This window comes from Pseudonocardia zijingensis, assembly GCF_042657305.1.
Lineage (GTDB): Bacteria > Actinomycetota > Actinomycetes > Mycobacteriales > Pseudonocardiaceae > Pseudonocardia > Pseudonocardia zijingensis.
The window spans coordinates 1-52,225 of record NZ_JBHSKO010000040.1 but is presented as its reverse complement, the minus strand read 5'-3'; the positions used below and the strand labels follow the sequence as shown (position 1 = coordinate 52,225).

General features: G+C 73.8%; 31 protein-coding genes and 2 pseudogenes. 11 read left to right on the top strand and 22 right to left on the bottom strand.

From position 1 onward, the window contains the following. Positions 1-19,154 (bottom strand): preprotein translocase subunit SecA (locus ACFPL3_RS39905; RefSeq protein ID WP_379590810.1); only part of this gene is annotated, 19,154 nt, incomplete at its 3' end. A 532-nt stretch (positions 19,155-19,686) separates the two neighbouring features. Here ACFPL3_RS39905 and ACFPL3_RS39900 point away from each other — a divergent pair. From ACFPL3_RS39900 to ACFPL3_RS39890, 3 genes are all read left to right on the top strand, one after another. Beyond that, entirely contained in the window at positions 19,687-20,475 is a 789-nt protein-coding gene (locus ACFPL3_RS39900) for a tetratricopeptide repeat protein (protein ID WP_343943657.1), read from the top strand. Positions 20,476-20,574: 99 nt separating this feature from the next. After that, a complete protein-coding gene (locus ACFPL3_RS39895) occupies positions 20,575-21,738 on the top strand; it encodes a sensor histidine kinase (protein WP_343943658.1) in 1,164 nt (387 codons plus the stop codon). Further along, positions 21,735-22,376: a response regulator transcription factor gene (locus ACFPL3_RS39890; protein ID WP_343943659.1), complete on the top strand. Its 642-nt coding sequence runs from the start codon at positions 21,735-21,737 to the stop codon at positions 22,374-22,376. The genes ACFPL3_RS39895 and ACFPL3_RS39890 overlap by 4 nt, the downstream gene beginning before the upstream one ends. Before the next feature lie 59 nt (positions 22,377-22,435). Here ACFPL3_RS39890 and ACFPL3_RS39885 read toward each other — a convergent pair whose 3' ends face one another. The 4 genes from ACFPL3_RS39885 to ACFPL3_RS39870 all read right to left on the bottom strand — a co-directional run bounded on the left by ACFPL3_RS39885 (position 22,436) and on the right by ACFPL3_RS39870 (position 26,677). Next, entirely contained in the window at positions 22,436-23,347 is a 912-nt protein-coding gene (locus tag ACFPL3_RS39885; RefSeq protein ID WP_343943660.1) for a S1C family serine protease, read from the bottom strand. A 179-nt stretch (positions 23,348-23,526) separates the two neighbouring features. After that, positions 23,527-24,642, bottom strand: a complete 1,116-nt coding sequence (locus ACFPL3_RS39880; RefSeq protein WP_343943661.1) for an XdhC family protein — start codon at positions 24,640-24,642, stop codon at positions 23,527-23,529. Beyond that, positions 24,635-25,768, bottom strand: coding sequence for a vWA domain-containing protein (locus tag ACFPL3_RS39875; RefSeq protein ID WP_343943662.1), 1,134 nt, complete (start codon positions 25,766-25,768; stop codon positions 24,635-24,637). Before ACFPL3_RS39875 ends, ACFPL3_RS39880 begins: the two co-directional genes overlap by 8 nt. 6 nt (positions 25,769-25,774) lie before the next feature. Then, positions 25,775-26,677: an AAA family ATPase gene (locus tag ACFPL3_RS39870; protein ID WP_343943663.1), complete on the bottom strand. Its 903-nt coding sequence runs from the start codon at positions 26,675-26,677 to the stop codon at positions 25,775-25,777. A 503-nt stretch (positions 26,678-27,180) separates the two neighbouring features. Between ACFPL3_RS39870 and ACFPL3_RS39865 the strand changes: the two genes are divergently transcribed. Further along, complete coding sequence (locus tag ACFPL3_RS39865; RefSeq protein WP_343943664.1) at positions 27,181-27,540, top strand: transglycosylase family protein; 360 nt, start codon at positions 27,181-27,183, stop codon at positions 27,538-27,540. A gap of 21 nt (positions 27,541-27,561) precedes the next feature. Here the strand turns inward: ACFPL3_RS39865 and ACFPL3_RS39860 are convergent. Continuing rightward, a pseudogene (locus ACFPL3_RS39860) lies at positions 27,562-28,481 on the bottom strand (molybdenum cofactor biosynthesis protein MoaE). Then, a complete protein-coding gene (gene moaC, locus ACFPL3_RS39855; protein WP_343943665.1) occupies positions 28,478-28,957 on the bottom strand; it encodes a cyclic pyranopterin monophosphate synthase MoaC in 480 nt (159 codons plus the stop codon). The pseudogene ACFPL3_RS39860 and the gene moaC overlap by 4 nt, the downstream one beginning before the upstream one ends. A 403-nt stretch (positions 28,958-29,360) precedes the next feature. On the opposite strand from moaC, the gene ACFPL3_RS39850 reads away from it, so the two are divergent. Next, positions 29,361-29,969 (top strand): LysM peptidoglycan-binding domain-containing protein, encoded by a 609-nt coding sequence (locus ACFPL3_RS39850; protein WP_343943666.1) that lies wholly within the window; start codon positions 29,361-29,363, stop codon positions 29,967-29,969. Positions 29,970-30,007: 38 nt separating this feature from the next. Here ACFPL3_RS39850 and ACFPL3_RS39845 read toward each other — a convergent pair whose 3' ends face one another. Both ACFPL3_RS39845 and ACFPL3_RS39840 read right to left on the bottom strand, forming a co-directional pair. Further along, complete coding sequence (locus ACFPL3_RS39845; RefSeq protein WP_379590812.1) at positions 30,008-30,613, bottom strand: nucleotidyltransferase family protein; 606 nt, start codon at positions 30,611-30,613, stop codon at positions 30,008-30,010. Then, entirely contained in the window at positions 30,610-30,810 is a 201-nt protein-coding gene (locus ACFPL3_RS39840) for a hypothetical protein (RefSeq protein WP_343946421.1), read from the bottom strand. Before ACFPL3_RS39840 ends, ACFPL3_RS39845 begins: the two co-directional genes overlap by 4 nt. A gap of 129 nt (positions 30,811-30,939) precedes the next feature. Between ACFPL3_RS39840 and ACFPL3_RS39835 the strand changes: the two genes are divergently transcribed. After that, a complete protein-coding gene (locus ACFPL3_RS39835; RefSeq protein ID WP_379590807.1) occupies positions 30,940-33,186 on the top strand; it encodes a helicase-associated domain-containing protein in 2,247 nt (748 codons plus the stop codon). A 754-nt stretch (positions 33,187-33,940) separates the two neighbouring features. On the opposite strand, the gene ACFPL3_RS39830 is transcribed toward ACFPL3_RS39835, so the two are convergent. The 4 genes from ACFPL3_RS39830 to ACFPL3_RS39815 all read right to left on the bottom strand — a co-directional run bounded on the left by ACFPL3_RS39830 (position 33,941) and on the right by ACFPL3_RS39815 (position 39,717). Beyond that, positions 33,941-34,552 carry a GTP-binding protein gene (locus tag ACFPL3_RS39830; protein WP_379590806.1) on the bottom strand — a complete coding sequence of 204 codons (612 nt, stop codon included), beginning with the start codon at positions 34,550-34,552 and terminating at the stop codon, positions 33,941-33,943. Then, a complete protein-coding gene (locus ACFPL3_RS39825) occupies positions 34,533-35,147 on the bottom strand; it encodes a DUF742 domain-containing protein (protein ID WP_343946529.1) in 615 nt (204 codons plus the stop codon). Before ACFPL3_RS39825 ends, ACFPL3_RS39830 begins: the two co-directional genes overlap by 20 nt. 152 nt (positions 35,148-35,299) lie before the next feature. Beyond that, a complete protein-coding gene (locus ACFPL3_RS39820) occupies positions 35,300-35,722 on the bottom strand; it encodes a roadblock/LC7 domain-containing protein (RefSeq protein WP_142052004.1) in 423 nt (140 codons plus the stop codon). Beyond that, positions 35,719-39,717 carry a nitrate- and nitrite sensing domain-containing protein gene (locus ACFPL3_RS39815; RefSeq protein ID WP_379590804.1) on the bottom strand — a complete coding sequence of 1,333 codons (3,999 nt, stop codon included), beginning with the start codon at positions 39,715-39,717 and terminating at the stop codon, positions 35,719-35,721. The genes ACFPL3_RS39820 and ACFPL3_RS39815 overlap by 4 nt, the downstream gene beginning before the upstream one ends. Before the next feature lie 443 nt (positions 39,718-40,160). On the opposite strand from ACFPL3_RS39815, the gene ACFPL3_RS39810 reads away from it, so the two are divergent. The 3 genes from ACFPL3_RS39810 (at position 40,161) to ACFPL3_RS39800 (ending at position 42,523) form a co-directional block, all read left to right on the top strand. Next, positions 40,161-41,822, top strand: a complete 1,662-nt coding sequence (locus ACFPL3_RS39810; RefSeq protein WP_343946953.1) for a DNA repair helicase XPB — start codon at positions 40,161-40,163, stop codon at positions 41,820-41,822. A 34-nt stretch (positions 41,823-41,856) separates the two neighbouring features. Then, entirely contained in the window at positions 41,857-42,126 is a 270-nt protein-coding gene (locus tag ACFPL3_RS39805; protein WP_379590802.1) for a hypothetical protein, read from the top strand. A 91-nt stretch (positions 42,127-42,217) separates the two neighbouring features. Continuing rightward, a complete protein-coding gene (locus tag ACFPL3_RS39800) occupies positions 42,218-42,523 on the top strand; it encodes a PspC domain-containing protein (RefSeq protein ID WP_343946952.1) in 306 nt (101 codons plus the stop codon). A gap of 14 nt (positions 42,524-42,537) precedes the next feature. On the opposite strand, the gene ACFPL3_RS39795 is transcribed toward ACFPL3_RS39800, so the two are convergent. Continuing rightward, a complete protein-coding gene (locus ACFPL3_RS39795; protein ID WP_343946951.1) occupies positions 42,538-42,945 on the bottom strand; it encodes a DUF2000 family protein in 408 nt (135 codons plus the stop codon). A gap of 49 nt (positions 42,946-42,994) precedes the next feature. Here ACFPL3_RS39795 and ACFPL3_RS39790 point away from each other — a divergent pair, with 49 nt between their 5' ends. Next, positions 42,995-43,777 carry an AraC family transcriptional regulator gene (locus tag ACFPL3_RS39790; RefSeq protein ID WP_343946950.1) on the top strand — a complete coding sequence of 261 codons (783 nt, stop codon included), beginning with the start codon at positions 42,995-42,997 and terminating at the stop codon, positions 43,775-43,777. On the opposite strand, the gene ACFPL3_RS39785 is transcribed toward ACFPL3_RS39790, so the two are convergent. From ACFPL3_RS39785 to ACFPL3_RS39765, 5 genes are all read right to left on the bottom strand, one after another. Further along, positions 43,753-44,811, bottom strand: a complete 1,059-nt coding sequence (locus tag ACFPL3_RS39785) for a LacI family DNA-binding transcriptional regulator (protein ID WP_343946949.1) — start codon at positions 44,809-44,811, stop codon at positions 43,753-43,755. The genes ACFPL3_RS39790 and ACFPL3_RS39785 overlap by 25 nt on opposite strands. A gap of 150 nt (positions 44,812-44,961) precedes the next feature. Continuing rightward, positions 44,962-45,717: a cupin domain-containing protein gene (locus ACFPL3_RS39780; RefSeq protein ID WP_343946948.1), complete on the bottom strand. Its 756-nt coding sequence runs from the start codon at positions 45,715-45,717 to the stop codon at positions 44,962-44,964. Continuing rightward, on the bottom strand, positions 45,714-46,616 hold the full coding sequence (locus ACFPL3_RS39775) for a DUF6807 domain-containing protein (protein ID WP_343946947.1): 903 nt from the start codon (positions 46,614-46,616) through the stop codon (positions 45,714-45,716). The genes ACFPL3_RS39780 and ACFPL3_RS39775 overlap by 4 nt, the downstream gene beginning before the upstream one ends. Beyond that, positions 46,613-47,719, bottom strand: a complete 1,107-nt coding sequence (locus ACFPL3_RS39770) for a Gfo/Idh/MocA family protein (protein ID WP_343946946.1) — start codon at positions 47,717-47,719, stop codon at positions 46,613-46,615. Before ACFPL3_RS39770 ends, ACFPL3_RS39775 begins: the two co-directional genes overlap by 4 nt. Positions 47,720-48,644: 925 nt before the next feature. Then, a complete protein-coding gene (locus ACFPL3_RS39765; protein WP_343946945.1) occupies positions 48,645-49,235 on the bottom strand; it encodes a TIGR03086 family metal-binding protein in 591 nt (196 codons plus the stop codon). Between the two features lie 62 nt (positions 49,236-49,297). On the opposite strand from ACFPL3_RS39765, the gene ACFPL3_RS39760 reads away from it, so the two are divergent. Further along, positions 49,298-50,263, top strand: coding sequence for a helix-turn-helix transcriptional regulator (locus ACFPL3_RS39760; RefSeq protein ID WP_343946944.1), 966 nt, complete (start codon positions 49,298-49,300; stop codon positions 50,261-50,263). Here the strand turns inward: ACFPL3_RS39760 and ACFPL3_RS39755 are convergent. The 3 genes and pseudogenes from ACFPL3_RS39755 to groEL all read right to left on the bottom strand — a co-directional run. Further along, positions 50,248-51,501: an RNA polymerase sigma factor gene (locus tag ACFPL3_RS39755; protein WP_343946943.1), complete on the bottom strand. Its 1,254-nt coding sequence runs from the start codon at positions 51,499-51,501 to the stop codon at positions 50,248-50,250. The two genes, ACFPL3_RS39760 and ACFPL3_RS39755, sit on opposite strands and share 16 nt — an antisense overlap. Further along, positions 51,498-51,878 carry a YciI family protein gene (locus tag ACFPL3_RS39750; RefSeq protein ID WP_343946942.1) on the bottom strand — a complete coding sequence of 127 codons (381 nt, stop codon included), beginning with the start codon at positions 51,876-51,878 and terminating at the stop codon, positions 51,498-51,500. The genes ACFPL3_RS39755 and ACFPL3_RS39750 overlap by 4 nt, the downstream gene beginning before the upstream one ends. Positions 51,879-52,042: 164 nt before the next feature. After that, positions 52,043-52,225, bottom strand: a pseudogene (groEL, locus tag ACFPL3_RS39745) (chaperonin GroEL); the annotation flags it as partial.

The following is a 52,225-nucleotide window of genomic DNA, read 5'->3' as shown; positions in this document are numbered from 1 at the left end:
CGCACCCGAGCCTCGGCAGCCACCAACTCGTCCACCGCAACCCGACCCCGGGCCGACCCCAGACCGTCCACCAGCCGCTCCAGCACCACCCACCGGTGACCGGCCACCAGGTGCTCGCGCGCCTCGGCGCGACGCGAAACGACGCCGCGCCCCACCCACAGCGCCACGTCGAACACCACGATGGCCCCGGTCGACGCGAGCAGCACAGTGCCCCACGTCGTCATCTGCAGACCCCACGACGCCGGGAGCAGGGCGACGCCGACGGTCACCTGGGCGAGCGCGCCGACCACGAGCAGCGAGCCCGTGGCGATCGCGCCGAGCACGGCCAGCCCGGTCACCCGGAACACGAACTGCAGGGCGCGTGCCCGCGCCTTCGCGCCCGCTCGCCACAGCATCACGGCCACCACGCCGGCGCCGATCACGGCCGCGACCGTCACCCCGACCGGCGTGCCGATCCACTGCCCGACCGACATGCCGACACCGGCGACCGAGCCGCTGCCGCCGACCGCTGCGGCCGGGGTGCCCGGCCCGAGCACCAGGTACGTGGTCAGGCCGACCAGGAGCGCGGCCCGGGCCACCACGCGGCCGCGGCCGACCGGCGCGTCCTCGGACCGGGTACCGGCCCGCAGCCCGGCCACCACGGCCGACGCGACGACGATCGAGACCCCGACGAGGACGGCGGCGCCTGCCCCGGCGGGTGCCACGGCGAGCCCCGCGCCCAGGGCCGTGGTCGCCACCAGGTCCGCGCGGGTGTCGAGGCCGGCCTCGCCGCGCCGGGCGATCACCTGCACCGCGGTCGCCGCGAGCAGCACGCCACCCGCGACGGGCAGCGCAGCGGCGATCCCCGGGCCGATCCAGGCCGCGAGCGTCACGAGACCCAGCGCCGGGCGTGCGGTGGTCAGCACGCCGAGCACGCCCGGCCGGGCCACCGGCTGCTCCTGGCCGACCAGGCCTCCCAGGCCGCCGCCGCCACGGGCCGCGCGCGAGCGCGCGATGAGCGGACGCAGCACGTCCCCGGCCAGCAGCACCGCGGCCATGGCCGCCGCTCCCGTCGCCACCAGCGCAGCGGTGGGCGCCGCGAGTGCGACGAGCGCTCCGGTCACCGTCACGGCGCCGACCAGCACGTACGCGGCGGGCCGTGACCGAGCCGGCACGGTGAGCAGAGGCACCCGGATGATCACCCGGGTGATCCGGTTGCGCTCCGCGGCGCGACCGGCGAGAGGAGACACCGTCCCGACCGGCGGGCCGCGGTTGCGCACGATCCGGATCGTCTGAGCCACGGCGCCGGCGAGGGCGAGCGCGCCGACCCCACCGGTGATCGCGGTCAGCGGGGCCACTCCTGCGAGGATCGCGGCGCCGCCGCCTGCGCCGGCGACGGTGACGGCGACGGCGACGACCGCCGCGGCGATCAGGCGGCCGCGGACCGGCGACCGCTTGGGCTCGGCGGGAGGCGCGCGCCCGTGGACGGCCTCGACGTGGGCGGCCATCACCAGCAGCGCCACGCGCTGGGCGCGGCTGCCCTCGGTGGGCCGCCGCACGTGCCCGGCGGCGTGCGCGGCGAGCGCGCCCAGCACGTCGGTGCCCACCAGCTCGCCGGCGCGAGCGCGCGCCAGGAGCGTGACCTGCTCGGCCGGCAGCACGTCCGCGAGCGCGCGGAGGTCGGTGATCCCGTGGATCGACAGCCACCCCTCGATCTCCTCGGCGGTGGCGGGCGCCGTCCGGGTCGACGGCAGGTCGAACACGAGGCGCATCGCGGTGGCGAGTTCCTCGTGACCCCACTCCGGGTCTGCGGCCAGCTGCTCGGCCGGCCCGCCCATGCCCGCGCGCGAGCGGGTGGTGACGTCGGCCTTGGCCAGCGTCCGGCGCAGGGTCCGGGTGGTCGTGGCCGGCAACCCGAGCCCGGCGAACTCGGTCGGGGACAGCGCCGCGAGCTGGGACACTGAGGTGATCCCCGCGTCGAGCAGGGCCTGGTAGACGGGGTCCGCCACCCGTCCGGGCAGATCGGCGACGAACCGCTCGATCCAGTCGGACTCGGCGTTCCACAGCGCATCGCGCTCGACCTGCGACACGCCACGCCGCGCCGCACCCAGCTCGTCGCGGACGTGCTCCCACATCCCCCGGGCGTCCGGCCCGTGCTCGGCGCGGAACCGCTCCACGATCGCGGCCCGCACGTCCGCCTCACCGAGCGCGCTCAGCTCGCCCGCGCGCGTCCGCAGCTGCGCGACGACGTGGTCGACGGCGGCAACGACGTCGGCCGCGGATGCCCCGGTGTCCGCCGCGATGTCCTCGACCGTCGCGCCGCGGGCGTAGGCGAGGAACGCGGCCAGCTGGTCGGCCGGGATCTCGGCGAGCACCGGCACCGAAGGCGTGTCCTCGGCGTCGGCCGCCGCGACGGGCTCGGCCGGCTCGGGGTCCGCGCCGGGCACGACCGCGGGATCGGGCGTGCCCTCCTCCTGGGCCGTCTCCGCCTTCGCGGCCTCCGCCTTCCGGGCCGCCTCCTGCTTCCGCTGATCCGCGACCAGGGCCGCGATCATCGCGAGCGTCGTCCGGTACTCGGCGTCCTGCATGTCGACCCGGTCGCGCACCTCGGCGTCACGCTGCTCGAAGGCGCGCAGTTCCGCGGCGAAGGCCTGCTGCCGCGCGGCCACGTCGGCGAAGTCCTGCGCCGTGTACCTGTACGGCTGCAGGGAGCGGGCCGGGATCAGCGTCGCGAGGAGGTCGGCGGCCTCGGCAACCCGCTGGAGGTAGGCGTGCTTCCGGGCATCGGACACCGACCCGGCCGCGTCCAGAACCGCCTCGACGTTCGGGTAGTACTCCACCGGCAGCCTGGCGGCATCCTTCGCCTTCGCGAGGTCCTCCGCGCTCAGCACGTCGGTGACGCCGGGGATCTGCTCATCCGTCCGCAGTGCGGTCAGGTACGCCTCGTCGACCTCCTTGTTCACCGCGGCGGCCGGCAGCGACGTCTTCTTCCACTGCCGCTTGCGCACCTGCTCCGGGGTGGCGTGCTTGCGGCCCGACTCGGCGGCGTGGGCGGCGGCCGCCGGGCCCATCATCGGCACGTTCGCCCGCTGCAGCGCCACCGCGACGATGCCGTCGATGCCGGGCACGGCGTTCAGCGGGCCCTCCATGGCCTCGGTCGAGCGGGCGCTCGTGCGCACCCCCTTGGAGGCCGGCTGGAAGGGCGCGTCCTCGAGCGAGCTGTACATCCAGGTCTGCCCGTGCTCGCCCTGGCGGCCGGCGCGACCGCGGATCTGGATCTCGGTGCGGGACTCGACCATGCCCACCCCGATGACGTGCAGGCCGCCGCCCGCGGGGTTGCCGAGGTACTCGGCGGCGTGCTGCTCGGCGCGGGCGAACGCGTCGGCGTACGCGGCGTCGTACTCCGTGGTGCCCGGACGCAGGTCCGGGTGCTCCTCGCGCATCAGCCGCGCCGCGATGCCCTCGGCGACCCAGCGCTCCGCGCCGGCCAGGGCCTCGGCGTACGCCGCGTCGTACTCGGGGGTGCCCGGCCGCAGGTCGGGGTGGTTCTCGCGCATGGCGCGCCCGGCGATGTTGTGCCGGACCATCTGGTCGGCCCGCGCGCGGGCCGCCGGGTAGGCGGCGTCGTACTCGGGCGTGCCCGGCCGCAGGTCCGGGTGCTCCTCCCGCATGATGCGGTCGGCCCGCGCCCCGACCGGGTCGATCTCGACGCCCAGGAACTCGCGGTTGTCCGCCACCCGGCGCTGGGCCTCCGCGTGGGCGCCCGCGTAGGCGGTGTCGTACTCGGGCGTGCCCGGCCGCAGGTCCGGGTGCTGCTCCCGCATGATGCGCCCGGCGATGGCGGTGGCTTCGCCGCCGACCTTGATGTCGGTGCCCCGGCCCCACATGAAGGTGGTGACGGTGATCTGGCCGGGCTCGCCGGCCACCTGCTTCGCCTGGGCCTCGGGCAGGGTGTCGGTCAGCTTGTCCCCGACCACCCGGTTGTGCTCGTACCCCAGCTCGGTGAGCCGCGCCGAGATCGCCCGCGCAGCGGCGGGCGAGTTGGCCTCGAACACCACCGGGTTGCCCTTGCGGTGCGAGTTCAGGCCTTGCTGGATCGCGGTCTCGTGCGACCCGGAGCCCGCCGGACCGTCCACCGTGTGGAAGACCTGCCCGGGGTTGTCGACCTTGTTGATCCCGTTGTGCGGGTCGATGTGCACCGTCTTCTTGCCGTACTGCGTGTAGAACTCGCGCTGCGCCGGGAGGTCGATGCTCCCCGAGCCACCCGTGTGCCACCTGCCCTCCACGAATTCGGGGGTGTACACGGACCAGCGGTACCGGGTCGGGACGGTGACGCCTTCCGCACCGAAGTGCAGGTACTCGAGGGTCTGCTGCAGCCCGAAGTCGTAGGTGCGTCCTTCCTCCTCGCGCTTCTGCCAGCTGCTGAGCGGCTTGATCTTCTTCGACCCGGCATCGACGCGGTAGTCGACCTCCTCGCGGAAGAGGCCCTCCTTCACCGCGAGGCGCTGCTCGAGCCAGGTGCGCAGGGGCGCGTGCTTCGTCGTGCCCAGGTTGCGCGCCAGCGCGGCGAGCGCGGGGTTCTCGCTCGTGGCGAAATCGCGGACCTTGGCGACCCCGGCCTCGGTCAGCTCGACCCCGGTGTCGCGGACCGCGTAGTCGGTGCCGCGTTCGAGCTTGGGAGCGACCCGATCGGACCATTCGACCTCCCGCAGCGGCTTGGCGCCGCCGGGAACCGGCTCGTTCTGGGTGAACGGGGTGGCGCCCTCGTCCTTGACGATCGCGTCGATCTCGTCGATCACGTGGGGCCGGTCCTTGCCCCGCGTCACGGGACCCACCCTGCCGGGGGCCTTGTCGTGCTGGAAGTCGAACCGGAACGCGTCGTAGGTACCGACCGTGATGCGCTGGTTGTGGGCCTCCTTCGCCGCTCCGATCGGCTGCCCGTCGAAGGTCTCCCCGACGGACCGGTCGAAGAGCTTGAAGACGCCCGCGTTGTCGTCGACGAACTGGGCGACCAGGTCGCGGTTCACGGTCTCCCATGTCGCGCCCAGCGGGTGCATCGACCGGATGACCAGGATCACGCCCTCGACGTACGACTTGCCCTCGCCCGGGTCCATCCTGAACAGGTGCCCGTCGCGGGCCGCTGCGGTGATGGCCGTGAGCTGGCCCCGGCGCAGCGTGATTCCCTGCGCGTCCTTGCCGCCGGCGAGCTCGTAGCCCTTGGCCACGAGCGCCGTCACCTCGACGAAGCTCGTCTCGTCGGCCAGCAGCGCGTCCAGGGTCTGTTCCCGGTCGCGCACCTTGGCCTCGTACGAGTCGAGCAGCTTCCGGACCTGCTCGCCGTCGTTCGGCAGGCGACGCACAGCGGCCTCGACGCGGTCGACGATCGGGTCGTAGGCAGCCGGGTCGACCTCACTCTCCTCCGTGCGGCGCGGCGCTGCCTCGGCCTCCAGCTTCGGGGCACGTGGCCCTGCGGGCGCGTCGGCCACGCTGCGGGCCGGCTCGCCGGTCTCGGGCGCGCTCCGCTCCGGTGCGGCGCCGCTCTCGGGCGTGCTCCGCCCCTCGCCTGCCACCGGGGCGTCGCCCTCGGTGTGGCCGCCCGTGACCGCGCGGGGTGCCGGGCCGCCTGCCTCGTCGCCGCTCTCGTACGAACGGGCCGACTTGGCGCCCACCCGCGCCGGGAGGTCCACCGCCGCCTTGGCGCCCTTGCCACCGGCGACCATGACCGCCTTGGCGTCCCGGAGCGCGGCCGCCGCCTCGGCGTCCGTCAGGGGCCCGCTACGCCGGTTGTCGTAGAGGTGGACCCCCGTGGAGGTCTTCCTCCAGGACAGCAGGTGCGAGGTGCCACTGCCGTCCGTCCAGCTCCAGAGGAAGCCCTCGGCATCGGGTGCCGCGGCGTCCACGTCCCGCCCGAACTGCTCCTCGGTCGTCGGACGGAACCGACCACCGTTCTCGCGCTCGAGCGTCCTGCGGACCTTGGCCGACCGCTGCCACTTGCGCGTGGCCTTGATCTGACCCGGGTCCACGTCCTCCGGATGCGCGGCCCGCGAGCGTGCACACGCGACCGCGGCGCAGTTGCCTCCGGGCACGGGCCCGAACTTCGCGCCGAGCTTCGCGCGCAGCCGGCTGAACCAGCCACTCCGCTCACTCGAACCGCCCGATGCCGAGGCATCGGATCCGGTCTTGCTGTTCTGGGTGCCGGCGGCCGGGTTCTCGCCCGCCGGGTGTGCCGCGCCCCGCGTGGGGGTGCGGTCGAGGGTTCCGTCGGTGTCAGGTCCTGTGCCTGGCAGCTCCTCCTTCGCGTTCTGGTCGTGCCGGGTACCGGTGGGTCCTGCCTGGCCGTCCTCCGTGTGCTCGATCCCCGGGCGCCGCTCGGTTGCGCGAGCGCCCTCCGGCTTGGTCGTGCTCGTTCCGTCAACGGCGGGGCCGACCGCAGAGGTGGGCTCGCCGTGCTCCGGCACCGCGGGGGTACCGGCGTCGACCTCGGCAGCACGTGCGCCGTGGTCGGTGGTCGAGGTGGTCCGGTCGGCTGGAGGACCACGCGGGTTGCCGGGCTGGTACTCCGGGGTCCCGGCCGGATCCGACTTCACCTCGGTCGGGTCCGAGAACACCTTCGGGTCGGTGTTCTTCGGGTCCGGGCCGGTCCCGCTGTGCGGGTCGCCGCCACCGGTCCTGTTGTCCTCGCCCCGGTTGGCGCGCAGGCTGCGGCTCTGCCCCGGGAGGAGCGAGTCCGCGCCGCGCACCGGGCTGCGGTTCGGGTTCGTCGGTTCGGACTGGCGCGGCCCGCTCTGCTGCTGCCCGCCGCCCTGGTTGGGCACGCCGCGGTTGCCCGGGCCCGTCTCACCACTGCCGCCGCGCGTGCCGCCGGTCTCCGACCCGGTGCCCCGCGCGCCGTTCTGGGCGCCGCCGCCGTTCTGGGTTCCGCCGTTCTGGGCGCCGCCGTTGCGAGCGCCACCGTTCTGGCCGCTCTGGCTACCGCCCCCCTGCGACCCGGCGCCCGGGGCCCCGCTGCCCTGCATCTGGCCGTTCTGCATCCCGGCGCCGCGCTGCGGGCCGCCGTTGAACAGCCGGTCGAGCACCCGCTGCGCCCAGCCACCACGCTGGACCTGCCCGCCCGGCGCCTGGTTGCCCTGCACCGGACCGTTCTGCGTCCGGACGTTCTGGGTCGGCCCGTTCTGCGTCTGACCGTTCTGGGTCCGGACGTTCTGGCCCTGCACGTTCTGGGTCTGGGCCCCGCGCTGGACCTGCTGCCCGCCGGGGGTCTGCTGCTGGGTCTGCTGGCCGCGCAGCTGTGTGGGCAGGAGCCGCTGCACGGATCCGGCCGCCCGCTGCACGCCACGTTGCACCGACTGCGCCACCCGCTGCGCACCGCGCTGGACCGACTGCGGCGCGATCCGCTGCACGTTCCGCTGGATCGACTGCGCCGCCCGCTGCGCGCCGTTGCGCACCGACTGCGCCGCCCGCTGCACGGTCCGCTGCACGGACTGCGCCACCCGCTGCACCGTCCGCTGCGCGAACTGGGCCACACGCTGCACCGTCCGCTGCGCGAACTGCGCCACACGCTGCACCGTCCGCTGCGTGCGGGTCTGCTCCGCGCCGCGCTGCGTGCGGTTCTCCTGCACCCGCTTGCCCGGGCTCTCCACCGTCCGCTGCGTGCGCGACGGCCGCGGCTGCTGCTGCCCGGGCCGGGGCGCCTCGCTCTGCGCGGCGCGGCGCGGCGTGGTCGGCGCGCCCTGGCGCGGCGTGGTGGGCGTCGGGGGAGCGGTCCTCGTCCGGGCCGGCAGCCCGCTGGGCGCGTCCCGGCCCCTGTCCCCGACAGAGGCGGGCGGCACGACCACGAGGTTCATCTCGGGGTCCCGGCCCCGCATGATGTTCACGTTCGTGCGGAAGTCGTTCCACACGAACCGCGGGTTGATGGGCGAGGCCTGCCACGCACCACGCACGCCGTTGCCCTGCCGCACGCTCGCGCGCGTGTTGCCTCCGCCCTTGATCCCGGCTGCACCGAGCGTGAAGAGGCCGACAGCGGCATCGATCTTGAACTCGTCGCGCTGCTCCGGGCTCATGTCGTCCCAGTTGCGGATCGCCTCGCCTGTGGAGTGGACCATCTGGGCGCCGAACCCGGCCCCACCGACCAGTGCGGTTGCCGTTCCCCCGGCCCGCAGGCCTCCGCCGACCCTCCCAGCGGTACCGGCAGTGGTGCCGAGGCGGCCGACCCCTCCGACGAACCTGGCGGCCGTACCCACGCCGACGAGGCCCGCGGAGCCGATCGTGATCCAGTTCTGGAGTCCCACGCCGTCGGTCAGGCTCTGGTTGTGCTGCGACCGCTGGTGCTGGTCGATGCCGGCGGAGATACCGAACACGACCCCGCTCGCCACGAAGGAGACCGTGGCGGCCGCCGAGAGGGTGGTCCCCACCACTCCGGTCGTCAACGCGGCGATGCCGAAACCCGAACCGACGCCGGTTGCGATCAGCGCGACACCACCGGCGATGAGCAAGCCACGCCCGGCCCACTTCAGGCCCGTCTTCCAGCCGGGATCCTCGTGGCCGTCGACCTCCTCGAACCGGCCCGGTGCGCCCACCTTCGCCGACATGAGGTCCTCGGGCAGGATCAGGACCTGGTCCCCGGCGAGCTCGTTGTGCTTCTGGTAGTCGCCGTAGTCGTCGTAGATCGCGCCGGTGTGGTCGACCAGCTTGGCGTTCCCGTCGGCGTCGGTCACCCGGAACAGGACCCAACTGCCGATCTCCGACGAGTCGTTAGGGTCGATGGCGTAGCCGTTGATGACGGCCACTTCCTCCTTGCCGTCGCTCCACTTCTCACCGACCATGTCCTGGATCGCCTGCATGGCGCGGTCGACGTTCTCCTTGTTGACCTCGCCGGTCTCCGGGTCCTTGTTCGCGTCCTCGAACATCTTTTGCAGCTTGGTGCGGTCTGTCGCCTTCTGCAGCGCCGCGAACTGACCCGCCTGCTCGGAGGCGGTGGCCCGGGACGCATAGTTGGCGATGGCGTCCTCGTCGAGGTTCCTGAGCGCCTTCCCGCCTGGGCCCTCGAGGGTCTTGTACCCGGGCGAATTGACCACCGAGTTGAGCACGTACAGCATGTCCGCGCGCCCGCTGGACGGCAGCTGGATCAACCGGCGGTTGGACTTGTCCGGCTTACCGTCCGGCCCGATCGCGTAGGCGAAGAGCTTGGAGTCAGCCGAGCGCGAGCCGAGGTCGCGGGCAACCGTTTCGTAGTTCAGGCCCGCCGTGCGGGACAGCCGCATGACCTCCGTGGCGAGGTCCTTCTTCCCGGCCTTCATCAGGTCGTTCGCGATGCCGTACGCCCGCTGCTGGAACTTGTTCCACTTCTCCAGCTGGTCGGCCATGCCGCCCTCGCCGTTCTCGCGGGCGAGCCGGATGTCGAGATCGGTGACGGAATCGGGCGACTGGAAGGGCAACGGGTTCTTCTTCGCCTGATCCGCGAGCAGGTCGTTGGTGGCGTCGATCTTGTCCCAGTCGCCCAGGATCCCGTCGCGCAGCGCGTTGAGCCGGTCCGCCTCGGCGTTGAGCCGGTCGGCCTCGGCGTTGAGCCGGTCGACATCGGCTTGGGTGGCGGCCCCTTGCGCGAGCTTCCGCTCGTAGGCCGCCTTGGCGTCCTTGTACGCGACGGCCCGCTCGTCGTACGCGTTGGTGCGCAGGCGCAGGTCCTCCTTGTGGCCCACGACGGCCATCTCGGTGATCGACCGCGCGTTGAGCTGGGCCTGCTGGTCGGCCGTGAGCCGGATGAAGTCGACGCCCTCCTTCTTGCCCTCGACCGCGAGCTGCGCCGCCTCGACCGGTGACGAGACGATGATCTTCCCGGTGCTGTCGAGCGGGCGGCCCTTGGCGTCGAGGTGCAACCGCTGCTGCAGCTCGGCCCTGGTCGCCGCCGGGTCGTGGGTGCCCGAACCCGCCGACCGGGCGTTGGTGTCGATGAACAGCTCCTCGGCCTGCAGCTGGTCCAGGCCGTTGACGATGCCCCGGTCGACGTCGAGCAGCGGGAACCGCGTCTGCGCCGTGGCGAAGAGCTCGCGCTCCGGCTCGGTCAGCGTGGACGTGCCGCCCGTCCGCTGGATCTTGTCGAGGATGGTGTTGAGGCCGGGCAGCTCCTTGTTGCCCCGATCCTTCACGTACTGGGCGTTCGACTCGGCCGCGGCGGCCCGCGCCTGGGTGAAGGCCTTCTCGACCACGGTCAGCGGCCGCAGGGCCTTCTTGTACCGCTCCTGCTCGTCCTTGCTCAGCGACGCGAGGGCCCCCGGGCTCAGCGGCGGCAGCGGGTCGCCCTCCTTGACACCGAACTTCGCCAGGTCCTTCGCCAGCTGCTTGTCGACCTTGGTGTCCATCGCGGGCCGCGTGTAGCTGGGGTCGAACAGCGGCATCCAGCTCGGGTCGGCCTCACCGCGGCCCATGACCATCGTGTCCGGGTCTCCGCCGGTGCACCCGTTGGCGCCCGCACCCTTGCCGCAGTACCAGCCGTCGTTCGGGCCGTACTTGTCGAGGTTGTTCGTGTCCGGCTTGCCGTCCCCGTCGGTGTCGATCCGCTTGTCCGGGTTGGGGTAGAGCAGCACCGTCGGCTTGCAGCTGCCGGCGTCGCACTGCAGCTCCTTGGGCTGACCGTCCCGGTCCTTGGTGATGCCCAGGCAGGTGCCGCTGCCGTAGCAGACGCCGAAGCCGCCGTTGCCCTTCGCGTCGCGATAGCCCTGGACGAAGCCGCAGCCCTTGCCCTCGCAGTACTGCGCGTCGCCCTGCGGGGTGTAGCTGGCGACGTTGCCGTCCTCGAGCATCTCGACCTGGAAGTAGCCGTTCGGCGTCTTGCTGCTCTTGTTGCCGGCGAACTCGTCGTGCATCGCGCAGCGCGCCGAGCACACCCGCATGGTCGAGTCGGTGTAGAACAGGTCGCTCTTCTGGCAGCGCATCGTGCACATGGAGTCGGACGCGCCCACCGTCCAGTGCACCTCGTTGCCCGGCAGCCTCTCAATGCACCGGCCCACGCAGTCGACGCTGCCGCCCTTCCCGGCTGCGTCCGGGGTGACCACGATGAGGCGGTCGGCCGCGGTCGCCTTCCCCTTCACGGGCTTCTCGCACTGCAAGGTCCTGCAGCCGGCCACCTTGCCGTACGTGTTCTCGATCTTCCTGCCGTCGGGCAGCTCGACCGACCCGGACTGGCCGTACATCTCGTACTTGCCGTGCGCCAGGCCCCGGCCCGCCGTGAGGACGAACGCGGTGTTGGGCTTCCACTTGCCCACCTCGCCCGGGCCCTGGCGGGTCGGGGTCGGACCGTCGCCGTTCGCGATCATCTTCACGCCCTCGAAGGACGTGAACCGGCCTTCCCCGTTCCAGGACGCCGCGGCCGAGTTGCCGAACTGGTCCCGGGCCACGAGCCAGGCATCGGCACCCTTCGTGCCGGACTTCCCGCCGATGTCGAAGGTGTCGACGACGGGCTTGCCGCCCTTCGTCTTTCCGTTGGACAGCGTGCCGTGGCAGCCCGTCGGGCAGGCCACCACGAACGGCCCGCCCTTCGGGTCGCCGTAGCTGGCGGTGACGCCACCGCCGCCCTTCCCGGTGACGGTGCTGCCGGAGAAGGCGTCCTTGATCGAGCCGGTGGTCTTCGCCCAGCCCATGCCGCGGCCCTGGTCGTCGCGGTAGCTGCCGGCTTCCTTCGGGTCGGTGGCCGTGTCGTACTTGCTGCCGCCCGGCGCGGTCGGGTTGTTGACGACGAGGTTGCCGTCCTTGCCCACGGTGAGCTTCTGCCCGCTCGCGCCCACACCGGCCGCCTCGGCGCACTCGGACCTGGTGCAGGTCTGCCAGGCACCGTCCTTCTTGTCGCCCAGGTCGCGGTAGCGGTACTTGCACTCGTTCCCGTTGCACTGGAACTCGGCGCCGTAGCGGTTGTCACCGATGCCGCGCAGCTTCGGCCGGCCGGTGTGGGGGTCGATGATCGGCTCGTGCGTCTTGGGGTCGATCTCGACGCCGGCGGCCTGGGCGCGCTTCCAGCCCGCATCCACGGTCTTCACCCAGCTGCTCGCGCCGTCCTGCGTGAACTCGGCGCAGTACCCGGTGCAGTAGGCGTTGCCGCCGTTCTTCTGGCCGGGGATCGCGATGGCGGTGACACCGCAGCCGCCGTTGTTACCCGAGCACTGGGCGGTCTTCCACGCGGTGTGGTAGCCGCCGTCCTTGTGCCAGGTGGCGGACTGCTCCGGGCCCTTCCTGGAGTCCTTCGCCTTCGCGAAGAAGGGCGCGTCGCAGTTGGCCGCACCCGAGCACGACGCCGACGCCGACGCGTTGTTGCCCTTGGCGTAGGCACTGACCGACACCGCGACCCCGCCGCCGCCCATGCCGCCACCACCGGAGCCGGACGCGCGCGCCCACGCGTACGACCCCGTCTGCGGGTCGCGGGCGGAGGCCGAGCGGGAGGCCGAGTAGGAGTGGCTGCAGTGGGTGCCCTTCGTCCCCATGCAGGACGCCGAGGCCTGCGCCGAGTTGGCGGCACCGGCTGCCGCGGCCGTGGTCATCACCTGGCCCGCGCCGGTCTTGCCCTTGCCCCAGCCCACCGCGTCGGCCTTGGCGCCGGGGGCGGACGCGTGGCTCTCCGCCCGGTAGGAGTAGCGGCACCCGGAGTTCGCGCTGCCCTGGCAGGACGCCCCCGCCATGGCGTAGTCGGCGGTCGCCTTCGCCACCGCGCTGGTGCCGCACCACCCGCTGCCGGCGCCGCCCCGCGCGCCGCAGGTGGCCGTGGCCGTGGCGCGGTTGCCGCCTGCGGCCGACTTCGCCTTGCTGCTCGCCGCGAAGCGGTAGCCGCAGGTCGAGCCCTTCGTGCTCTGGCAGCTGGCGGAGACCTGGGTGCCGCCCTCGGTGGCGCCCACCCGGCTGGACCCCGCGCACTGCCCGTTCGTCCCCGCCGTGCAGTCGGTGACCGACGTCGCGCGGTTGACGCCGCCCGGCGCCGCCGCGCGGGCGCTGCCCTCGGTGTGGGTGCGGCACCCGGTGCCGGCGCACATGCCGGTGACCTCGGCAATGCCCTCGGCGGTGAACCCGCCCGATCCGGACAGGCAGGCCCCGGCCGCCGCGCAGGTGGAGGTGGCGCGCCCGGTGACCTTCGCCGCCCCGACGGCGTGCGACCGCGACGAGGTGCGGGTGGCGCAGCCGGTCTTGGTGCCGTTGTCACAGGCCGCGCTCACCTGCGCGGTGGTGGTGGCGAACCGCTTCTCGGCCGGCACGTCCCGCGAGGTGGCCGTGGCGGAGGAGGTGGCGGTGATCTGTGCCCGGCACACGGTGGTGCCGTCACAGCCGGTGCTGCCGGCGGCGGTGCTGGTGCTGCGCCTGCCTGCCGGCCCGGCGACCGCGTCGGCGCTCCCGGTGAGCGAACCGGTGCAGCCCGCCTCGGGGCAGTCGATCATGGAGCCGGCCTGCGCCTGCCCGGTGATACCCGGGATCGGCTTCGCCTTGCCCTTGTTCTTGCCCTTGCCGTCCTCGGGGGCGTCGCCCGCGTTGCGCACCGTGGTGGCGGTGGCGTCGCTCGACACGGCACACCCGTTGGCGGCCGCGGTGCAGCGGGCCGCGGTCTGCGTGCGTCCCGGCGTGCCACTCGTGCCCGCGGTGGTCGCGGCGGTGCAGCCCGGTCCGGCGCACTCGGCGGTCGCGTTCGACTGCGACAGCGTGGACGGCGCGTCGGTCACCGGCTTCGCGGCCTGCTTCGCGGCCTCGGTGGCGGCCTTGCGCGCGTCCTTCGCCGCAGCGGCGGCGTCGGCGGCGGTCTTCTTCTGTGCTGCGGTCGCACCCGGTCGGGCGGCGACCTTCGCGGCCTGCGCGGCGCGCTGCTCGGCCTCGATGGCCTGCTGCTTCGCCTGCTCGGCCTGGTTGTTCTGCTGCTCCGCGATGATGTCGGCCACGACCTGGCCGGAGCCCGCGGAGGACTCGCTCTGGACATGGCAGCCGCTCGGCGTAGTGCTGCAGCTGCCGCTGGAGGTGGAGGTGCCGGTCCCCGGAGGACCACGCGCCCCGCCCTTGCCGTTCATCGCGGCCGGCCCGTCGCTGCCGGTGGCCGAGGTCCGCGCCGTGCCGGTGCACACCGTGCCGCCGGCGCAGTCCATCGTGGCGTTGGCCATCGTCCAGCTGGACGCGCCCGGCACCGTCGGCCCGCCCTGGTTCGCCGACGAACCCGGCGCCACCGGAGCGGGCACCGTGGCCGGCTGGTCCTGACCGTCGGCCGGAGCCTGCTGCTGCTCCTGCTCGCCGGTGGTCTCGGACGTGACCGTCGCGTTCGCGGTGGACCGCGCCTGGACGAGCGGGGTGATGATGTTGGCGTTCGGCTCGCTCGAGGCGCCGGAGTTGGTGACCGCCTGGCACACCCCGCCCGAGACGCCCTCGCACGAACCCGTGCTGCGGGAGCCCCGCGCATCCGGGGACACCGACGGGTTGGTGGCGGAGGCCGAGCTGGTGACCTTGCCGGTGCAGGTGGCCTGGCCCTCGCAGAGCATCGACGCGCCGGCCGCAGAGGCCGCCGACGGGCCCGCCACCAGCCGGGCCTTGTTCACCTGCTGGGCCTGCCCCTCGGCCTGCGGGCCGGAGAGCGCCAGCGCCGAGCCGGGACCGGTGGACGCGGTCGACACCGACTGCACCTGGCAGCCGCCGGTGCCGCCCGTGCAGGACGCGGTGCCCTCGGACGTGCGCGGCTTGCCCTTCGCCACCGCGCCGTCCCACGCGCTCGTGGTGGTGCGCACGGACCCGTGGCAGGTGGTGCCCGCCGCGCAGTCGAGGCTCGCCGACGAGGTCGAGGTGGACGACGGCCCGGTCATCGACTGGCCGGCCAGCGGCAGCCCGGTGTTCGGGTCGACCGCCACGTAGTCGGGCGCGCTGGAGGCCGCCGAGCTCGCCTCACCCGCGCAACCACCTCCCGTGACCGTGCACTCCGCCGTGGACGACGTGCCGCGGGCGTGCGGGGTGACCCCGGTGTCACGCGCGCTCGTCGAGCTCTTCGCCGTGCCGCCGCACTCGGTGGACGCGCCCGAGCAGGTCACCGACGCGTCCGCGTGCGACACGCTCACCGGGCCGGACACCGCCGCCACACCGGCGGGCCCCGGGTTCTCTGCCGGGTCACGCTCGGTGACCGCGCTGTCCACCGCGGTGCTGCAACCGCCGCCCGCGCCGTGTGCGGAGCAGGAGGAAGTGCCGGTGCTGTCGCGCACGCCCTTGACGTCACCCGACGCGCCGGCCGACGTGGTGCTCGACCCGGACGCCACGCACGCGGCACCGGCGCACTCGGCCTCGACGCCCGCGGTGCTCGACGCCGACAGCTCGCGGGTGGCGAGCGTGCGGCCCGATGCGGCCGCAGCCACCTGCTCGTCCCAGGACGGCTCCGCGGCCCGGTCCGATGCCTGCGAGTCGGACTCCACGCCGCACCCGCCGGTGGTCGCCTTGCACTGCGCGGAGGCCTTCGTGGTGCGCACCGGGGCCGCCTTGGCCTTGCCCGCCGGGGCGCCCTTCGTGGTGCCGGTGGTGGCGCTGGTCGCCGTGCCGCGGCAGCCCGGGGCGTCGCAGTCGACGTTGGCGCCCGCGGAGCTCGACACCGACGCGTCGCCGTCGGTCAGCGACGCCGGCCGGATCACGCCGGTGCGGCGGTCGACCGACGCCTCGCGCTCGTCGACCTCGCTGTCCACCTGCGTGCTGCTGAAGGCCTGGCAGCCGCTGCCTGCCGACTCGCAGGAGGCCTTGCCGCTGCCGGTGCGCTGCGCGGCGGTGGTGCCGCGCCCGGTGCCCGAGGTGGCGGTGGTGCCGGTGCCGGTGCAGCCCGCGCCGCAGCCGACCTCGACCACCGCGTCGCTCTCGCCGTCGCTCCCGGCCTCATCCTCGTCGCCGGCCTCCGACTCGCTGCGCGTGGAGCACCCGCCACCGGAGACAGTGCAGTTCGCCTTGCCGTCGGTGGCCGACCGCGCGGCCGCCTTCACCGCGGGGTTCGCGTCGTGGCCGGCGTCGGTGCTGCTGCTCGCCGACCCGGTGCACCCGGCGCTGCAGTCGACGTCGGCATCGGCGACGACCTCGTCGGCCGAGTCCTCGTCGCCCAGGTCCACCCGGGTCGAGGTGCCGCAGCCGCCCGCGCCCTCGCAGCGCGCGGTGCTGTTGCCCTTGCGCTGCGACGCGCCGGTCGCCTCGTCGGTGTCGTCCGAACCCGCGGTGCTCGCCAGGCGGGTGGCCGGACGCTCGCTGCCCGACCCGGTGCTGCTGCTGTCGCAGGTGCCGCCCGCGGTGTCGCACCCGGCCTCGGCGCCCTCCCGGTCGGCCCGCGACTCGGTGTCGCAGTCGCCGGTGCAGGCCGCCTGCGCGGCCGTCCGCCGCTCGGAGCCGTCCGGTGACGGCCCGTCCCGGCCCGGCCCGGTCGATTCGGTGCGACAGGCCCCGCCGCCGGACTCGCACTCCGCCGACGCGCCGTCGCGGTCGGCGCGGCTGGACTGGTCGCACCCACTGCCGTCACATCTGGCGGAGGCCTTCGTGACCTCACCGTCGGCGCCGCGGCGGGACGCACTGCTCCCGCAGCCGGAGTCGTCGCACGACGCCTCGGCCTTCGAGCCCCCCGAGGAGGACGAGGCCCCACATCCGGAGGAGACCCCGGACAGGCACAGCTTCCGGTCGGAGTCGCGCTTCCCGTCGGCCGATTCCGAGGCCGACCCGCATCCCGTGAACGCCCCGTCCGAGTCGCACCCGGCCGCCGAGCCCTCGCCGTCCAGGTCGTCCTCGTCGACCGTGCGCACCTCGCGGTCGGTGGCGTCCATCAGGTCTTCGGTGGCGTCGTAGACGTCGTTGCGCCGCTTCTCGTACGCCTTGACGTGCTTCTTGTGCGCGGCCGCCGACACCTTGCCTGAGGCGACGGCCTTCTTCTCCGCCGCCAGCTTCTTCTCGCCGGCGTCGAGCTCCTCGTGCCCGTCGACGACCTCGTCGACCAGCTCGGCCCGGTCCTCCGACAGCGCGGCCCGCTCGGCCTCGTACCGCTGCGCCAGCGTCTTGTGCGCGGCAGCCTGCTTGTCGTACTCGGCCTTCGTGGCCTTGCCCGAGGCCACGTCCTTCTTCGTCTTCGCGAGCTTCTTCTCGCTCTTGTCCACCTTGATCCGGTCCTCGAGCACACGCTCCGTGCGCTCGGCCGAATCGTCGTCGTCCCACTCGTCCTCGTCGTCGCCATCCCGGTCGCGCGGTGGGGCGCGGGAGCGGGAGTCGGAGAACTCGCGCGACGCCAGCAACGACACCTCGTCCGCCGAGAGGCCGGAACAGCCGCCGTCGCCGCACAGCTTCTTGCGCTCGCTCGCGTCGAGGTCGGCCACCTTCTTCGCCTTGCCGTCGTCGTCGGACGCGGCGAGCAGCTTCGCGACGGCCTTTCGGTCGCGGGCCGCGGACTTCTCGGTGGCCTTCCGGACCTCGCCGTCGGCCTTGCGGGCCTTGGCCTCGGCGCGCTCGGCGTGCTCGGTCGCCACCCGCGCGGCGTCACGCGCCAGCCCCTTCACGGCCTTGCGGGTGTCGGCGTCGACGTCGCCGTCGCGCACATCGCGGGCGATCTCGCCGGCCCGCTCGACGAGCCGCCGCACGTCGCCGCGCCGGTCATCGTCGTCGGACCTGCCGGTGTCCTTGCCTGCCCGGTCGCGCGAACCGACGGCGTCGGCGATGTCGCCGGCCAGCTTCGCCCACTTCCGCGCACGCTCGTCGGAGCCGGAGTCCTTCTTCTTGCGATCGTCGCGTGGGTCCTCGTCGGCACCGGAGCGGGTGACCCGGCCGATGAACGTCGCCAGGTCGTCGTCGGACGTCGCCTTGCCGGCCTTCTGCTTCCCCTCGGCACGACGGGCGGAGCCGTCCTCGTCGTCCTCGCGTCCGGACCGCTTCCCCTCGACCCGCTTCGCGAACGCCTCGATCGCGCGCCGGATCTTGTTGTCGTCGGCGCTCTCGTCCTTCTTCTTCTTGCGCGCGCTCCGGCCGTCGTCGTCCTTCTTCGACCGCGCCTTCTCCTCGGCCTTGTCGGCCAGCTCCTCGGCCCAGCGCCGCACCGCGCGCTCGGCGCGCTCGCGCTCCTTCGAGGCGGTGGCTCCCGATGCGGTCGCGTCGTCCTCGTCGCCGCCCTCGGTCGACGCGCGCTCGCCCTTCTTCTGGCGGCGCTCGTGCCCGGCGTCGTCGCGGTCGTCGTCGGACCGGGAGGCGCGCTCGCGGGCCTCGCGGATCTTGTCGCGCGCCTCGCCGAGCGCCTCGCGCACCCGCTTCCGGACGGACTCGCGCACCCGCTTGCCCGCGTCGCCGTCGGACGCCTCGTCCTCGTCGTCGGAGCCCCGCGACGCGATCGTGCGCACCTCGTCCCGGTCGCCGTCACGGGCGCCCTCGGAACGGTCGCGGCCGGCGTCCTCGTCCGATTCACCGCGGCTGCGCGCTCGATCCCGGGACTCCTCCCGCTCGTCCTTCGCAGCCTTCTCGGTCTTCTTCTCGGACTTCTTCTGCTCGGACTTCTTCGCGGACTTCCGCTCGTCCTTGCCGGAGTCGTCGTCCTCGTCGGAGTCGTCGGACGCCTTCACCTTCGTGTCCGGCCGCTTCGGGGACTCGTCGTCACCCTCGTCCGAGTCCTTCTCGGACCTCTTCTTCTCAGACTTCTTCTCCGACTTCTCGGACTTCTTGTCGTCCCAGTCGGACTTCTTCTCCGACTTCTCTTCCTTCTTGTCCGAGCTCTTCTCGGACTTCTTGTCCTTCTTCTCCGACTTCTTGTCGGACTTCTTGTCCTTCTTCTCCGACTTCTTGTCCTTCTTCTCCGACTTCTTCTCGGACTTCTTGTCCGACTTCTTCTCGGACTTCTTGTCCGACTTCTTCTCGGACTTCTTGTCCGACTTCTTCTCGGACTTCTCGGACTTCTTCTCCTTCTTGCCCGAGTCGCCGTCACCGCCGTCACCGTCGCCCTTCTTGCTTCCACCTCCCTTCGTCGGGCTCGACTGAACGGCCGCCGCCGGCACCACGACCGCCGCGGACGCGGGAGTGGCGAGGAACGCCGCCCCGATCCACAGCACCACCACGGCACCGGCCAACCCGAACACCCACCGCACGACCCACAGGAGCCGGTCCATCGCCGAGAGCCGCAGCCGCACGGCACCAGCGCACACGGGGAGGCCGAGGGCCTCACCGTCGTACGCGTGGTTCCGGGACATGAGCGGCAACTCCCACAGATCGGGTGGAGAAACACCAGAGAGGTTTCGCGGCCGCGACGGGAAGTCGCAAAAAGGCACACGAAGACATGCGAAAACAGAGCTGTACGCGCGCGTCGCGCCTGGGGCAGCGACCCGCAACCAGACGGGAAAACACGCCCGGTGCACTCCGCGATCCGTGGAACCGCCCGTCGCGCTACGTCAGCAACCGGTGGATCCGGGACCGCTACCTCCCCCTCGGGGGAAAGCAACCTGGAAGCTACCAGACGTTCATCATCTTCGTCCAGACCGATCTCCCCGCCGGCCCGGCACGGGCCGTCCGCCGCGCGGCTCGGCCGTCGCGCAGATGACCGGCCACCGGCTCGAGGGGGACCGGAGAGCGAGGCCGGGTCGCGCCCGGGGCCAGAATCGGTGACCATCCGAGGGCCACCACGCCGCACGGCCGCCGTCGAACGGAGTGCGGAATGGTGGGCGGGGACCCGCCGCTGCGCGGGCGTTCCGGTCCTGATCGGTGCCGGCGAGAGGAGGAGAACGGATGCCGCCCTGGACGCGCACCCGACGGGCTCCCGGCCGGGAGCGTGCCGCCGACCCCGAGATCGCCGCGCGGCACTCCGCCGCCCTCGATCTGTGGCGAGCCGGTCGGGCCGAGGAAGCGGTTCCCGTTCTCGAGGAGGTATTGCAGGGCTGCCTCGCCGGAATGGGGGAGGGGGACCCGGCCACGCTGACGGTGGCCGGAAACCTGGGCGCGGTCTACTTCTCGGCCGGTGCGTGGCAGCAGGGAATCGATCTGCTCGCGGCGAGCGTTTCGGATCGCACGCACATCTTCGGCCCGTCCGATCCCCGCACGCTCACCGCCGTCGACGCACTCGCCACCGCATATCGGCTCGTCGGCCGGATCGACGAAGCGGTTCCGATTTCCGAGGGGGTGGCGGCAGAACGGGCGCGCGTACTCGGCCCCACCCATCCCGATACGTTGACGTCGCGATTGGGAGCCGGCCTCGCACGCGCCGCATTCGGGGATGTCGAGGCGGCACTCGCCCACCTCGGTGCGGCATTGGCCGACGCCGAGCCGGTGCACGGTCCGCGCAGTGAACACGTGATCGCGCTGCGCGCGAACCTCGCGGGCTGCCTCGCCCTGCTCGGCCGCGCCGCCGAGGCCACCACCGAGCTGCAACGGGCGGCCGCCGACGCCGCCGCGGTGTTCGGCGGCACGCACCCGGAGACCGAGGCGTTGCTGGCCGATCTGGAGCACGTGGAGGACCGGACGTGGTTCTTCACGATCGGCCGGATGGCCGGCGGCGGCCGGGAGCGCGACCGCGCCTGAGCGCCGCCGCGCGGGGTCGGCCGTGATCCCGATGCCCGGCCGGGTGGCTCGTACTTCCGGCCGAGGAGCACGGGTGGTGTCCTTACATAGGCTCGTGCCGTGATCCGCCTGCTCCGCTGGATCCGGCGGAACCTCGCGCTGGTGGCCGAACTGGCCGCGTACGGGTTCTGGTTCCTGGTCGACCTCGTCGCCGCGGCCGTCGTCGGGCCCGCCGCCGCCCTCGTGCCCGCCGTGGCCGTGCCCCTCGTCGTGCTGCTGCGCAGGCGACCCGGCGCCCGGCTGATCCCCACCGCCGCGACCGCCATCGGGCTGTCCGTTGCGATCTCGTTGTTCACCACCGTGCAGGCACTGGTGTTCCCGGGGAGCCCGCTCGCGTCGATGGCGTTCACCGAGCAGCTCGCGCTCGCCGTGGTCGTGGTGGTGGTGCTGCACCGGTGCCCGTTGCGTCCCGCTCTCCTGCTGACCGCGGCCGCCGCGCTGGCCATCGTCGGCTCGCCGCTCATGCGCACGACCGACCCCGACACGAGCACCTTCGAGGTGCTGTCGGCGCTCGGCTGGGGTGGCGCCGTCACGATCGGGCTCGTCCTGCGCGAGGTCGAGACCCGCCGCCGCGCGGCGGTGGAGGAGGTCCGCACCGGCGAGCGGATGGAGCTCGCCCGCGAGCTGCACGACGTCGTGGCGCACCACGTGACGGGCATCGTCGTGGCCGCCCAGGCCGCGGCCGTGGTGGCCCGCACCTCCCCCGACGACGTCGACCGGGCCCTCGCCGCCATCGAAACCGCGGGCGCCGACGCGCTCACGGCGATGCGGCGGATGGTGGGCGTGCTGCGCGGCCAGGACGCCGAGGGCACGCGCAGCCCCGGCACCGACCTCGCCGAGGTCCACACCCTCGTGCGCCGGTTCGATCCCGACGCCCGGCTGGTTCGGCTCACCGGCGACCCGGGCCTGGAGCACGCGGTGCTGCCGCCCGGGGTCGCCGCCACCGGCTACCGGGTGGTGCAGGAAGCTCTGACGAACGTCCGCCGGCACGCCCCCCACGTCACGGCGGTCGAGATCGACGTCCGGATCCGCGAGGAGGCCCTGCTGGTGTCTGTGCGCAACGACGGTGTCCCGCCCGCCCCCGTGAGCGGGCGTGGCGGCGGGTTCGGACTCGTGGGGATGGGTGAGCGGGTGGCCGCACTGGACGGCTGGCTCACCGCGGGCCCCGTCGGGCCCGGGCTGTGGGCGGTGTCGGCGCGACTGCCGCTGCGGGGCGCCCGGTGATCCGGGTCCTGCTCGCCGACGACCAGGAGATGGTGCGCACCGGCTTCCGGCTGATCCTGTCCGCCGAGCCCGGCCTCGAGGTCGTCGGCGAGGCGGGCAACGGGGTCGACGCCGTCGCGCGCGCCCGCGAGCTGGAACCCGACGTCGTGCTGATGGACATCCGGATGCCCCAGCTCGACGGCCTCGAGGCCACGCGCGCGCTCACCGCCGACCCGCAGCCGCCGCGCATCGTCGTGGTCACGACGTTCGACCTCGACGAGTACGTCTACGGCGCGCTGCGCGCAGGCGCGTGCGGCTTCCTGCTCAAGGACGCGGGCCCCCGGCTGCTCGTCGAGGCCGTGCGGGCCGCGGCGGCGGGCGACGCGCTCGTCTCGCCGTCGGTCACCGTGCGGCTGCTCGAGCACCTCGCCGCGGGGCCGGCGGCGCAGGCGCCGCGCCTGCCCGACCCGCTGTCACCGCGCGAGCTCGACGTGGTCCGCGCCGTGGCCCGGGGCCGCACCAACGCCGAGATCGCGGCCGAGCTGTTCGTCTCCCTCTCCACGGTGAAGACGCACCTCACGAACATCCAGACGAAGCTGTCGGCCCGCAACCGCGTGGAGATCGCGGCGTGGGCGTGGGAGCACGGACAGGTCCGCTGACCCACCCGTGAGTGGATACGAGTGCTGGAGCCCTCGTATCCACTCACGAGGCGGGGGTGTCAGCCGAGTTCGGTGGGCACCGCGATGACATCGACCATCGCCCCGTTGCGCAGCACCGTCACCGGGAGCGGCACGCCGATCGCGTCACCGAACAGCTGACGCTGGATGCCCTGGGCGTCCTGCACGGGCCTGCGCCCGACGTCGAGCACGAGATCGCCCGCGCGCAGCCCGGCGCGCGCCGCGGGGCTGCCGCCGATCACCTCGGCGAGCCGCAATCCGTCGGTGCGCCCGTACTTCTCCGCCACGGCCGCGGGCACCGGCGCCGGGGTGCCGACCACCCCGAGGTAGGCGCGCCGCACCCGGCCATCGGCGAGCAGCGCTTCGACGATCCGGCGGGTGGTGGCGTTCACCGGCACCGCGAGGCCGAGCCCGACCCCCGCCACCGCGGTGTTGATGCCGACCACCCGCGCGTGGGAGTCGGCCAGCGCGCCGCCCGAGTTGCCGGGGTTCAGGGCGGCGTCGGTCTGGATCACGTCCTCGACCACGCGCCCCGCCCGGCCGGAGCGGGTGGGCAGCGCCCGGCCCAGCGCGCTCACGACACCCGCGGTCACCGACCCCACGAGCCCGAGCGGGTTGCCGACTGCGACCACGAGCTGGCCCACCACGAGGGCGTCGGCGTCGCCCAGGCGGACGGGCGGCGGAAGGTCGCCCGGACGCTCGGCCCGCAGGACCGCCAGGTCGGACAGCGGATCGGTGCCGACGACCGTCACGCGGGTCTGGGCGCCGTCCACGAAGTCGGCCCGGCCCGAGCGGGCCTCGCCCACGACGTGGGCGTTGGTGACGAGGATCCCGTCGCCCGGCACCACGACGGCCGACCCGCTCCCGCGTTCGGTGCGGACGGCCGCCACGCGTCCGGTGAGCTCGGCGGCCACGGCGCTCACGGTGCGGGAGTAGGAGTCGAGCTCGTCCATGACGACCTCCTCGCGATTACAGCTTTGCACGCGTTGCGTGCACGAGGAGAACGCCGCGTCCGGCGCCGGTGTTCCGCCCGGCACCGCTTGCCGGAGGCATGATCACGGCTTCGACGCAAAGACGGGCGTGTTCAACCCGGGAACGCGCCAACTCGACGATCAAGGGGAGAAGGTCGCCTTCAGGAGGCGTGGATGGGGCCCTCGCGCTCGGCGAGCCGGGAGCCTGCGCCGCCCCAGTGCAGGGCGATCATCTCGGCGGCGATGGAAACGGCCGTCTCCTCCGGGGTGCGGGCACCCAGGTCGAGCCCGATCGGGGAGGACATCCGCGCGATCTCCTCGTCCGTGACGCCGGCCTCGCGCAGCCGCTCGATCCGGTCGTCGTGGGTGCGGCGCGAGCCCATCGCCCCGATGTAGCCCACCTCGGGCAGCCGCAGCGCGACCTCCAGCAGCGGGACGTCGAACTTGGGGTCGTGGGTGAGCACGCACAGGGCGGTGCGCCGGTCGATCCGGCCCGCCTCGGCCTCGGCCTCGAGGTAGCGATGGGGCCACTCGACGACCACCTCGTTGGCGCCGGGGAACCGGGACGCCGTGGCGAAGACCGGGCGCGCGTCGCACACCGTGACCCGGAAGCCCAGGAAGCTGCCGATCTTGGCGACGGCGGCGGCGAAGTCGATGGCCCCGAACACGATCATGCGGGGCGGCGGCGCGAACGACTCGACGAACACGTCGAGGCCCTCGCCGCGGCGCTGACCGTCGACGCCGTAGTGCAGCATCGCGTTGCGGCCCGCGTCGAGCAGGCCGCGGGCGTCGTCGCGCACGGCGTCGTCGAGGCGCTCGGAGCCGGTGCCGCCCTCGGTGCGGTCCGGCCAGATCACGAGGCGCTTGCCGAGCCGCTCCGCCGGGCCGGCCACCACGGTGGCGACGGCGACCGGCGAGCCCGACCGGATGGCGTCGGCCACGGTGCCGAGCTGCTCGTAGGTCTCGCGGTCGACCTTCTCGACGAAGATGTCGATGATCCCGCCGCAGGTGAGGCCGACGGCGAACGCGTCGTCGTCGGACACGCCGTACCGCTGCAGCACCGGCCGCCCGTCGGCGAGCACCTGCTGGCCCAGCTCGTACACCGCGCCCTCGACGCAACCGCCGGACACGCTCCCGACGGCCTCGCCGCCGGGCCCCACGAGCATCGAGGCCCCCGGCTGGCGCGGCGCGGAGCTGTAGGTGCCGACCACCGTGGCGAGCGCCGCGGTCTGACCGTTCTTCCACCAGCCCTCGAGCTGATCAACGACGTCACGCATCTCGTACCACCTCGAGAAGTCGTTCCAGGGTGGCCAGGCTGTGGCCTGCCAACAAGTCGTCCAAGAAGGGAAGGGCCGCGACTATTCCACCCTGCACGGGTTCGTAGCCGTCCTTGCCGACGTGCGGGTTGACCCACACGACGCGGTGGGCGAGGCGGCGCAGCCTGCTCATCTGGTTGCGCAGCACGTCGGTCTCGCCGCGCTCCCAGCCGTCGGAGAACACGACGATCACGGCACGGCGGGCGGAGCCCCGCTGGCCCCAGCGGTCGACGAAGGCGCGCAGGACCTCGCCGAGCCGGGTGCCGCCCGACCAGTCCGGGATCGCCTTCGCGGCCGCGGCGAGCGCGCGTTCCGGGTCGCGCATCCGCAGCTCCCGGGTGACCCGGGTGAGCCGCGTGCCGAGGGTGAAGGCCTCGACCGAGGCGGGGGACCGGCGGACCACCACGTGCGCGAAGCGCAGGAGCGCGTCGGCGTAGGGCTCCATCGAGCCCGAGACGTCGAGCAGGAGCACCACCTTGCGGGCCCGCCGCGACCGGTTGCGGCGGTGCAGCTCGCGCAGCTCACCCTGGTTGCGCAGGGCGGCCCGCAACGTGCGGCCCGGGTCGGTGGACCCGTGCGCGGACGGGCGGAGCCTGCGCGACGCCCGGCTCGGGGGCTCGGGCCGCAGCAGCGCCATCAGCCTGCGCAGGTGCTCGCGCTCCACGGGGGTGAGCTCGCCGAGGTCGCGGTTGCGCAGGATCTCGGTGCCGCTCGCGCGCGCGTGGATCTGCGAGGACTCCGAGTCCTCCTCCTCACCGGTGCCCGCGTCCTCGGGGGTGAGCGCGGCGAGCTTCGGCGGCGGCGGGGGCCGCTCGTCGCGCACCTGGGTGCGCCCGCCCGGGGCGGGTTCGAACCACCCGGCGAAGGCCTGGTCGTAGCGCGGCAGGTCGTCGGGGTCGGAGCAGAGGGTGAGCCGGCCCGCCCAGTAGGTCTGGGTGCGGTCGGTGACGTCGAGCGCGTCGAGCGCCGACAGGAACGCCGACACCCGGTCGGTGGTGACGGCGAGGCCTGCGTTGCGCAGCACGACCGTGAACCCCACGAGCCCGGGGAGCGGGTCCGTGGTGTGCGGGGTGGGTGTCGGTGCCATCCGTCCTCAGGACGCGAGCAGGGTGTCCAGCTGGGAGCGGACGCGATCCGCGTCCTCGCGGTACTTGAGGACCGCGCCGAGCGTGGCGGCCGCGGAGTCGACGTCGAGGTGGCGGGCGCCGACGAGCTGGAGCGCGCGTGCCCAGTCGATCGTCTCGGCCACCCCCGGCGGCTTCAGCAGGTCGGTCTGCCGCAGCCGGTGCACGGCACCCGCCACCTGGGCGGCCAGCCGCTCGGGCAGGCCCGGCAGCCGCGAGTGCAGGATCTGGATCTCGCGCTGCAGGTCCGGGTGGTCGAGCCAGAGGTAGAGGCAGCGCCGCTTGAGCGCGTCGTGCACCTCACGGGTGCGGTTGGAGGTCAGCACGACCAGCGGCGGCTCCTTCGCCCTGACCTCACCCACCTCGGGGATGGAGACGGCGTGCTCGGTGAGGACCTCCAGCAGGAAGGCCTCGAACTCGTCGTCGGCGCGGTCGACCTCGTCGATCAGCAGCACGCTCGGGCTCGTCTGCAGCGCGCGCAGGACCGGGCGGGCCAGCAGGAAGCGGGGGTCGTAGAGGGAGGCCTCGACCGCGTCGGCGTCGAGGGTCTCGCCGGTGGCCGAGGCCGCGGCCTCCAGAGCGCGCAGGTGCAGGAGCTGCCGGGGGAAGTCCCAGTCGTAGAGGGCCTGGGAGGCGTCGATGCCGTCGTGGCACTGCAGCCGGATCAGCTCGGCGTCGAGCACCTGGGCGAGCGCCTGCGCGAGCGCGGTCTTGCCGGTGCCGGGCTCCCCCTCGCAGAACAGCGGGCGGTTCATCTGCATGGCGAGGAACGCGGCGGTGGCGAGCCCGTCGTCGGCGAGGTAGCCGGTGGTCCGCAGCGCCGCCGCCAGCTCCGCGGGCGAGCCCACGGCGTTCGAGGGGCGTTCTGTCACGGTTCCAGCATGACGGACCGGGAGCCTGCCAGCCACTACGGGTGAGCCCGGCCATACCCGCTGCGTCACCGGAGCGATCACGCTGAGTTGCTTCGAGACGTGACGCAATCCGTAATACTTCCGGTTTGAACGCAATTGTTTTGCCGTGATCGAATCGTGATCACGAGCCTTCTGACCTGGGCGTATCCACTTTTGATCAACTCAATCATCGAATTTACGTGACGTTGGTCACGTCCGCCGAGTTTGACGATTCCGCACAAGCCACTCGTACCGTCAACGTCCGGTCGAGCCAGAAGGTTCGATCGAAATGCATCCGGAACCGTCGCACTACCACCCGGTCCCGCGGTTCCGGTCCGTCGAGCAGAAGACGGGACCGGGTCGAGTTCGGCATTCATGAAGGCGGTCCCCGTGCCTTCCATGATCGCCAGAACGCGTTCGACGGGCTTCACCCCAGCCCGCTGACGAGCGCGAACAGCTCGCCAGTGCGACCAGGAGACACCGAAATGAGCACACGACCCGATTCCCGCCTGGGCCGAAAGCTGGTACGGCTGGCCGTCGTCGGTGCAGTTGCGGTCGGCGCCCCCTTCGCCGTCGCCGGGACCGCGAACGCGGCCTCGACCTCCACGTGGGACAAGCTCGCGAAGTGCGAGAGCGGCGGTAACTGGAAGATCAACACCGGAAACGGTTACTACGGCGGCCTGCAGTTCAGCCCGCGCACCTGGCGCGCCCACGGCGGCAAGGGCATGCCCCACCAGGCCAGCAAGGCACAGCAGATCAAGGTCGCGGAGCGCATTCTGGCCAACCAGGGCTGGAAGGCCTGGCCGTCCTGCTCGAAGAAGCTGGGTCTGCGCGGCCGCGACTGAGCGCGGACGGCCGGCGGCACCCTAGGCCGAACCGACCCACTCGTCGGTGCCGTCGGCGAACAGCTGGTGTTTCCAGACGGGCAGCAGCCGCTTGACCTCGTCCACCAGCTCGGCACAGGCCGCGAAGGCCTCCTTCCGGTGATCGGCGGCGACGGCGCACGCCAGCGCCACGTCGCCGATCCCGAGCGGGCCGATCCGGTGGCTCACCGCGATCGCCCGCACGCCGGTGGCCCTGGCCGCGACGTCCGCCGCGACTTCGGCCACCACCTTCCCCGCCGTGGGGTGGGCGCTGTACTCCAGACCACGCACGGAACGGCCGCCGTCGTGGTCGCGCACCACCCCCGCGAACGTGACGACCGCACCCGCCGCGGCGTGGTCCACGAGCGCGGCGTGCTCCGCGACGTCGAGGGGTTCCTCCCCCACCACGGCGCGCAGCACGGCCGCACCGGTACCGGTGCCGGTCATCGGTGATCGCCTCCTCGCAGCTGGTCGACGGCGTGGTCGAGGACGTCGGCCAGCACGGCCAGACCGTCCCGAACCCCACCTGTCGATCCGGGCAGGTTCACCACCAGTGTGCGCCCCGCGACGCCGGTGAGGCCACGGGACAGGACGGCCGTGGGCACGGTGGGCGCGCCGGCGGCGCGGATGGCGTCGGCCAGGCCCGGCACCTCGTAGTCGAGCACCGCCCTGGTGACCTCCGGGGTGGCGTCGGTCGGCGAGATTCCGGTGCCACCGGTGGTGATCACGACGTCGACGCCGTCGGCCACCGCGGCGCGCAGTGCCTCGCCCACGGGCTCCCCGTCCGGGACGACCACCGGATCCGGTGTGGCGTACCCGCGTTCACGCAGCCACTCGACGATGATCGGCCCGCCGCGGTCGGCGTAGACGCCCGCCGCGGCGCGGTTCGACGCCGTGACGACGCGGGCGCGCCGCTCGCTCACGAACGGTCCTCGGGGCGCGTCCAGGTGCCGGTCTTGCCGCCCTCCTTGCTCTCGACGCGCACGGCGTCGAGCACGGCGGCCGGGTCGACGGCCTTCACCATGTCGTGCAGCGTGAGCCCGGCGACCGCGACGGCGGTGAGCGCCTCCATCTCCACACCCGTGCGGTCGGTGGTGCGCACCGTGGCCCGGATGCGCACCTGCGCGCCGTCGGGCTCGAGGTCGAGGGTGACCCCGCTCAGCGCGATCGGATGGCACAGCGGAACGAGGTCCGGGGTGCGCTTGGCGCCCATGATCCCGGCGATCCGTGCGGTGGCGAGCGCGTCGCCCTTGGGCAGCCCGTCGCGGCGCAGCAGGTCCACCACCTCGGCCGTGGTGTGCAGTACTCCAGTGGCCACGGCGGTGCGCGCGGTGGCCACCTTGCCTGAGACGTCGACCATGCGGGCGGCGCCTGCGGCATCGACGTGGGTGAGGTCCACGGAGGCACCCTACGACCTCCCCGGTCCCCGCACCGAGACCGACTCGAAACGTGATCTACGCCACTACTTCGCAACCTGAAAGTAATCTTGAACGTTGGCCCGGACAACGCACTGAGCTGGGCGAACCGAGGGCCCACCCGGTGTGCGCCTACCTCCTGGGCCGGTGCCGCGCCCGCGCCGGGGGTTCCCGATCGACGGATCCGGACGTACCGTCCCACCTCGGTTCGGTCGGATGCCCCAGATCCGGACGAACTCCGGGAAACGCAGCGCTCCCCTGTCCGGCGTTCCCGGCCCCCGTCCCCTCACCGAGGCGCAGGACAGGAACGGACCGCGGCCCAGCCGGGCCGCGCCGCCAGCTCCCCGGCGGTCGTCGTCCGGAAGCGCAGCGCGCGGAGTTGCCCTCATGGCCCGCTACCGCGGCCGTCACCGTGCCCCGAGCAAGACCGGTCGGACCCTCGCCCGCACCGCTGTCGCGGGCGCCGTCGCCGGAGCCCCGCTGCTCGTCGCCGCCCCCGCCAACGCAGCCCCCGACTCGGCGTGGGACAAGCTCGCCCAGTGCGAGAGCGGCGGCCGGTGGAACATCAACACCGGTAACGGTTTCTACGGTGGCCTCCAGTTCACGCCGTCCACCTGGCGCGCCTTCGGCGGCAAGGAGTTCGCCGCGAGCGCCCACCAGGCCAGCCGCGAGCAGCAGATCGTCGTCGCCGAGCGGGTGCTCGCCGGCCAGGGCTGGAACGCCTGGCCGTCGTGCTCGCGCAAGACGGGTGTCCGCGGCGAGTCCGCCACCCAGCGCGACGCGCCGGCGCGCAAGTCGGGCAGCGACGACAAGGTCCGCCTGGCCTCGTCGGGCGGCGCCACGAGCGGCAACTACGTGGTCAAGCGCGGCGACACCCTCGGCCGCATCGCCTCGGCCAACAACGTAGCGGGCGGCTGGAAGGCCCTGGTGGAGAAGAACCCGGCCCTGAAGTCCAACCCGGACTCGCTCAAGGTGGGCCAGCGCCTCACCCTCTGAGCAGACGCACCACCACGTCCGCGCTCTCGCGCCGAATCTCAGTCGGCGAGGGGGCGCGGACGTCGTCGTAGGGCCTCCGCGAGCTGTTCCGGGGTGTCCACGTCGTCGGGCTCCGCGAGGTCACCGCACTCGACGAGCTCCAGATCGGGGTGCCCGGCCAGGTAGCCACGGGCGCCCGCGTCCCCCGTGGCCGCCGCGCGCACGCCCGGCCAGTGGGCCCGGCCCAGCAGCACCGGGTGCGCCGGGCGGCCGGCGTAGGCGGCGCGCACCAGCGCGTCGGGGCCGCTGCGGGCCGCGAGCCGGGCGACGGCCGCCGCCGTGACCCCCGGCAGGTCCACCAGGTGCACCAGCGCCGCGTCCGGGACCGGCTCGAGCGCCTCGAGGGCGGCGAGCCCCGCGCGCAGCGACGCCCCCATGCCCTCGGCCCAGCCGTCGGCCACCACCGCCCGCACCCCGGCGGGCAGCAGTGCCTCCACTTCCTCTGCCGCCGCGCCGACGACGACCACGAGCGGCCCGCAGCCGCCGTCGGCGAGCACACGGACGGCCCGTCGTACGAGCGGCTCACCGTCCAGCGCCACGAGCGCCTTGGGCCGGCCCATCCGCCGGCCTGCGCCCGCGGCGAGCAGCAGCCCCGCGGGGGCTATCGGTTGATCTCCGTCTTGGGGTGGACGTAGGGCACCTCGTCAAGGGGGAACTCCACGTCTCCGAACGGGGAGAGCGAGCCCTGGAGCGGGCTGGCGAGCTCGGTGACGGGGTGCTCGCCATCGGGGAGCTCCGGCCACGTCGGGTCGATCCGGCGCGAGCGCTCGGCCACTGTGTCCTCCTCGTTCTCGGTGGTCACCAGCCAGTATCCCGTACCGGCCTGCGCGACGCCGCGGGCTACCGTGGACGTGATGCCCACAGTGTCCCGCCCGGCGCAGCTCGGCTCGTCCCGCGCCCCCGTCGTGCCCGCGAACAGCGGGTCCCAGCGATGAACGCCCCATCGGGCGGCACGCTCGTCGACTGGCTGCGCGCGCAGGACGACGAGGTGCTCGCCACGCTGCTGCGGCTGCGCCCCGATCTCGGCGTGCCGCCCCCGGCGGACCTCGTCGTGCTCGCCACCCGGGCCGGGGTCCGTGCCTCCGTGCACCGCGCCTGCGACGACCTCGACAGCGTCACGCTGGCCGTGCTGGAGGCCGCCGTCGTCGCCGACGCCGACACCGCGCCCGTGCCCGCCGCCGAGCTGGCCCGGCTCCTCGGCCCGGACCTGCCCGCCGGCACGCTCGCCGCCGCGCTGCGAGCCCTGCGGGAGCGCGCGCTGCTCTGGGGCACCGACGAGGGGCTCTCTCTCGTTCCCGCCGCCCGCGAGGTGGTGCCGCGGCACCCGGGCGGCCTGGGCCGTCCCGCGTCCGGCCCCGCCGCCTCGTCGGCGCTGCCTGAGCTCCTCGCCGCGCTCACCCCCGAGGAGCGCCGGGTCCTGGAGGCGCTCGCCGTGGGGCCGCCGATCGGGCGCAGCCGGTCGGGCGCCGACCCGGACAGCCCGGTCGGACGCCTGCTCGCCCGCGGGCTGCTGCTGCGCGTCGACTCCGACACCGTCGAGCTCCCCCGCCAGGTGGGGCTGGCGCTGCGCGGCGACCGCCCGATGGGGCGCGTGCCGGTCGCGCCGCCCGACATCGGGGCGGTGAACCGTGGCGCCGACCTCGTCGACCGCACGGCGGGCGGCGCCGCCCTCGAGGTGCTGCGCCGTCTCGACCTCCTCATCGCCTTCTGGGCCCACACGCCGCCGCCCGTGCTGCGTTCCGGCGGCCTCGGCGTGCGCGAGCTGCGCCGGGCGGCCCGTGAGATGGACACCGACGAGACCACGGCGGCCCTGCTCGTCGAGCTCGCGCTCGGCGCCGACCTCATCGGCGAGAGCGACGGCGTGAACCCCGACTGGCTCCCCACCACCACCGCGGACGTCTGGGCGGCCGGTGGGCCGGAGATGCGCTGGGCCACCATCGCCCGCACCTGGCTCGACCTGCCCAGGCTGCCCGGCCTGATCGGCCAGAAGGACGACGCGGGCCGCCCGATCTCCGCGCTCTCCGACGGCGTGCGCCGCCCGCTCGCGCCCCGCGACCGGCGCCGCGTGCTGGCCGGGCTCGCGGAGCTGCCGCCCGGCACCGCACCGGCGTCCGCCGCCGCGCTCGCCGACCTGCTCGCCTGGCGCGCCCCGCGCCGCGGCGGGCGGCTGCGCGACGAGCTCGTCACGTGGGTGCTCGCCGAGGCCACCGTGCTGGGCGTCGTGGCCCTCGACGCCCTCACCGGGCCCGGCCGGGCGCTGCTCGAGGATCCCGACCGGCTGGTGGCCGCCCTGCGGGTCACCCTCCCCGAACCGGTCGACCACGTGCTCCTGCAGGCGGACCTCACCGCCGTGGCCCCCGGCCCCCTGGAGACCGCGCTGGCCCGCGAGCTCGACCTCGCCGCCGACGTCGAGTCGGCCGGCGGGGCCACCGTGTACCGATTCACCGAGGCCACGATCCGGCGCGCGCTCGACGCCGGGCGGTCGGCGGCCGACCTGCACGAGCTGTTCGCGAAGCGATCCGCCACCCCGGTGCCGCAGGGCCTCACCTACCTCGTGGACGACGTCGCGCGCCGCCACGGGCAGCTGCGCGGCGGCGCGGCCGCCTCGTTCCTGCGCTCCGACGACGAAGTGCTGATCGCCGAGGTGCTCGCCCACCCGGACACCGGCGCCCTGGAGCTGCGGCGCATCGCGCCCACGGTGGTCGTCTCCCCGCTGCCGCTCGTCGAGGTGCTGGACGGGCTGCGAGCCGCCGGCTTCAGCCCCGCCGCGGAGGACCCCGGCGGCGCCGTGCTCGACCTCACCGACCGCGGTCGCCGCACGTCCCCGCGGCGCCGCGCGACCACACGTAGCGGCCCTCCGGAACCCGACGCCGAGCAGCTCGCCGCGCTCGTCTCCCGCATGCGGGCGGGCGACGCCATGGCGGGCGTCCGCCGGGGCGCCGCCGCGCCCGTCACCACCAACGGGTCCACGCTCGACCTGCTCCGCACGGCCGCCGCGGCCCGCCGCAGCGTCTGGATCGGGTTCGTCGACGCCCACGGGGTGGCGGGCGAGCGCGTGCTCACCCCACGGTCGGTGGGTGGCGGCGTGGTGGAGGGGCTGGACGCGGTGGACGGCGCACCGCACCGCGTGCCGCTGCACCGGATCACCAGCATCGCGCTGGTGGAGGACGATGCCTGAGCAGCACACCAGCGGCGCCGGCCCGACAGGCGGGTACTGCTGATCTCCAATGATCGGGGGCGAGCAGCACACCACGGTTCTGCCACGACACCCGTGTACGGCTCGCGGCGAGCCATCCCGCGAGGCAGGCGCGTGGCCACGCCATCGAGGGCGCGCAAAAGAGCGCCGTCCCGCGCGAACAGCACATCAGCGCTGCCAGCCCGACGGCCAGGTACTGCTGATCTCCGACGATCGGGGGCGAGCAGCACACCACGGCTCTGCCACGACACCCGTGTAGGGCTCGCACAGAGCCTGCGCGTGCGTGGGCGGACACGGAGCTGCGCCGTCCGCCGAACAGCACACCAGCGCTGCCGACCCGACGGCCAGGTACTGCTGATCTCCAATGATCGGGGGCGAGCAGCACACCACGGTTCTGCCACGACACCCGTGTACGGCTCGCGGCGTTCCCGTCCCGCGGGGCAGGCGTGGCCACGCCCATCGAAGGCGCGCAAAAGAGCTGCGCCCGGCCGAGCAGTACCCCATCGCGGTCGGCCCTACATCCAGGTGCTGCTGATCTTCGCGGACCGCTGCGAGCAGCACACCACGGTGCCACTCACGACATCCACGTACGGCTCGAACAGCGCACGCGCGCGGAGCTGCGCCGTCCGGTCCGAACAGCACACCAGCGCGGTCGGCCTACACCAAGGTGCCGCTGATCTTCGCGGACGACTGCGAGCAGCACACCACGGTGCCGCTCACGACCTCGACGTACGGCTCAGCGGGCGCCGGCGGTCATGCGGTGGTGCATGGCGTGCTCCACCAGCGTGATCAGGGTCTGCTTCGTGGACTGCCGGTTGCGCGCGTCGCAGCTGATGATCGGGATGCTCGCGTCGATCGACATCGCCTCGCGCACGTCCTCGATGCGGTGCTGGAGCAGACCGTCGAAGCAGTTCAGCCCGACGATGTACGGCAGCCCGCGGTCCTCGAAGAAGTCGATCGCCGCGAAGGAGTCGGCGAGCCGGCGGGTGTCCACCAGCACGACCGCACCGATCGCACCCCGCACCAGGTCGTCCCACATGAACCAGAAGCGGTGCTGCCCGGGCGTGCCGAACAGGTACAGGATCAGGTCGGCGTCGAGCGACACCCGGCCGAAGTCCATCGCCACCGTGGTGGTGGCCTTGTTCGGGGTGGCGGCGAGATCGTCCACGCCCGCGCTCGCCTCGGTCATCACGGCCTCGGTGGTGAGCGGCATGATCTCGGACACCGAACCGACGAACGTCGTCTTGCCGACACCGAAGCCGCCTGCCACCACGATCTTGGCCGAGATCGTGGCCGCGGTGGCGATCGCGGGGGGCCGGCCGGGGTAACTAGAGCCGACGGAGTCCACTCAACACCCTTTCCATCAGTGCGAGATCCGGCTCGTTGCCGGTGCTGCTCGCGGTCTGGTGCACGGTCACCAGGTTGAGCCCGACCATGTCACCCAGCACCACCCGGGCAACGCCGAGCGGGATCGACAGGAGGGCCGCCACCTCGGCGACCGATCGCGTCTGCTCGCAGAGCTCCGCAACGGCCCGGTGCTCCATCTGCAACAGGCCGATCTGGTCCTTGGCCCGCTGGCTGGTGGAGACGAGCGCCTCGATCGCCAGGTCGAGGCCGGACTTCGTGCGGCCTCGGGTCCACGCGTAGGGGCGGACCGCGGACGCCCCGGGCTCCTGCGAGCCCTGGTCGGCAGGCGCGCCGCGCAGGTCGATCGGCGCCGTCGGGGGCGGCGGCGGGACCTGCTGCTGCGGTGGTGCGGGCATCGGCGCGGGCGCACCGAGGTCGGCGATGCCGGCTTCCGGCAGCTCGACGTCGGAGTTCCGCTTGCGTCCCCACCGCCTGCGCCGCGACGAACGGCCGGCGTCGAAACTGAAGCCGTTCATGACGTCGGCGAACGTCGGCTCCGCGGGCTGCCGCCGCTCGTCGTCAGGGCCGAGGCTCATCGCACGACCTCACGTCGTCCGGGCGCCCCGTCGTGGACCGATGCAGCGCGCAGGCGCTGTGACAACGGTTCGCTCGCAAACTCGCTCACGGAGACATTCACCTGCTTCCTGCCGATCGGTGGCTGCGGTGCCTGGTGGGCCGCGGTGGCCGCTCAGCGGCCGAACGTACCTTGCAGCTCGGCGCGCAGCTCGGGCGTGAGCAGCTGACCGACCCGGTCGACCAGCAGCGTCATCTCGTATCCGATCAGGCCGATGTCACAGCTCGGTGACGCCAGCACAGCGAGGCAGGAACCGTCGCTTATCGACATCAGGAGCACGATGCCGCGGTCCATCTCGACGACCGTCTGCACCACGCCGCCGGCGTCGAAGCAGCGCGCGGCGCCCTGCGTGAGGCTGACCAGCCCGGACGCCACGGCGGCGAGCTGGTCGGCGCGGTCGCGCGGCAGCCGGTCCGATGCCGTGAGCAGCAGACCGTCTGCGGACACGACGATGGCGTGGGCCACGCCGGGCACTCGCTCCGCGAAGTTCGTGACCAGCCATCCGAACCGGCTCGGCTGGACCTGTGGCGCCGTCATGAGGACTCCTCGTCGTGATTACCACCCGCGATGGCGGGACCCGTACCACCGTTGTGCTGCTGTGTGCCGCGCATTCTGCTCTCACGGCCCTGCCGAACGCCTTGCTGGTAGCTCGCGAGCCTCCCACGGATGCTCTCCGCGCTGCGCGTGGAGCCTGCGGGCGGTGCCAGTACCGACGATCCTGCACTGCCGGGCACCAGCCGCGCACGCGGCCGCCGCTTCGGCAGCCCGGCCGCCGTGAGCTCGTCCGGACGCTGCTCGACCACGCCGCTGGCCGCCCGCCAGCCCTCGTCGGCCATGCTCGCGAACTCCTGCTCGGCCGGTGCCTCCTGCGGCTGCGCCTGCGGCCGGGGCTGGGGTTGCGGCTGGGCCGGCTCGAGCGGCGGGGTGACCGGGACCTCTGTGGTGGGCGGCGACGCCGAGGCCGGGGTGGGCCGCGGCGACGGCGTGGGCGGCCGCGGGGTGGGCCGCGCCTGCGGCGCCGGCGCGGGCGGCGGGGTGGTCTTCCCCGTCTCCGGCTGGGCCGTGCCGTTCTGCTGCTCCTTCTGCCAGTCGACCGGGATCGGCCGGTTCGAGCGGAACCACGCCGACGCGATCTCCTCGAAGATCGGCGTGGTCTCACCGAGGTCGAACCCGGAGCCTGCCGGGCGGCCGCCGAGGCCGCGGCCGGTGGGCTCCGAGATGACCGGCACGTTCGGGGCGAACAGCGTGTCGGCGTCGGAGGCCTGCTGTTCCGGCTGCGCGGCGGGCACGGCAGGCGCCTGCTCGCGGGCCGGTGCCGCCTCGGCCGCCGGGGCGGGACGCGGCGTGGGCCTCGGGGTGGGCCGCGGAGCCGGCTGCTGCTGCGGAGCCGGCTGCCGCGGAGCCTGCGGTGGTGCCGACGCCTGCGCAGGCGGCTGCTCGGCGGCCGGCTGCTGGGGCGCGGACTGCTGCTGCGCGGACTGCTGTCGCGCCGACTGCCGGGGCGCCGACTGCTGGGCCGACTGCTGGGGTCCCGCCTGCTGAGACGCTGCCTCCTGCTGCGCCTCCTCCGAGGCCTCCGCGGGCCGGGACTCGGCCTGCCGGGACTCGGCCTGCCGGGACTCGGCCTGCCGGGACTCGGGCTTCCGAGGCTCGGGCTGCTGAGGCTGGGCCGGAGCGGAGGCACGCCGCACGGCGGGCATCGGCATCGTGGGCGGGGACACGGCCGTGGCCGCGTCGTCGCGCTCCTCGGTTGCCGGCTGCTGCTCCTGGGCGGCGGGCTGCTCGGCCTCGTCCGGCTTGCCCGTGTCCTTCTTCTCCGGGGCGGACCACTCCGCCGCGGGCCGCTGCTCCTGCTCCGGCCGGGGCGTGGGGGCGGGGCGGGACTGCGCCGCCTGCTCCTGCTCCGGCTCCGGGGCCGGCTGCTGGACGGGTGTCTGCTCCGTGGGCGGCTGCGGGGGCACGCTCGGACGGCCACGCGTGCGGCGCGGTAGGCCGGCGGGGGACAACGGGACGACGTGCCCGTTCTGCCCCGACGGCGCCGACCGCTCGTCGCGTGTGGTCGACCGCTCGGCGTCCTCCTGCGCTCCGGCGCCACCGGCGAGACCGACGGCGTGCCCGTTGCGCTTCTCGGTGCCCGGCTGCTCGGACTGCTCCTCGGCCTGCTTGGCCGCCTCCTCGGCGCGCGCGGCGGCGGCGCGGGCCGCGGCCTCCTGGTCGCGCCGGGCCTGCGCGGCGACCTCGCGGGCCTCCTCGTCGGCGGAGTCGGAGCTGCCGCCACTCTGCTCGAAGAGGTCACCGGCCTCGGGCGGCCCGGGCGGGCTGCCGGGGCGCAGCGAGGAGCCAGGGCGCCTGCTCGGCAGCGCGGGCGGCTGACCGCCGCCGGCACCCGCACCGGGCGGCGGCGTGAACAGCTGCCCGTCGCCCACCGGGGCGTCGAACACACCGGTGGGGTTGGCGGTGCCGTCGGTGCCCGCGATCAGCGCGGAGAGGCCGCCGCTGCGCGCGGTGCCGTTGACGCCGCGCTGCGGCGGCACCCCGGGGCGACCGCCACCTGCGCCGGTGACGAGCGGGAGGCCGGCGGTGCGGCTGACCTCGACCGGCTCGATCGACGGGATGAGGTGCGCGGGCACCGTGACCGAGGCGGTGAGGCCGGAGCCCTGACCGCCGCTCGAGGTGCTCAGGCGGACACCGATGCCGTGGCGGGCCGCCAGTCGACCGACCACGAACAGACCCATGCGCCGCGACGCCGACACGTCCACCGAGGAGGGACCGGACAGGCGCTGGTTGGCGTCGGCCAGCTCGTGCTCGGCCATGCCCACGCCGCGGTCGGCGATCTCCACCACGATCGACCCGTCGCTGGTGCGAGCCGTGCTCATGACCACCTGGGAGTCGGGCGGCGAGAAGTTGGTGGCGTTGTCCAGCAGCTCGGCGAGCAGGTGGACGACGTCGGAGGCCGCGCGACCCGCGACCGTGGCCGTGGGCGGCGTCTGCACGACGATGCGCTGGTAGGACTCGACCTCCGACACCGCGGCCCGCAGCACGTCGACCATCGGCACCGGCGCGAGGTTGCGCTTGGCCAGGTCGGTGCCCGCGAGGACCAGCAGGTTCTCGCTGTTGCGCCGCATACGGGTGGCGAGGTGGTCGAGCTGGAACAGGTTGGCCAGCTGGTCGGCGTCCTGCTCGTTGCTCTCCAGCTGCTCGATCAGCTGCAGCTGGCGTTCGACGAGCGCCTGGCTGCGGCGCGACAGGTTGACGAACATCGCGCTGACGCCCGCCTGCAGGGAGGCCTGCTCGGCCGCCAGGCGGACCGCCTGCCCGTGCACCGCGTCGAACGCGCGCGCCACCTGGCCGACCTCGTCGCGCCCGACGAGGGGCACCGGATCGACGGCGACGTCCGGGGTCTGCCCGGCGCGCATGCGCTCGACCGCCTCCGGGAGCCGCCGGTCGGCGACGTCGAGGGCGGATGCGCGCAGCACCCGCAGCGACCGGATCAGGGCGCGGGCGAGGAGCACCGCGACGGCGATGCCGGCCAGCAGACCCAGCATCAGGACCACGGCGTTGACGCCGGCCAGGTTGCTGGCCTGCTCCTCGCGGGCCTGGCTGATGCGCACGAGCTCGTTGCGCAGCATGTCGGCCGACCGCTCGACGGAGGCGTGCGAGCCGTTGTACGCGGTGTCCCACTCCGAGGACGCGATGGAGATCGGCTGCCCCGGCGGGGTGGCGAGGATGGCGGCCTTGAGCCGCTCGCGCTGGTCGTTGGCGGCGTCGTCGAGGAAGTTGCCGAAGCGGATGAGCTCCTGCGGGGTGAGCGACACCTGGTACTCGCCGAACTCCGACCGGAGCCGGTTGTCGGTGGCCAGCACCGCGTTGACGTCACCCGGCTCGAAGGCGCCCGCGCGGATGGCCGAGCCGATCAGCGTGTGCTGCACGGCGAGCTGCTCCGCGGCGCTGGTGGCCGCGGTGAGCGCGTCGGTGAGCGCCGAGACCTCCGGGGTGCGCAGCTGGCGCAGCAGCGCGCGGTCGAGGACGTCGAGGGCGCCGATCGCCTCGGTGTAGCGGCTCTGGATCTGCGCGGCGCCGATGCTGGGGTTGTCGGTGACGTCGGCGCGCAGGGTCTGCAGCTGGCCGATCTGCCCTTCCGCCTGCCCGACCGCGGAGACGGTGGTGGGCTCCAGCCCGTCGGCCCCCCGGACCGCGGCGAGCATCTCCTCGACCTCGGCCTCGCTCTGGTTGAAGCCGATCTCGAGCACACCCGTGTCGCCGGTGCGGCCGCCCGCCACGAAGAGCGAGGCCTCGTCGCGTTCCTGACGCAGCACGTCGGCGGTGGCCGCCACGCGCTCCTGGACCTCGAGCAGCTGGGTGCTCTGCCCGAGCTCGGCCGCCGCCCCCGCCTGGTCGGAGACGCGCAGGACACCGAGCGCCAGAGCGAGCAGGGCGGGCACTATCCCGACCACCACCAGCTTGACGGTCAGCGTCCAGTTACGCGGGTTCAGCCGCTCGGACCAGGATTGCCTGGTCTCGGTGCTGGTCACGTCAACGTCCCCCTGAGGATTGCCGGCGACGATCTGCCGAACTCTGGCACGCACGCGCAACGATTCGCGAGTGCGGGCAGGACGAGCTGCGGCCCCTGGTCGGTGGGTGGCCGGGTTCGGGCGTGATGCCCGGGCAGCAAGAGCATCGGGTGGATCCGTCGCGCCTTCGGTCGGGGGCGGGTCGGTCGGGTGTTCCGGCCCGCATCGTGCGCGCTCCGTTCCGACACGCGCCCTCTGGGGAAGGGCGTTGACCTCCCGGACCCGGTACGATCGCGGTGGCGCACGTGCGCTCTCGGACAGAGCGCCGGAAGTATAGCCCGAGCTCAGAGGGCCCCGATCCGTCGAGGTCGGCCAATGCCGAATCGTTCCCCCGAATGGACCTGCTATTCACGCTGTGTAGCGTCCCGCACAGGGCCATTCCCCCGCAAGGAGTACAACTGCCCATGACCGACGGGCCGCTCATCGTCCAATCCGACAAGACGCTGTTGCTCGAGGTCGATCACGCCGACGCCCCGGCCGCCCGCGCCGCGATCGCGCCGTTCGCCGAGCTCGAACGCGCGCCCGAACACGTGCACACCTACCGGGTCACCCCGCTCGCGCTGTGGAACGCGCGCGCCGCGGGCCACGACGCCGAGCAGGTGGTCGACGCGCTGGTCCGCTACTCGCGCTACGCCGTGCCGCAGCCGCTGCTCGTCGACGTCGTCGACACCATGGGCCGGTACGGGCGCCTGCAGCTCACCAACTCGCCCGTCCACGGTCTGGTGATGGTGGCGCTGGACCGCGCCGTGCTGGAGGAAGTGCTCCGGCAGAAGAAGATCGCCCCGCTGCTGGGCACCCGCGTCGACGACGACACGGTCGCCGTGCACCCGTCCGAACGCGGCCACCTCAAGCAAGCCCTGCTCAAGATCGGCTGGCCGGCCGAGGACCTCGCGGGGTACGTCGACGGCGAGGCGCACCCGATCGCGCTGGCGGAGGACGGCTGGCAGCTGCGCGGCTACCAGCGCGAGGCCGTCGAGGGCTTCTGGGCGGGCGGCTCCGGCGTGGTGGTGCTGCCCTGCGGGGCGGGCAAGACGCTCGTGGGCGCGGCCGCGATGGCCCAGGCCCAGGCCACCACGCTGATCCTGGTCACCAACACCGTGGCGGGCAGGCAGTGGAAGCGCGAGCTGGTGGCGCGCACCAGCCTCACCGAGGACGAGATCGGCGAGTACTCCGGCGAGCGCAAGGAGATCCGGCCGGTCACGATCGCGACGTACCAGGTGATGACGCGCAAGAGCAAGGGCGAGTACAAGCACCTCGACCTGTTCGACTCCCGCGACTGGGGCCTGATCATCTACGACGAGGTGCACCTGCTCCCGGCGCCGGTGTTCCGGATGACGGCCGACCTGCAGTCGCGGCGGCGCCTCGGCCTCACCGCCACGCTCGTGCGCGAGGACGGCCGCGAGGGCGACGTCTTCTCCCTCATCGGGCCGAAGCGCTACGACGCGCCGTGGCGCGACATCGAGCAGCAGGGCTGGATCGCCCCGGCCGAGTGCACGGAGGTGCGGGTCACGCTCACCGACAACGAGCGGATGGGCTACGCCGTCGCCGAGCCAGAGGAGCGCTACCGGGTGGCCTCCACCGCCCACACCAAGCTCGCCGTGGTGAAGGGCGTGCTCGCGCGCCACCCGGGCGAGCCCGCGCTCGTCATCGGCGCCTACCTGGAACAGCTGGAGGAGCTGGGGGAGACCCTCGACGCCCCGGTGATCCAGGGATCCACGAAGAACCGCGAGCGGGAGGCCCTGTTCGACGCGTTCCGCCGCGGCGAGCTGCCGGTGCTGGTGGTGAGCAAGGTGGCCAACTTCTCCATCGACCTCCCCGAGGCGAGCGTCGCCGTCCAGGTGTCGGGCACATTCGGGTCGCGGCAGGAGGAAGCGCAGCGGCTGGGCAGGCTGCTGCGCCCGAAGGGCGACGGCAGGCAGGCGCATTTCTACTCGGTGGTCTCGCGCGACACGCTGGACACCGATTACGCGGCGCACCGCCAGCGATTCCTCGCGGAGCAGGGTTACGCCTATCGGATCGTCGATGCCGACGACCTGCTGGGACCCTCTGTACCCGACGTGAGCTGAACGGGCGTTCGCTGTATCCAGGTCCCCCGTCCCGGTGTCCTCACTGTGCAGCGGCCAGCGCCGGATAGGACACTGGAAATCGCCCCGCGACGAGGGAGCGGTCATCGGCACACTCGGCTGGGTCATCGTGGTGGCGGCGGCGTGGCTGGCCGTCGCCGCCGGCGTCGGCGTGCTCGTCGGCAGGTTGATCCGGGAACGCGACCGCCAGGTGCCCCCCAGCCCCGAACCGCCACCCGCAACACGGCGCGGGCCCGCGGATCCGGTCCACCGCGGCCCCGACCCGGGCCGGGGCCGCAGGCCCTGAGCCGGGCCTGCCGGGATCAGGGGCCGGATCCGGGACGGGCCAGGGCTGGACCCGGAGGCGACGCCCCCGTGCGGGCGGCAGGCTCGACGTCATGAACTCGACCACCGAGCAGACCACCCGCCTCACGAAGGACGCGGCCGAGGTGATCGTGCCGTCCGACGTGCCGCCCTCGGCCGGGCCGGCCCCCGAGCCCGCGGCCCGGCCGAAGTTCCGGCTGCGGCGCAGCCGCACCGACCGCATGCTCGGCGGGGTCTGCGGCGGGCTCGCCGAGAGCCTCGGCGTGGACGCCAACGCGGTCCGCATCGGCCTCGTGACCCTCACCGTGCTCGGCGTCGGCACGGGCATCATCGTCTACGCCGCGATCTGGGCGCTCGCCCCGGTGACCGACGAGCCGTGACCGGGCCTGCCCCGTCAGGGGTGCAGCACGGCGCCCTTGAGCACCTTGTCCACGGCGTTGCGGGGCCCGTGCACGGCCATGCCCACCAGCTTGAGGTCGTCGCGGGCCACCGCGCGCACGGCGGCCCGGTTGGCCTCGTCGTGACCCGTGGTGAACAGCTCCTCCGTGAACACGGCGGTCGGGAGCCCGCGGCGCACGGCCCGCTCGTGGGCCGCGGCGAGCACGTCGGAGTCACCGACGAGCACCAGCACGGGCTGGCGGAACATCGGCAGGTACGGGGTGCCGTCCGCATCGGCGTAGGGCTCGCCGAGCAACTCCGGGTTGGCCGCGATCCCGCTGGCGAGGAAAGCGGTGACGTTCACGCGCTGCCAGACCTGCAGGTCGTCGCGCAGCAACACAGCGATCTTGGTGTCGAAACGCACCTGCCGAGCGTGCCCGCCGCGCCCGCCCCGGGTCTTGTACGTTCTTCACGTGCCTGCCGTGCGGGCGTGGGCGCCGCGGGTGCCCGGCATCACCGAGGTCTTCCACGCGTGGTTCACCGACCACGCGTACCCCGAGCACACCCACGACACCTGGACGCTGCTCGTCGTCGACGAGGGCGCGATCACCTACGACCTCGACCGGCACGAGCACGGGGCGCTGCGTCCCGGCGTCACGCTGCTGCCGCCGCACGTCTCGCACACCGGGCGCTCCGCCACCCCGCACGGCTTCCGCAAGCGCGTGCTCTACCTCGACGCCGAGGTGCTCGACACCGCGCTCGTCGGCCGGGCCGTCGACGGGCCCGCGCTCGGGGACCCGCTGCTGCGCACGCGGGTGCACCAGCTGCACCGCGTGCTCGAGGCCCCGGGCAGCGGCCTGGAGGCCGAGAGCCGCCTGGCCCTCATCGGCGACCGGATCCGGCAGCACCTGCGCGGGCCCGCGCCGCCGCCCGCGCCGGACCGCCTCGCCGCCGACCTGCGCGACCTGCTCGACGCCCGCTTGGTGGACGGGCTCGCCCTGCGGGAGGCGGCCGCGCAGCTGCACGCCCACCCGGCCCACCTCGTGCGCTCCTTCACCGGCACGTACGGGCTGCCGCCGCACCGCTACCTCACGGGCAGGCGGGTGGAGGCGGCGCGCAGGCGCCTGCTGGCGGGCGAGCCGCCCGCGCAGGTGGCCGCGGCCGTCGGGTTCCACGACCAGGCGCACCTGCACCGCCACTTCACGCGGCTGGTGGGGATCACCCCGGGTCGTTACGCCCGGGCCGGCTCCCGCTGAACGAGCGGCGGGGTGCTCTCCCGCAGCACGACCTCCCCGCGCACCCGGCGGACCCGCGGCTGCTCGGCCGGCTCCTGCACGACCATCGCCAGCGCGCCCGCGCCGAGCTCCTCCAGCGGCAGCCGCACGGTGGTGAGGGCGGGCGTGACGTCGCGCAGGGTGGCGATGTCGTCGAAGCCGGCCACCGCCATGCCCGATGGCAGCGGGACGCCGCGGTCGCGCAGCGCGGCCATCGCGCCCACCGCCATGACGTCGTTGACGGCGAACACGCAGGTGGCGTCGGTGCCGCGGTCGAGCAGCTCGTTCATGGCCGCGTAGCCGCCGTCGCGGGTGAACCCGCCGTAGACGACGTCGTCGGGGTCGACGCTCCCCGCGGCCCGGAGCACGCCCTCGCGGAACCCCGCGCTGCGGTCGCGTGCCGTGAGCAGGTCGGACCGGCCGGCGAGCACGGCGAACCGGCGGTGGCCGAGCCCGCAGAGCGCGTCGGCGAGGGCGCGGGCCCCGCCCCGGTTCTCCACCACCACCGTGTCAGCGGGGATCTTGCGCTGGCTGACGAACGCGACCCGCCCGCCTGCCTGCTCGAACGCGCGCACCTCGGCACCCAGCCGGTCGATGAGGCCGCGGTCCTGCACCCGGCTCCCGACGATGATCACCGCCCGCGCGCGCTGGCCCCGCAGCGCGGCGAGGTACTCGAGCTCCCGCTCCTCGCGCCCGAACGTGCAGGCCATCGTGACCACGAGCTGCTCCTCCTCGGCGGCGCGGATCGCTCCCGCCGCGATCGAGGAGAAGTACGGGTCGGCCACGTCGCTGAGCACCAGCCCCACGATGTTGGTGCGCCCGCGGGCCATGGCCTGAGCCTGCGCGTTGGCCGAGTAGTGCAGCGCCTCGGCCGCGGCGAGCACGCGCTCCTGCAGGTCGGGACGCACCCGCCGCGTGCTGCCGTTGAGCGCCCTCGACGCGGTGGCCAGGGACACGCCCGCGGCCTTGGCCACGTCGAGCAGGGTGACGGACGCGCTGCTGACCCGCTCACTCATCTCGGACCTCCCTCCCTCGGACCGGAGGTGGGACCGCCGGATGCCACGCTGGTGCCGCAGGAGCCTACCCCGCCGAAGCCCTGCAGGAATGCGCATTCCTCTGCTTGGGCGCGCCCCGCTGCCGCCCGTCCGTATGCCGGCAAGGTGGCCTTACTGGCGTATTGGGCCGGCAAAGCCACCTTGCCGGCACAGGGCATCGGGGGCGTACGGCGACAACCGCCCACACATGCCCAGCGTGTCCGCCGGCGGCTCCTCCAGCCGCGCCACGGCGGCGTCCCGGAGGTGGCTGTGGTCCCCGGCCGCGAGCGCGTCGATCTGCGCGCCGGTGCGCCTGCTCACCGCGGCGGCCCCCTGTTCCCAGCGCTCCCGCCAGCTCGCCAGCTGCGGCCGCACGAGAGCGGCCGCCGCGGCGAAGAACTGCTCGAGCGCGGCGCCGTCGCCCGCCTCGGTGCGCTCGCGCAGCCGGAAGAACCCCTCGACCGCGAGGTCGCGGCGCGCCCTCGCCCGCTCCGGCGAGGGCCCGTCCGGGCCGGCGAGGGACACCGCACGCCGGTAGGTGTCCGGGTCGGCGAGTTGCTCGGGCGGGAACGTCAGCACGGCGTCGCCCGCCTCGGGCAGCCCGCTGTTCTGCATGAGCGCCACGACGTGCAGGTCGCCGCCGTTGACGGCGCGGTGGATAGTGCCGGGCGTGAACCAGACGACGTCACCGGGCCGCAGCGGGATCTCGGCGAACCCGCCGGCGCGCAGCGTCTGCACGTGCCCCGCCCCGCCGACCACCACGTAGCCCTCGGTGCAGCACAGGTGCACGTGCGGCGATCCGCCGCAGAGCCCGTCGGCGGCCTCCCAGTCGTAGACGCGCAGCGACGTGAGGCCGACCGCGCCCGGGAGCTCGGGCACACCGGTCACAGCCCGTGTTCCGCGGCGAACGCCTCGGTCTCCCCCCGGGTCCAGATGCGGTCGGCGACCACCACCCGGTGCTCCAGCGCGAGCGAGTCGCCGGGGGCGAGCGTGATCTCCTCGTGGAACGCGGGGGAGGGGTTGATCGCCGGGAACGGGTCGTTGCGCACGAACCATGTGATCTTGCCGCGGCTGGTGGAGCCGGCGAACACGAGCACCGTGGCACCGCCGTCGACCTCGTCGTTCCGGCCGGTGTAGGCCAGGAACGGCGATGTGGACGTGCCCATCGTGCCCGGGCCACCGCCACCGTCGGCCGTGATGATCTCACCGCCGGTGAAGCCGCGCGGGCCGCGCCAGAAAAACCCGGTGTAGCCGGCGTTGTCCCGGCCGTGCGTGGTGGGACTGCCGAGCTCCAGTGCCTCGCCGCGGATGTTGGTCAGCTCGGTGGTGAAATCGAGCACCCACGTACCGCGCGCGGCGTCGACGCCGTGGAAGCGCTGCCTGCGGTGCTCGGACACCCACTCCTGCCCGGTGGAGGCCACCCAGGTGAGCCGCTCGCCGATCGTGAGCTCGTCGCCGGTCAGGTCGATCAGGTCGAACGCGTCGTGCCGCATCGCGCCGACGTTGTCCTTCGGGACGTAGCCCTGCCCGTGGGTGTAGGTGTTACCGCCCCAGAAGTTCTGGCCCGACACGTGCGACCACGTCATCTGCAGGCCCTTGTGCCAGCGGTGGTCGTGCGGCCGGTAGGCGGACACGAGCGCCCCGGACAGCGTCCGCATCGGGTGCAGGTAGGGCTTCGACGACTCGAACGCGGGGATGTCCTCCCCGTACACGTAGGAGGCGATCTCGACGGCGCCGACGGCCACGCCGATCCGCAGCCCGTGCTCGTGGGTGACGGTCAGGGTCATCGGGCGGCCTCCGCAGTCTCGGGCACGATCTCGGGTGCACCGGAGAGCCGGTCGTAGAAGGGGTTGCCGGGCACGAGCTCGTCGCGCAGCACCGGGCGGCCGGTGACCGCCGACTGGTAGAGCCCGGTGATCAGCTCCATGCTGCGGCGCCCGTCGGCGCCGCTGGCCGGCGGGCGCTCGCGCCGGTCCATGGCGTCGAGGTAGTGCGTGAGCTGGGCGGTGTGCGAGCTGTCGACGTCGTCGGTGGGCAGCCAGCCCGAGCCGGTGACGCCCGCGCGCGGCGTCCAGCGCCAGTCGGCGTTGCCGTAGCCGTAGAGGTGCGAGACCTCCACCGTGGCGTCGGTGAAGTCGAACCGGATGTAACTCTCCTCCCGCGGGGACAGCACGCTGTTGACCACGGACACGAGCGCCCCCGACGCGAACCGCACGGCCGCGAGCGAGACGTCCTCTGTCTCGACCCGGCGGTCGAGCGTGCCCATCATGGCGCGGACCTCCTCCCAGTCACCGAGCAGCGAGAGCACCAGATCCATCTGGTGGATGCCGTGCCCCATCGTCGGCCCGCCGCCCTCGGTGTCCCACTTGCCGCGCCACGGCACCTCGAAGTACGCGTGGTCGCGGTACCAGAGCGTGTGGCAGACCCCGACGAGCGGGCGCCCGAGCGTGCCGTCGGCGATCTGGCGGCGCAGCGTCATGGCCGCCGACCCGAAGCGGTGCTGGAACACGTACCCGACATAAGGTCCGCCGTCGCGCTCCAGCGCGGCGAGCTCGTCGTACTCGGCGAGCGAGAGCACGGGCGGCTTCTCGCACCACACCCAGGCCCCCGCCTCCAGGCAGGCCCGCACCCCCTCGCGGTGCGCCACCGGCGGCGTGCAGACGATCACCAGATCCGGCCGGTCGGCGGCCAGCATCGCGCCGACGTCGGTGTGGTGGTGCGCGACGCCGTGCTCGGCGGCGAACGCCGCGGCGCGGTCACCGTCGACGTCGACGACCGAGACGACCTCGACCCGGCCGCCCTGGGCGCGGATGGCGGGCACGTGGCGGTGGCCTGCGATGCCGCCCGCGCCCACGATCGCGACGCGGTGCCGGTTCGTGCCGTCTGGCATGGGACTCCTTCTCAGCGGTGCCGCCGGCGGATGGCCTGCGACGAGCATGTACGTCACGGCCATCGCGGCCGTGGGCGACACGGTCACAGAGGACTCGGCATGCGCTTTCCGATTCGTGGTAACCGGTTTCCACCATCCATCGCGGCCGCGGAGTGAGTCAAGGGAGAGGCGGACCGTCATCGTCTCCTCGGGTTGGCGGGGCCTCCGGTGGTGCCGCGCATCGTGCGGGGCCGCCTCGCGGGCAGGCCAGGGCCTGCCCGGGTGGGGCGCGCGGCGCCACCTGCGGCCGGTCTCGCGGCCATGATCAGGGTTTTGGCGCATTCGCGGGCGAAATCGACCCGGGAATGCACCAAATCTCTGATCATGGGCCAGGTTTGCCCTCCGGGGTCGTCGATCAAGGGGAAATGGTCGCTAGATGATCTCCAAGAGCGACCATTTGCCCTTGATCGCCGGGAAACCTCCGGCTTCGCCCCGCCTATAGGGGGACCAGCCTCCTGGTGGCGCCGCCCGCCAAGTCGGGCAGGCCCCTGGCCTGCCCGCGAAGCCTGCCCGTAGGGGCCGCAGAGGCTCGCAGGTCCAGGGTCGCGAAGCGATCGCGAAGCGACGCCGAAAGCGCTCTTGACCTGCGATAGGCGGCCCCGCACGATGCGCGGCGCCACCAGGAGGCCGCGCGAAGAGGGCATGATCACGGCCTCGGCGCAAACGCGTGTAGGCCTGGGCTTGCCCGGCATGGCGCTCGATGCCACCGTAAGCCGGTGTCGCGGGCATGATCACGGCCTGGGCGCATTTTCGGGGGTTTTCGACCCGGGAATGCGCCGCCTCCGTGATCATGGGCGTGACGACGCCCATTCGGCGCTCCGAGCCGCCGCTTCCCGGGGAGACACGTGGTGCCGCGCGCCAAGGGCAGGGCCCGCGGCAACCGGTCTCAGATGCGGGACCGGCCGCACCAGTGGGCGAGGCGCTCCGTCGGACCGGCCTCGGCCCGCGGCGGCACCGGGGCCGCGAACGGGACGGGGCCGCCGCGCGGCTCCGCGGGCAGGAACCGCTCCATCGCCGCGAGTATCGGCGCCACCACGGCGGGGTCGGCCTCCTCGGGCTGCCCGGTCGCCACGGCGAGGTCCCAGCCGTGCACGAGCGTCTCGGACGTGTACGCCGTCAGGGCGGCCCGGCCGGGCACCTCACCGAACGGGGCACGGACGGTCCGGTCCAGCTTGTCGGTGCTCCCCCGCCAGGCCGCGCGGGCGGCGTCGATCGCGGTCACGTAGGCGCTCCCCCAGTCGTCACCGGGTGCCTGCGGTGCGCTCCACGGCACGGACGAGGGGTCCTCCCCACGCCCCACCGCGGCGGCCCGGTGGCCCGTGGCGACGAGGTGGGCGAGCAGGGCGCGCACGTCGAGCTCGGCGCAGGGGGTGGGCAGGTCGAGCTGCTCGGGCCGGACGCCGCGCACCAGGGCGAGCGCCCACGAGAGGGCGCTGTCGTAACCGATGCGGGGGTCGGTGATCTCGGTGGTCGTCATGGCGAGAAGCCTGCCGCCTAATCACGTCACCCACTGTCGTATATCTCTGGCATTCTCCAACCATGCGCGCCGACCGCCTCCTCTCCCTCGTGCTGCTGCTCCAGCACCGCGGACGGCTGTCGGCCGCGCAGCTGGCCCGCGAGCTCGAAGTGTCCCCGCGCACCGTCCAGCGCGACGTCGAGGCGCTCTCCACCGCGGGCGTGCCGGTCTACGCCGACCGCGGTCGCCACGGCGGCTACGCGCTCCTGCCCGGCTACAGCACCGACCTCACCGGCCTGACGTCCGACGAGGCGGTGGCCCTGCTCATCGCCGGGTCCCGCTCGCCGTCCCCCGGTCCCGGCACCGCGCCCGCCCTCGCCTCGGCGATGCGCAAGGTCGTCGCGGCCCTCCCGCAGCAGCAGCGCGACACCGCCACCAGCGCAGCAGGCCGCATCCTCGTGCGCCGGGAGGGGATGATCCGCCGGCAGGTACCGACGGACGAGGATGCCACCACCCTCGCGGCGGTGCGGCGCGCCGTGTTCGCGGGGCGGAAGCTGCGGATCCGCTACGCAGCCGCGGGCGAGGAGCCGCGGTGGCGCACCGTCGACCCGATCGGCCTGGTGTGCGCCCGCGGGTGGCACTACCTGCTCGCCCGCCGCGACGGCGCCGACCGCACCTACCGCGTGGCGCGGATGCAGGAGGTAGAGGAGCTGGCCGAACCGGCCGACCGCCCCGACGGCGTCGACCTGGAGCAGCTGTGGGAGGAGCGCCGCACCCGGTTCATGGCCGGCTTCTCCGGCGTCACGGCCGTCGTGCGGGTGCGGGAGCCGGCCCGGGCGATGCTGGTGCAGCGGGCGAGCGGGGTGCGCGCCGAGCGCCCCGACGGCGACGGGTGGCTGCGGCTGGAGCTCGACTTCGCCGACGTCGACCTCGCGGTGTCGATGATCTGGGCGCTCGGCCCGGACGCGGAGGCGCTCGACCCGCCGCCGCTGCGCGCGGCACTGGCCGAGCGGGCTGCCGCCACCGCGCGGCGCTACGACCCGGTGTGAGCTGCCCGCTCCTCGAGGTAGCGCTTCTCGGGCAGGTTGAGGGCGGCGCGAGCGGCCCGCCGGAAGTGCTCGCGGGCGCCCGCGTGGTCGCCGAGCCGCTCGAGCAGGTGGGCGCGCACGGCGTCGGGCCGGTGGCTACGGCGCAGCCGGGGGTCGCCTGCCACGGAGTCGAGCACCTCGAGGCCGGCGCGCGGGCCGTGGGCCATCCCGACGGCCACCGCCTTGTTGAGCGTGACCACCGGGTTGTCGGAACGCCGTTCCAGCATCCCGTACAGCACCACGATCTGGCGCCAGTCGGTGTCGGCGTCGGTCGCGGCCTCGGCGTGCAGGGCGGCGATCGCAGCCTGGAGCTGGTAAGGCCCGAGCGGGGCGGTGGCCATGGTGCGTTCGAGCAGCTGCGTGGCCTCGGCGATGGCGCGACGGTCCCAGCGCCGCCGGTCCTGATCGGCCAGCGGCACGAACCTGCCGTCGGCGCCGATCCGCGCCTCCCGCCGCGCCTCGATGAGCTGCATCAACGCGAGCAGCCCGGCGATCTCCCCGTCGCCGGGGTGGAGCTCGTGCAGCCTGCGCACCAGCCGGAGGGCCTCCGTGGTGAGGTCGACCCGGGTGAGGTGGCGGCCCGCGCCGGCCGTGTACCCCTCGTTGAAGATCACGTAGAGGACGTGCAGCGCCACGGCGAGGCGCTCGTCGCGGTCCTCGCCGGGGAGCGGGAACGACCCGCCCGCGGCCCTGACCGTCGCCTTCGCCCTGCTGATGCGCTGGGCCATCGCCGGCTCGGGCACCAGGAAGGCCCGCGCGATCTCCGCGGTGGTCAGCCCGCCGACCGCGCGGAGCGTCAGCGCGATCCGGCTCGGTTCGGACAGCGCGGGATGGGCGCACAGCAGCAGCAGGTCGAGCGTGTCGTCCACCGAGCCGGGAGCACCGGCCATCATCTCGACGTCCGCACCGGGCGCGTGCCGGTCCTCCGGCGGCTCCTGGGCCGCCACCGCCTCCTCGCGCCTGCGCCGCGCGCTCTCGCTGCGCCACTGGTCGGTCAACCGGCGGCCGGCCACGGTCACCAGCCAGGCCACCGGCTCGTCCGGGATCCCGTTCTCCGGCCAGGCGGTCGCCGCGGCCAGCAGCGCCTCCTGCACCGCGTCCTCGCACAGGTCGAACCGGCCGTGCCGGCGCACCAGAGCGCCGAGGACCTGCGGCGCGCTCCGGCGCAGCAGGTCCTCGACAGCCCGCTCGCCGCTCACGCCCCCGCCGGCTCCCCGAGCCCGTAGCCCGCCAGGTAGACCACCGGACGGACCTCCACCGGGATCCGGTCGGTGCCCGGGATCATCGCCGCCAGCTCGTGGGCGCGCTCCACGTTCTCGCAGTCGACCAGGTAGAAGCCGCCCATGTACTCCTTGGCCTCGAGGAAGGGCCCGTCGGTCACCGTGAACGCTCCCGGCCGGCCCCGCACCACCGTGCTCTGCGACGGGTCGGCGAGCGCCTGGGTGCCCACCAGCTCCCCCGTCGCGGTGATCGCCTCCATGAAGCCCGTCTGGCCCTCGGCGATCTCGGTGCGCTCCTCCTCGGACAACGACTCCCAGGTCGCCGGGTTCATCTGGATGATCAGCAGGAACTTCACGGGTCCTCCCTCGACGTGGTGTTCGAGAAGCAGTACGGAGCCGCCGGCCTCCCGCTCGACATCCTCGTCGTGTGACGGCCACCACAGGTCCGGAAACGCCGCAGGGGCGGCACCCGGATCGGGCGCCGCCCCTGCGGGACGTGCGGTACTGCTGGTGGCAGGACTCAGAAGTCCATGCCGCCCATGCCGCCGGACGGGTCGGCAGCCGGGGCCGGGGTCTTCTCCGGCTTGTCGGCGATGACCGCCTCGGTGGTCAGGAACAGCGCCGCGATCGAGGCCGCGTTCTGCAGCGCCGACCGGGTGACCTTGGCCGGGTCGATGATGCCGGCCTTGACCAGGTCCTTGTA

Coding starts and splice junctions, on each gene's coding strand:
- ACFPL3_RS39900 (WP_343943657.1), top strand. CDS start 19,687: ATGCCGCCCTGGACGCGCACCCGACGGGCTCCCGGCCGGGAGCGTGCC.
- ACFPL3_RS39885 (WP_343943660.1), bottom strand. CDS start 23,347: ATGGACGAGCTCGACTCCTACTCCCGCACCGTGAGCGCCGTGGCCGCC.
- ACFPL3_RS39880 (WP_343943661.1), bottom strand. CDS start 24,642: ATGCGTGACGTCGTTGATCAGCTCGAGGGCTGGTGGAAGAACGGTCAG.
- ACFPL3_RS39875 (WP_343943662.1), bottom strand. CDS start 25,768: ATGGCACCGACACCCACCCCGCACACCACGGACCCGCTCCCCGGGCTC.
- ACFPL3_RS39865 (WP_343943664.1), top strand. CDS start 27,181: ATGAGCACACGACCCGATTCCCGCCTGGGCCGAAAGCTGGTACGGCTG.
- ACFPL3_RS39850 (WP_343943666.1), top strand. CDS start 29,361: ATGGCCCGCTACCGCGGCCGTCACCGTGCCCCGAGCAAGACCGGTCGG.
- ACFPL3_RS39835 (WP_379590807.1), top strand. CDS start 30,940: ATGAACGCCCCATCGGGCGGCACGCTCGTCGACTGGCTGCGCGCGCAG.
- ACFPL3_RS39825 (WP_343946529.1), bottom strand. CDS start 35,147: ATGAGCCTCGGCCCTGACGACGAGCGGCGGCAGCCCGCGGAGCCGACG.
- ACFPL3_RS39820 (WP_142052004.1), bottom strand. CDS start 35,722: ATGACGGCGCCACAGGTCCAGCCGAGCCGGTTCGGATGGCTGGTCACG.
- ACFPL3_RS39810 (WP_343946953.1), top strand. CDS start 40,161: ATGACCGACGGGCCGCTCATCGTCCAATCCGACAAGACGCTGTTGCTC.
- ACFPL3_RS39800 (WP_343946952.1), top strand. CDS start 42,218: ATGAACTCGACCACCGAGCAGACCACCCGCCTCACGAAGGACGCGGCC.
- ACFPL3_RS39785 (WP_343946949.1), bottom strand. CDS start 44,811: ATGAGTGAGCGGGTCAGCAGCGCGTCCGTCACCCTGCTCGACGTGGCC.
- ACFPL3_RS39775 (WP_343946947.1), bottom strand. CDS start 46,616: ATGACCCTGACCGTCACCCACGAGCACGGGCTGCGGATCGGCGTGGCC.
- ACFPL3_RS39770 (WP_343946946.1), bottom strand. CDS start 47,719: ATGCCAGACGGCACGAACCGGCACCGCGTCGCGATCGTGGGCGCGGGC.
- ACFPL3_RS39765 (WP_343946945.1), bottom strand. CDS start 49,235: ATGACGACCACCGAGATCACCGACCCCCGCATCGGTTACGACAGCGCC.
- ACFPL3_RS39760 (WP_343946944.1), top strand. CDS start 49,298: ATGCGCGCCGACCGCCTCCTCTCCCTCGTGCTGCTGCTCCAGCACCGC.